The sequence below is a fragment of the Embleya sp. NPDC001921 genome (assembly GCF_053594475.1).
In genome coordinates, this window is record NZ_JBSFEO010000027.1 from 115,144 (window position 1) to 171,566 (window position 56,423).

At 73.1% G+C, this 56,423-nt stretch carries 51 protein-coding genes and 2 tRNA genes (2 of these 53 only partly in view); 21 read left to right on the top strand and 32 right to left on the bottom strand.

The annotated features are described in order from the left end of the window. From ACWCPW_RS28825 to ACWCPW_RS28835, 3 genes are all read right to left on the bottom strand, one after another. Positions 1-1,284, bottom strand: partial view of a GTPase gene (locus ACWCPW_RS28825; RefSeq protein ID WP_449764503.1) — the 5' portion only. It extends 312 nt beyond the left edge of the window; 1,284 of the gene's 1,596 nt are visible here — the first part of the coding sequence; the start codon lies at positions 1,282-1,284; its stop codon lies off the left edge, out of view. Positions 1,285-1,459: 175 nt separating this feature from the next. After that, a complete protein-coding gene (locus tag ACWCPW_RS28830; RefSeq protein ID WP_449764504.1) occupies positions 1,460-2,839 on the bottom strand; it encodes an ATP-binding protein in 1,380 nt (459 codons plus the stop codon). 56 nt (positions 2,840-2,895) lie between these two features. Continuing rightward, the gene (locus tag ACWCPW_RS28835) at positions 2,896-3,948 is read right to left on the bottom strand and encodes a Gfo/Idh/MocA family oxidoreductase (protein WP_449764505.1); all 1,053 of its coding nucleotides are present in this window, start codon (positions 3,946-3,948) and stop codon (positions 2,896-2,898) included. 161 nt (positions 3,949-4,109) lie between these two features. On the opposite strand from ACWCPW_RS28835, the gene ACWCPW_RS28840 reads away from it, so the two are divergent. Continuing rightward, a tRNA-Arg gene (locus ACWCPW_RS28840) sits at positions 4,110-4,182 on the top strand. 275 nt (positions 4,183-4,457) lie between these two features. On the opposite strand, the gene ACWCPW_RS28845 is transcribed toward ACWCPW_RS28840, so the two are convergent. After that, the gene (locus tag ACWCPW_RS28845; RefSeq protein ID WP_449764506.1) at positions 4,458-4,817 is read right to left on the bottom strand and encodes a hypothetical protein; all 360 of its coding nucleotides are present in this window, start codon (positions 4,815-4,817) and stop codon (positions 4,458-4,460) included. Positions 4,818-4,883: 66 nt separating this feature from the next. After that, entirely contained in the window at positions 4,884-5,687 is an 804-nt protein-coding gene (locus ACWCPW_RS28850) for a DeoR/GlpR family DNA-binding transcription regulator (RefSeq protein WP_449764507.1), read from the bottom strand. Between the two features lie 136 nt (positions 5,688-5,823). On the opposite strand from ACWCPW_RS28850, the gene galT reads away from it, so the two are divergent. Genes galT through galK form a run of 3 tightly spaced genes read left to right on the top strand, consistent with a single transcriptional unit; the run spans position 5,824 to position 9,007 of the window. After that, positions 5,824-6,930, top strand: a complete 1,107-nt coding sequence (gene galT, locus ACWCPW_RS28855; RefSeq protein ID WP_449764508.1) for a galactose-1-phosphate uridylyltransferase — start codon at positions 5,824-5,826, stop codon at positions 6,928-6,930. A 5-nt stretch (positions 6,931-6,935) separates the two neighbouring features. Further along, complete coding sequence (gene galE, locus ACWCPW_RS28860; protein WP_449764555.1) at positions 6,936-7,901, top strand: UDP-glucose 4-epimerase GalE; 966 nt, start codon at positions 6,936-6,938, stop codon at positions 7,899-7,901. Next, on the top strand, positions 7,898-9,007 hold the full coding sequence (gene galK, locus ACWCPW_RS28865) for a galactokinase (RefSeq protein WP_449764509.1): 1,110 nt from the start codon (positions 7,898-7,900) through the stop codon (positions 9,005-9,007). The genes galE and galK overlap by 4 nt, the downstream gene beginning before the upstream one ends. 337 nt (positions 9,008-9,344) lie before the next feature. Here galK and ACWCPW_RS28870 read toward each other — a convergent pair whose 3' ends face one another. Both ACWCPW_RS28870 and ACWCPW_RS28875 read right to left on the bottom strand, forming a co-directional pair. Continuing rightward, positions 9,345-9,803, bottom strand: coding sequence for an LLM class flavin-dependent oxidoreductase (locus ACWCPW_RS28870; protein WP_449764510.1), 459 nt, complete (start codon positions 9,801-9,803; stop codon positions 9,345-9,347). A gap of 7 nt (positions 9,804-9,810) precedes the next feature. Continuing rightward, positions 9,811-10,266, bottom strand: a complete 456-nt coding sequence (locus tag ACWCPW_RS28875; protein ID WP_449764511.1) for an LLM class flavin-dependent oxidoreductase — start codon at positions 10,264-10,266, stop codon at positions 9,811-9,813. Here ACWCPW_RS28875 and ACWCPW_RS28880 point away from each other — a divergent pair. Further along, the gene (locus ACWCPW_RS28880; protein WP_449764512.1) at positions 10,148-11,113 is read left to right on the top strand and encodes a pirin family protein; all 966 of its coding nucleotides are present in this window, start codon (positions 10,148-10,150) and stop codon (positions 11,111-11,113) included. The two genes, ACWCPW_RS28875 and ACWCPW_RS28880, sit on opposite strands and share 119 nt — an antisense overlap. A 142-nt stretch (positions 11,114-11,255) precedes the next feature. On the opposite strand, the gene ACWCPW_RS28885 is transcribed toward ACWCPW_RS28880, so the two are convergent. Together ACWCPW_RS28885 and ACWCPW_RS28890 are read right to left on the bottom strand one after the other, a co-directional pair. Beyond that, the gene (locus ACWCPW_RS28885; protein ID WP_449764513.1) at positions 11,256-12,125 is read right to left on the bottom strand and encodes an SCO6745 family protein; all 870 of its coding nucleotides are present in this window, start codon (positions 12,123-12,125) and stop codon (positions 11,256-11,258) included. Positions 12,126-12,207: 82 nt separating this feature from the next. Next, positions 12,208-12,945 carry a Mut7-C RNAse domain-containing protein gene (locus ACWCPW_RS28890; RefSeq protein WP_449764514.1) on the bottom strand — a complete coding sequence of 246 codons (738 nt, stop codon included), beginning with the start codon at positions 12,943-12,945 and terminating at the stop codon, positions 12,208-12,210. Between the two features lie 232 nt (positions 12,946-13,177). Between ACWCPW_RS28890 and rpmG the strand changes: the two genes are divergently transcribed. Further along, entirely contained in the window at positions 13,178-13,342 is a 165-nt protein-coding gene (gene rpmG, locus ACWCPW_RS28895) for a 50S ribosomal protein L33 (RefSeq protein ID WP_395863083.1), read from the top strand. 433 nt (positions 13,343-13,775) lie between these two features. On the opposite strand, the gene ACWCPW_RS28900 is transcribed toward rpmG, so the two are convergent. After that, positions 13,776-15,974, bottom strand: a complete 2,199-nt coding sequence (locus ACWCPW_RS28900) for a hypothetical protein (protein WP_449764515.1) — start codon at positions 15,972-15,974, stop codon at positions 13,776-13,778. 305 nt (positions 15,975-16,279) lie between these two features. Between ACWCPW_RS28900 and ACWCPW_RS28905 the strand changes: the two genes are divergently transcribed. From ACWCPW_RS28905 to ACWCPW_RS28915, 3 genes are all read left to right on the top strand, one after another. After that, complete coding sequence (locus tag ACWCPW_RS28905) at positions 16,280-17,539, top strand: MFS transporter (RefSeq protein ID WP_449764516.1); 1,260 nt, start codon at positions 16,280-16,282, stop codon at positions 17,537-17,539. Between the two features lie 226 nt (positions 17,540-17,765). Next, positions 17,766-18,134, top strand: a complete 369-nt coding sequence (locus ACWCPW_RS28910) for a GntR family transcriptional regulator (RefSeq protein ID WP_449764517.1) — start codon at positions 17,766-17,768, stop codon at positions 18,132-18,134. A gap of 104 nt (positions 18,135-18,238) precedes the next feature. Beyond that, positions 18,239-19,396, top strand: a complete 1,158-nt coding sequence (locus tag ACWCPW_RS28915; protein ID WP_406300247.1) for a DUF5925 domain-containing protein — start codon at positions 18,239-18,241, stop codon at positions 19,394-19,396. Positions 19,397-19,483: 87 nt separating this feature from the next. Here the strand turns inward: ACWCPW_RS28915 and ACWCPW_RS28920 are convergent, their stop codons facing one another. Further along, positions 19,484-20,275 (bottom strand): exodeoxyribonuclease III, encoded by a 792-nt coding sequence (locus ACWCPW_RS28920; protein WP_449764518.1) that lies wholly within the window; start codon positions 20,273-20,275, stop codon positions 19,484-19,486. Positions 20,276-20,406: 131 nt separating this feature from the next. On the opposite strand from ACWCPW_RS28920, the gene ACWCPW_RS28925 reads away from it, so the two are divergent. Beyond that, positions 20,407-20,757, top strand: a complete 351-nt coding sequence (locus tag ACWCPW_RS28925) for a nucleotide pyrophosphohydrolase (protein ID WP_449764519.1) — start codon at positions 20,407-20,409, stop codon at positions 20,755-20,757. Positions 20,758-20,849: 92 nt separating this feature from the next. Here the strand turns inward: ACWCPW_RS28925 and ACWCPW_RS28930 are convergent, their stop codons facing one another. Both ACWCPW_RS28930 and ACWCPW_RS28935 read right to left on the bottom strand, forming a co-directional pair. Then, positions 20,850-21,194, bottom strand: a complete 345-nt coding sequence (locus ACWCPW_RS28930; RefSeq protein WP_449764520.1) for a hypothetical protein — start codon at positions 21,192-21,194, stop codon at positions 20,850-20,852. Then, positions 21,194-22,024, bottom strand: a complete 831-nt coding sequence (locus ACWCPW_RS28935) for an ABC transporter ATP-binding protein (RefSeq protein ID WP_449764521.1) — start codon at positions 22,022-22,024, stop codon at positions 21,194-21,196. The genes ACWCPW_RS28930 and ACWCPW_RS28935 overlap by 1 nt, the downstream gene beginning before the upstream one ends. A gap of 1,114 nt (positions 22,025-23,138) precedes the next feature. Here ACWCPW_RS28935 and ACWCPW_RS28940 point away from each other — a divergent pair. Beyond that, positions 23,139-23,741: a TetR/AcrR family transcriptional regulator gene (locus tag ACWCPW_RS28940; RefSeq protein ID WP_395863102.1), complete on the top strand. Its 603-nt coding sequence runs from the start codon at positions 23,139-23,141 to the stop codon at positions 23,739-23,741. Between the two features lie 68 nt (positions 23,742-23,809). Continuing rightward, positions 23,810-24,946 (top strand): serine hydrolase domain-containing protein, encoded by a 1,137-nt coding sequence (locus tag ACWCPW_RS28945; protein WP_449764522.1) that lies wholly within the window; start codon positions 23,810-23,812, stop codon positions 24,944-24,946. A gap of 207 nt (positions 24,947-25,153) precedes the next feature. Here ACWCPW_RS28945 and ACWCPW_RS28950 read toward each other — a convergent pair whose 3' ends face one another. Then, positions 25,154-25,897, bottom strand: coding sequence for a hypothetical protein (locus ACWCPW_RS28950; protein WP_449764523.1), 744 nt, complete (start codon positions 25,895-25,897; stop codon positions 25,154-25,156). 314 nt (positions 25,898-26,211) lie between these two features. On the opposite strand from ACWCPW_RS28950, the gene ACWCPW_RS28955 reads away from it, so the two are divergent. Together ACWCPW_RS28955 and ACWCPW_RS28960 are read left to right on the top strand one after the other, a co-directional pair. Next, positions 26,212-27,384, top strand: coding sequence for an amidohydrolase family protein (locus ACWCPW_RS28955; protein WP_449764524.1), 1,173 nt, complete (start codon positions 26,212-26,214; stop codon positions 27,382-27,384). Between the two features lie 113 nt (positions 27,385-27,497). Then, positions 27,498-28,073, top strand: a complete 576-nt coding sequence (locus tag ACWCPW_RS28960) for a Uma2 family endonuclease (protein ID WP_449764525.1) — start codon at positions 27,498-27,500, stop codon at positions 28,071-28,073. Positions 28,074-28,086: 13 nt separating this feature from the next. Here ACWCPW_RS28960 and ACWCPW_RS28965 read toward each other — a convergent pair whose 3' ends face one another. The 3 genes from ACWCPW_RS28965 to ACWCPW_RS28975 are packed head-to-tail and all read right to left on the bottom strand — an operon-like array spanning position 28,087 to position 31,273. Then, on the bottom strand, positions 28,087-29,259 hold the full coding sequence (locus tag ACWCPW_RS28965; RefSeq protein WP_449764526.1) for a type ISP restriction/modification enzyme: 1,173 nt from the start codon (positions 29,257-29,259) through the stop codon (positions 28,087-28,089). Then, positions 29,241-30,704, bottom strand: coding sequence for a carboxylesterase/lipase family protein (locus ACWCPW_RS28970; RefSeq protein ID WP_449764527.1), 1,464 nt, complete (start codon positions 30,702-30,704; stop codon positions 29,241-29,243). Before ACWCPW_RS28970 ends, ACWCPW_RS28965 begins: the two co-directional genes overlap by 19 nt. A 23-nt stretch (positions 30,705-30,727) precedes the next feature. Further along, entirely contained in the window at positions 30,728-31,273 is a 546-nt protein-coding gene (locus tag ACWCPW_RS28975) for a TrmH family RNA methyltransferase (protein WP_449764528.1), read from the bottom strand. A 272-nt stretch (positions 31,274-31,545) separates the two neighbouring features. Between ACWCPW_RS28975 and ACWCPW_RS28980 the strand changes: the two genes are divergently transcribed. After that, positions 31,546-32,838 carry a metallophosphoesterase gene (locus ACWCPW_RS28980; protein ID WP_449764529.1) on the top strand — a complete coding sequence of 431 codons (1,293 nt, stop codon included), beginning with the start codon at positions 31,546-31,548 and terminating at the stop codon, positions 32,836-32,838. Positions 32,839-32,867: 29 nt separating this feature from the next. On the opposite strand, the gene ACWCPW_RS28985 is transcribed toward ACWCPW_RS28980, so the two are convergent. Both ACWCPW_RS28985 and ACWCPW_RS28990 read right to left on the bottom strand, forming a co-directional pair. Continuing rightward, positions 32,868-33,473, bottom strand: coding sequence for a Uma2 family endonuclease (locus ACWCPW_RS28985; protein ID WP_449764530.1), 606 nt, complete (start codon positions 33,471-33,473; stop codon positions 32,868-32,870). A 117-nt stretch (positions 33,474-33,590) separates the two neighbouring features. Beyond that, on the bottom strand, positions 33,591-34,358 hold the full coding sequence (locus ACWCPW_RS28990) for an SDR family NAD(P)-dependent oxidoreductase (protein WP_449764531.1): 768 nt from the start codon (positions 34,356-34,358) through the stop codon (positions 33,591-33,593). Between the two features lie 97 nt (positions 34,359-34,455). Here ACWCPW_RS28990 and ACWCPW_RS28995 point away from each other — a divergent pair, with 97 nt between their 5' ends. Then, entirely contained in the window at positions 34,456-35,055 is a 600-nt protein-coding gene (locus ACWCPW_RS28995) for an exonuclease domain-containing protein (RefSeq protein ID WP_449764532.1), read from the top strand. Here the strand turns inward: ACWCPW_RS28995 and ppgK are convergent. From ppgK to ACWCPW_RS29055, 12 genes are all read right to left on the bottom strand, one after another. Next, entirely contained in the window at positions 35,052-35,789 is a 738-nt protein-coding gene (ppgK, locus tag ACWCPW_RS29000; RefSeq protein WP_449764533.1) for a polyphosphate--glucose phosphotransferase, read from the bottom strand. The two genes, ACWCPW_RS28995 and ppgK, sit on opposite strands and share 4 nt — an antisense overlap. A gap of 127 nt (positions 35,790-35,916) precedes the next feature. Next, a complete protein-coding gene (locus ACWCPW_RS29005) occupies positions 35,917-38,571 on the bottom strand; it encodes a right-handed parallel beta-helix repeat-containing protein (RefSeq protein ID WP_449764534.1) in 2,655 nt (884 codons plus the stop codon). A gap of 170 nt (positions 38,572-38,741) precedes the next feature. Then, the gene (locus ACWCPW_RS29010) at positions 38,742-39,887 is read right to left on the bottom strand and encodes an LCP family protein (RefSeq protein WP_449764535.1); all 1,146 of its coding nucleotides are present in this window, start codon (positions 39,885-39,887) and stop codon (positions 38,742-38,744) included. A 196-nt stretch (positions 39,888-40,083) separates the two neighbouring features. Next, complete coding sequence (locus ACWCPW_RS29015; protein WP_449764536.1) at positions 40,084-40,740, bottom strand: ACT domain-containing protein; 657 nt, start codon at positions 40,738-40,740, stop codon at positions 40,084-40,086. A 313-nt stretch (positions 40,741-41,053) separates the two neighbouring features. Next, positions 41,054-42,643 (bottom strand): tetratricopeptide repeat protein, encoded by a 1,590-nt coding sequence (locus tag ACWCPW_RS29020; RefSeq protein ID WP_449764537.1) that lies wholly within the window; start codon positions 42,641-42,643, stop codon positions 41,054-41,056. Between the two features lie 142 nt (positions 42,644-42,785). Then, a complete protein-coding gene (locus ACWCPW_RS29025) occupies positions 42,786-44,147 on the bottom strand; it encodes a YhgE/Pip domain-containing protein (protein WP_449764538.1) in 1,362 nt (453 codons plus the stop codon). After that, on the bottom strand, positions 44,147-44,806 hold the full coding sequence (locus ACWCPW_RS29030) for an ATP-binding cassette domain-containing protein (protein ID WP_449764539.1): 660 nt from the start codon (positions 44,804-44,806) through the stop codon (positions 44,147-44,149). Before ACWCPW_RS29030 ends, ACWCPW_RS29025 begins: the two co-directional genes overlap by 1 nt. 162 nt (positions 44,807-44,968) lie before the next feature. Further along, positions 44,969-45,271 carry a DUF397 domain-containing protein gene (locus ACWCPW_RS29035; protein WP_020550640.1) on the bottom strand — a complete coding sequence of 101 codons (303 nt, stop codon included), beginning with the start codon at positions 45,269-45,271 and terminating at the stop codon, positions 44,969-44,971. Positions 45,272-45,444: 173 nt separating this feature from the next. Then, positions 45,445-45,520: transfer RNA gene (locus ACWCPW_RS29040), tRNA-His, on the bottom strand. Between the two features lie 97 nt (positions 45,521-45,617). Beyond that, on the bottom strand, positions 45,618-46,229 hold the full coding sequence (gene orn, locus ACWCPW_RS29045) for an oligoribonuclease (protein WP_449764540.1): 612 nt from the start codon (positions 46,227-46,229) through the stop codon (positions 45,618-45,620). A gap of 4 nt (positions 46,230-46,233) precedes the next feature. Next, positions 46,234-47,520 (bottom strand): GlxA family transcriptional regulator, encoded by a 1,287-nt coding sequence (locus ACWCPW_RS29050; protein WP_395863141.1) that lies wholly within the window; start codon positions 47,518-47,520, stop codon positions 46,234-46,236. A gap of 185 nt (positions 47,521-47,705) precedes the next feature. Beyond that, positions 47,706-48,632, bottom strand: coding sequence for a LysR substrate-binding domain-containing protein (locus ACWCPW_RS29055; RefSeq protein ID WP_449764541.1), 927 nt, complete (start codon positions 48,630-48,632; stop codon positions 47,706-47,708). A gap of 11 nt (positions 48,633-48,643) precedes the next feature. On the opposite strand from ACWCPW_RS29055, the gene ACWCPW_RS29060 reads away from it, so the two are divergent. The 3 genes from ACWCPW_RS29060 to ACWCPW_RS29070 all read left to right on the top strand — a co-directional run bounded on the left by ACWCPW_RS29060 (position 48,644) and on the right by ACWCPW_RS29070 (position 52,401). Next, complete coding sequence (locus ACWCPW_RS29060; RefSeq protein WP_449764542.1) at positions 48,644-49,756, top strand: YeiH family protein; 1,113 nt, start codon at positions 48,644-48,646, stop codon at positions 49,754-49,756. A gap of 786 nt (positions 49,757-50,542) precedes the next feature. After that, positions 50,543-51,040, top strand: coding sequence for a universal stress protein (locus ACWCPW_RS29065; protein WP_020550635.1), 498 nt, complete (start codon positions 50,543-50,545; stop codon positions 51,038-51,040). Positions 51,041-51,123: 83 nt separating this feature from the next. After that, entirely contained in the window at positions 51,124-52,401 is a 1,278-nt protein-coding gene (locus ACWCPW_RS29070) for a MerR family transcriptional regulator (protein ID WP_449764543.1), read from the top strand. An 85-nt stretch (positions 52,402-52,486) separates the two neighbouring features. Here ACWCPW_RS29070 and ACWCPW_RS29075 read toward each other — a convergent pair whose 3' ends face one another. After that, positions 52,487-53,155 carry a TetR/AcrR family transcriptional regulator gene (locus ACWCPW_RS29075; protein ID WP_449764544.1) on the bottom strand — a complete coding sequence of 223 codons (669 nt, stop codon included), beginning with the start codon at positions 53,153-53,155 and terminating at the stop codon, positions 52,487-52,489. A 174-nt stretch (positions 53,156-53,329) separates the two neighbouring features. Between ACWCPW_RS29075 and ACWCPW_RS29080 the strand changes: the two genes are divergently transcribed. Both ACWCPW_RS29080 and ACWCPW_RS29085 read left to right on the top strand, forming a co-directional pair. Then, complete coding sequence (locus ACWCPW_RS29080) at positions 53,330-55,795, top strand: beta-glucosidase (protein ID WP_449764545.1); 2,466 nt, start codon at positions 53,330-53,332, stop codon at positions 55,793-55,795. 254 nt (positions 55,796-56,049) lie between these two features. Continuing rightward, positions 56,050-56,423: the 5' portion of a TlpA family protein disulfide reductase gene (locus tag ACWCPW_RS29085; RefSeq protein ID WP_449764546.1), read on the top strand. 211 nt of this gene lie beyond the right edge of the window; the window shows 374 of its 585 coding nt (coding positions 1-374); it begins with the start codon at positions 56,050-56,052; the stop codon falls past the right edge of the window.

Consider the following 56,423-nt stretch of genomic DNA (forward strand, 5'->3'; position numbering starts at 1 on the left):
CGCGATCACCCCGACCCACTGCGCGCCCACCGCGACCCGCACGCCGAGCGCCGGCGGAGCGGCCTCCGGCGCGGCCCCCGTCAGCACCGCGTCCACCTCGTCCGACAACCTCCGCAACCCCTCGGCCAACACCCGATGCACGCCACCCGCCCACTGCGCGGGCAGCCCCCGCGTCCACGTCGCCCCCGCCCGCCGGATCACCCGCTCGGCCCGATGCATCTGGACCGGCGCGGGCCGCGTCGCCGGCCGCCGCACCCGACGACCCGACAGCGGCCCTCGCGGCAACCGCGGCTCCTCCCCGGCGGCGGCCGCGAGAACCGCCACCCCGGCCGCGTCGCACAACCCGTCCACGAGCGCGTCGCGGTCCTCGGCGGTGAACGCGTCCACGCCGGGCGCCGCACCGGCGAAGTACGGATCGAGGCGTTCGGTCAACGTGTCCAGATCCGCGGCCAGCCGGGTCACCGAAGCCTCGCCGGGACCGGCCGCGGCCACCACCACCCGGCGCAGCTCGGCGATCCCGATCCCGGTCTCCGGCGACGTCGCCAGCACCCGGACCTCGGCGAGCCCGTCGGCCGCCAACAGCGCCCGCACGTCGGTCAGGCAGGCCGCGAGGTCCCCCGCCGGCAGCCGGTCCGCGTGGTTGAGCACCACCGTCATGCCGGGCCCGTGGTGCCGCAACGGCCGCAGATAGCGGTCGTGCACGATCGCGTCGGCGTACTTCTGCGGATCGAGCACCCACACGATGTGATCCGCGACCGCCACGACCGCGTCCACCTCCGCCCGGTGCGCGAGGTCGATCGAGTCGTGATCGGGCAGGTCGAGCAGCACCAGGCCGGCCGGCATCCCGCCGCCTCGGCGCGCGTCCAACGAGCCGTGCCGGGCCACCCGGTGCGCCGGCTCGATCCCGAGCAGGTCCAGCAGCGGCGCCGCGCCCTCGGGATCCCACGCGCACGCCAGCGTGGTCCGGGTGGTCGGCCGCCGAGCGCCGGTGTCCGCCAGCCGCAGCCCGGTGAGCACGTTGAACAACGACGACTTGCCGCCGCCGGTGGCGCCCGCGAGCGCGACCACGGTGTGCCACGTGGCCGTACCCAACCGGGTCTCGGCATGGCCGAGCAGGTCCTCGATCAAGGCGAGGTCGGTGCCGGGCAGCCGATCCCGGGCCAGCGCGGCGGTGCGATCGAGCGCGGCCAGCCGAGCCATCAGTCGCTCCGCCTCCTCGGTCCCGATCGCGTGCCGGGCCCGACGCACGGCGAACCGATCGACGTCCTGCCCACCGGCGGTCACCCGAGCCTCCGCACGGAACCGGGCCGCACCCCGACCCGCGTCTCGCGGCGGCGCACCCCGACCCGCGCCTCGCCGCGGCCCACCCGAGCCGGCCCGCCGCACCGCGTACGACCCGGCTCCCGCGCGAGAGCGGTACGAAGCCCCCGCCCGCACCCGGACCGCACCCCGCCGCCCCTCACGCGCTCCTCCGCACCGCGTCGAGCGCCTCGATCAACCCGGCGTCGGCCCGGGCGGGCAGGAGCGCCACCGCCGCCACCCGCCGCGCGCGCTCACCGTCCAGCGCCGCCGCGACCACCGCGCGCAGTTCACGAGCGAGGTCCGTGATCAGCCGCGCGGCCGGCTCGGATCCGATCCGGACGCCGAGCCGCCCCGCCGCCTCGCGGCCGATTCCGGGCCCGAGCGCGGCCCCGCCGACCGCGGCGATCAGCGCGAGCGGCTCGCCCCGGTCCGGCCACGCGAGCGGCCCGGGCCCGAGCCGACGGACCCCGTCGCGCGGCAGGCACCCCGCCGACCGCTCGGCGCCCCGCGCGAACGCGTCCGCCACCAGCGCGTCCAGGCTCTCCACGACCGCCCGCGCGGCCCCCGCCTCGTCCCCCTCGTACCAGCGTCCCGCCGCCGCGCCGCGCAACAACGACCCGTCGTCGAGCGCCCGAAGCGCCCATCGCGAGGTCGCCGCGTACGCCCGATCCACGCACTCGCGCGTCCGCCCGGCCGCCTCGTACTGCCGCCCCGCCGCCTGCGCGAGCGGCGGCACGCGCCGATCCAGGCTGTGCAACAGCCCGCCCAGGGTGCGCCGGACCACCGCGGCCCGCGCGTCCGGATCCGCGCCGCGCTCGGCGAGCCACGTGCGGATCGGCACCACGTTGCGCTCGGGCAACCCGGCCCCCTGCTCGGTCTCCACGATCGGGTACAGCGGCACGTCGCCCAACCCGGCGTGCCGCAACAGCCGGACGAAGTCGGGCCGGACCTCGTCCAGTACCTCCGCCGGCACCCGGTTCACCACGATCGCCAGACGGGTGTTGCGATCGCGCGCGAGCCGGAGCAGGTGCCACGGCGCGGCGTCGGCGTAGCGCGACGCGGTGGTGACGAAGATCCACAGGTCGGCGGCCCCGAGCAGGCGAACCGCGATCCGCCGGTTGTCGGCGCGGACCGAGTCGATGTCGGGCACGTCCAGCAGCGCCATCCCGGGCGGCACCCGCTCGTCCAGCCTCAGGTCGATCCCGGGTTCGGCGGCGAACCAGTGCCGGTCCCCCGACCGACACACCAGGACCGGCACCCGGGTGGTCGGCCGGAGCGAGCCGGCCACCGTGATCTCGCGCCCGACCAGGGCGTTCACCAGGGTGGACCGACCCGCGCCGGTGGACCCGCCGACCACCGCGAGCAGCGGCGCGCGCGGCACCGCGAGCCGGGGCAGCACGTAGTCGCCGAGTTGGTCGATCAACTCGCGACGGGCCAACCGCGCCTGCACGGCGCCGGGCAGGTCGAGCGGGAAGCACGTCGCCACGACCTTGTCCCGCAGGTCGGCGAGGGCTGCGGACAGGGTGTCGCTTCCCATGATCACCACGGGCGAACAGTGCCCGAATTGTCCGCATTCTCAACGTGCCGCCGCGGTTACAACGCGACGGTCACCCCGTCGGCGGAGGACCGCCGCGCCGCCTCGATCGTCTCCAGGACGGCCACCGCCTCCTCGATCGCCACCGGCGGCGCGCCCTCGCCCCGCACGGCGCGCGCGAACGCGGCGTAGTAGTCCTGATAGGCACCCGGCTCGGTCTCCACCGGCACGGTGTCCCCGGGCGTACCGAGCCTTCCCCACGCCGTCGGCGGCTCGGTCCCCCACCCGGGCGTCTTGACCTCGGCCCCGGCGCGCAGCAGTTCCTCCTGCGGGTCCATCCCGAACTTCACGTACGACGCCTTCGCACCGAGCACCCGAAAGCGCGGTCCGAGGTCGGCCGCCGTCGCGCTCATCCACAGGTGCGATCGCACCCCGCCCGCGTGGGTGAGCGCCACGAACGAGTCGTCGTCCACGAGCGCCCCTGACCGCCGGGCGGGCAACTCGGCGTACACGTGGGTGGGTCGCCCGAACAGCGTCACCGCCTGGTCGATCAGATGGGTCCCGAGGTCGTACAGGATCCCGCCCAGCGCCGCCGGGTCGGCCTGCTCCTTCCACCCCGAGGCGCGCACCTGCGGACGCCACCGCTCGAACCGCGACTCGAAGCGGTACACCTCACCGAGCCGCCCCTCCTCGACCAACCGCCGCACGGTCCGGAAGTCGCCGTCGAACCGACGGTTCTGGTACACCCCCAGCACCCGCTCGCACCGCGCCGCCGTCGCGGCCAGCGCCCGCCCCTCGGCGGCGGTCCCCGCGAACGGCTTGTCCACCACCACGTGCAGCCCGGCCTCCAGCGCACGCTCCGCCAGCGGCACGTGGAACCGGTTCGGCACGGTGATCACCACGAGGTCGAAGTCACCCGCGCGAGCGAACATCTCGTCGGTCGTCCCGATCACCTCGGCCTGCGGATGCCGCTCGCGCGCCGCCGACCGCCGCTCCGGATTCCCGGTCACCACGGCGGCCAGCTCCAGCCCCTCCGTGGCCTCGATGACGGGTGCGTGGAAGGCCGAGCCCCCTACGCCGTAGCCGACAAGTACAGTCCTTGTGGGACCCACTGCGCCTCCCTCTGCCCGATTCGGCCCTTCTCTGATCACATTCTGGCCGCCAACTGCGTCTGATCAGGTAACGGTGACCGCCGGAACGTCGGTGAGGCATGCACACGGCCCTATTCTGTTGTGCCGCGACCGGATCCAGTGCAAGATCCTGATTCGCCCACGCCCTCGTAGCTCAGTGGACAGAGCAGGTGCCTTCTAAGCACTTGGTCGCAGGTTCGAGTCCTGCCGGGGGCACAGCCACGCCGCCGTCCGCCGCCCGCACCCCCGGGCGGCGTCCGCGCAGGTCAGCCCCTTGCTCGGGCATGCCGTGCCGTGCCGAACCGCTTCGGCACAGGCCCTCGGCGGGCCGATGGTGCCCGACCGTGACCAGGCTTGCGCGAGCGGTGACGGGACACGTGCGGCACCGAACCCGCGCGCCGATATGACCTCTTCACGCTCTTTGCGCGGCGTGGGCCGCCGGCCGAAAACACACCGGCCCGGAGCGTGCGCGACACGGCCGGACGGGCCGCTCAGGCCGCCGGGCCGTTCTGGCTCAGGGCGAAGGCGGTGGCCTGGAGCGCGATGGCGGCGAGGGACAGCGGCAGGGTGATCGCGACGCGACGGCCGCCGGGTCGGCGGGGACGGCGGACCAGGGCGATCAGGGCCGTCACGAAGCTGAGCGCGAACAGGCCGAAGACCCAGGGAAGTCGGGTGCCGTACCAGTCGCGGCACGTCTGGTTGGCGCAGGACTCGGTGGCGCCGCCGAAGCCGATCAGGATGAACAGGTCGACCATCGCGACCACGACGAAGAGGAACAGGCCGACGACGAACGCCGCCGCGCGGGCGAAGCCTTCGCCGTTGCTGCCCGGCGTGGGAGGCGTGTAGGTCATGCGGGTCACGCTAGGCGGCGGGTCCGACGCGAACATCCGTACAACTACTCACTTCCGCGTGCCCGCCTACTCCGCGACCAGGATCTCCAGTCCCGCGTCGCGCAGCGCGTCGAGCGCCTCCGGGTCGGCCGCGCCGCTCGTGATCAGCAGGTCGATGTCCGCCAGCGGGCACACCTCGGCGAGTTCGACCCGGCCCAGCTTCGAGCCGTCCGCGACCACGACCCGGCGACCCGCGGCCCGCAACATCGCGCGTTTGGCCTCGGCCTCGGGCAGGTTCACGTTGGTGATGCCGCCGGTGGGATGCACGCCGTTGCAGCCGATGAAGACCGTGTCGGCGTGGATCCGCTCCAGGATGTGGTCGCCGAGCGGATTGATCAGCGAGTGCTGCAACGGCCGCAGCGTGCCGCCGGTGACCACGACCGAGAACCGCGGGATCGCCCGTTCCAGTTCCAGGGCGATGGTCAGCCCGTTGGTGAACACCACGAGGTCGCGCAGTTCCTCGCGGTCCACCAGCGCCCGTGCCACGAACGTGGTGGTCGTGCCCACGTCCAGCACCACGCTCTCGGACGGCGATACCAGTGCCGCGGCCGCCCGCCCGATCAGCGTCTTCGCGGGCGACGCCGAGGTCAGCGCCTCCTCGAAGGACGGCTCCACCCGGGGGTCGCGGCCGGTGAACATCGCGCCGCCGCGGACCCGGCGCAGCCGGCCCTGCCGCTCCAACACCTCCAGGTCGGCCCGGACCGTCACGCGCGAGATGCCGAACGCCTCGGCCAGGTCGGTGACCTTGGCGAAACCCCGGTCCGCGATCGTCGCGGCCATCCGGGCGCGGCGGCCCTCGGCGGGCAGTCCGTCGGTGTCGTCGTCAGGCATGGGCAGCATCTTGCGGACACCTTTCGAAACTTGTCAAACCGCAGGTGATCCCCCATCGATCTCGCCAAATGACAAGCCATTCAGGCACTTTTTCTTTCTCATTGACAAGTTTTGGAAAGCTTCGCAAAATGAATGTATGAAGAAGACGCAGGCCGTCATGGCCGACGGTCGCGAGATCGTCTACTACGACACGCGGGACGACGCGGTGCGCACCGCCGTCGACCATCGCGATCTCGCGCCGGTGGTCAGTGGCTCGGAGATGCGCTACGACCGGCTGCTCGACGAATGGGTCCTGGTCGCCTCGCACCGGCAGACCCGGACCCACCTGCCCGCCGCCGACGCGTGCCCGCTGTGCCCGTCCACGCCCGAGCGGGCCACCGAGGTCGCCGAGGCCGACTACGAAGTCGTCGTCTTCGAGAACCGCTTCCCGTCCATGTCCGGCCCCTCCACGGCCGACGGCGCCGCACCGGCGGGCCCCGAACCCGGCTGGGACCGCGCCCCGTTCCCGCGCCGGCCCTCCGGCGGACGGTGCGAGGTGATGTGCTTCACCCCCGAGCACGACGCGTCGTTCAAGGACCTCACCCCCGAGCGCGCGCGCCTGGTCCTGGACGCGTGGACCGACCGCACCGCCGAGTTGTCCGCGCTGCCCGGCGTCGAGCAGGTGTACTGCTTCGAGAACCGCGGCCGGGAGATCGGCGTGACGCTGCCGCACTCGCACGGGCAGATCTACGCCTACCCGTTCGTCACCCCGCGCACGGCCGCGATGATCGCCACCACGACCGCGCACCGGCACCGCACCGGCCGCAACCTGTTCGACGACGTGCTGGCCGACGAGCGCGCGGACGGGTCGCGGATCGTGGCCGAGGGCGGGCACTGGACGGCGTTCGTACCCGCCGCCGCGCGCTGGCCGTACGAGGTGCACCTGTACCCGAACCGCCGGGTGCCGGACCTGCTCGCGCTGGAGGAGGCCGCGCGCGCCGAGTTCGGCGCGATGTACCTGGACCTGCTGGGCCGATTCGACCGTCTGTTCGACGGCGAGCCCGCGCCGTACATCTCCGCGTGGCAGCAGGCGCCGGTCCGCTCGGGGCGCCGGGACTTCGCGCTCCACCTGGAGCTTTTCTCGATTCGCCGGGCACCGGGCAAGCTGAAGTACCTTGCCGGGAGCGAATCCGGGATGGGTGTGTTCATCAGCGACGTACCGCCGGAGACCGCGGCGGCACGACTGCGGGAGGTCGGCGAATGAGGCTCATGGTCACCGGCGGCGCGGGCTACGTGGGCAGCGTCGTCGCCGCCCACCTGGTCGCGGCCGGCCACGATGTGGTGGTGCTCGACGACCTGTCCACCGGGCATCGGGACGCGGTCCCGGACAAGGCGCGATTCGTCGAGGGCCGGGTGCAGGACGCCGCCGAACATCTGGACGCCTCGTTCGACGCCGTGCTGCACTTCGCCGCGTCCTCGCTGGTGGGCGAGTCGGTCACCGACCCGGCCATGTACTGGCACAACAACGTCGGCGGCTCGCTCGCGCTGCTGGACGCGCTGCGTACGCACGGCGTCGCCCGCTTCGTGTTCTCCTCCACCGCGGCCGTGTACGGCGCCCCCGAGGTCTCGCCGATCACCGAGGACGCGCCGTGCGCGCCGACGAACCCGTACGGCGCCTCGAAACTGACGGTCGATCATCTGATCACCTCGTACTGCGCCGCGTACGGCCTGCGCGCGGTGAGCCTGCGCTACTTCAACGTCGCGGGCGCCTACGGCCGGTACGGCGAGCGGCACGCGACCGAGACCCACCTGATCCCGCTCGCGCTCCAGGTGCCCAACGGCACACGCGGCTCGGTCGCGCTGTACGGCACCGACTACCCCACGCCCGACGGCACGTGCGTACGCGACTACATCCACGTCGCCGACCTGGCCGACGCGCACCTGCTCGCGCTGGACGCGACCGACACGGGCGGCGCCGCGACCGGGCACCTGATCTGCAACCTCGGCAACGGCACCGGCTTCTCGGTCCGCGACGTGGTGGACGCGGTCCGAACCGTGACCGGATGCGCGGTGCCCGCGCACGAGGCGCCGCGCCGCGCGGGCGATCCGCCGGTCCTGGTCGCCGCCGCCGACCGTGCGCGCGACCTGCTCGGCTGGCATCCCACCCGGACCTCGCTCGAGGACATCGTCGCGGACGCGTGGTCCTTCCTGCGGAACGGCGAGGCCGGGCAGTGAGCGAGTTCCGTGTCGAGGGCATCTGGGCCGCGCCGGGCCGGGTCAACGTGATCGGCGAACACACCGACTACAACAACGGGTTCGTGCTGCCGATCGCGATCCCGCACACCGCGCGCGCGGCGGTCGGGCGACGCGCCGACGGCCGGCTGCGGCTCGCGTCCGGGCACGCGGGCAGCGAATCGCTCGACGTCGCGATCGAGGACCTGGCGCCCGGCACGCCGGCCGGCTGGGCCGCGTACCCGGCGGGCGTGTTGTGGGCGCTGCGCGAGGCGGGACACGAGGTCGGCGGCGCCGACATCCGGATCGACAGCGACGTACCGGTGGGGGCGGGGCTGTCCTCGTCGGCGGCGCTGTCCTGCGCGGTCGCGCTGGCGCTCGACGACCTGTACGAACTGGGCCTGGATCGCGTCGGGTTGGCCCGCATCGCGCAGCGCGTGGAGACCGACTTCGTGGGCGTCCCGGTCGGGATGCTGGACCAGATGGCCTCGCTCGGCTGCGTCACTGGCCACGCGTTCTTCCTCGACTGCCGCGATCTGACGGGCAGTCATGTGCCGTTCGACTGCGAGGGGGTGGGGCTGCGTCTGCTGGTGATCGACACCCGGGCCCGACACGCGCTCGTGGACGGCGGGTACGCGGAACGGCGGGCCTCCTGCGAGGAGGCGGCACGACTGCTCGGGGTGCCGTCGCTGCGCGAGGTGGCCGACCCGGACGCGGCCCTGGCGGCGCTGCCGGACGGGCCGCTGCGCCGCCGGGTACGGCACGTCCTGACCGAGAACGCGCGGGTGCTGCGGGTGGTCGAGGCGCTGCGGGCCGGCGACGTGCGGGCGATCGGGCCCGAGTTGACCGCGTCGCACGTGTCGATGCGGGACGACTACACGATCTCCTGCGCCGAGCTCGACACCGCCGTGGACACCGCGCTGGCCGCGGGCGCGCTCGGGGCGCGGTTGGTGGGCGGGGGCTTCGGCGGCTCGGCGATCGCACTGGTCGACGCGGACCGGTGCGCGGCGGTCGCGGACGCGGTGGAGAAGGCCTTCGCGACCCGGGGATTCACCGCTCCGCGCTTCTTCCAGGCGGTGCCGTCGGCGGGTGCGCGCCGGGAATCCTGACCGCTCCCGGCCCGCCCGGGGGCAGAGGGGCGCCGACCCGGCCGCCGGATCCGTCCCGGCGGCCGGGCTCGGGTCACCTCGGCCGCGGCCGCCCGGAGCAGTGGCCGGACTTCGTGCGCGGTGCGGCGCGCGACGGGCGGGAGCGCGGCCGGGGGCAGCCGGACGGATCGGGTGTGGCACAGGAGTTCGGTGGCGGGCCGACAGCCGGGGTCCGCCTCGAGGGACCGGGCCACGGTTTACGGGGTACCCGTGTACATGTTGCCGATTGCCAGGTGGTCGGTCGGCGTGAAATCGACCGGGAAGCGGCCGGCGGCTCGGCCCGCGGTGATCCACGGAATCAGCCGCTCGGTCGGGGCGGTCGACGGGCCGGGGCGCACCGGACGGGAGAGGGCGACTCGGGTCGGGTGCACCGGGCCAGGTGTTCCGCCGCCTCGCGGTCGCCCGGGAGCGGGCCGGCGGGGCCGCTCGGGCGCCGGCCGGAGAGGATGCCGAGGCCGCGTTCGACCGCCCACGCGATGCCTTCGGGACTGCCGGTGCCGAGCCATATCCGGTCGCGGGGGGTGGGCACGGACGAAACCGGGTCGGCGCCGGTCGACAGGTCGAGCACGGTGTCCACGAACTCCCGGAGCCGGGCGTGCCGCGCCGGGTACGGGACACCGAACGCTTCGAGCGTCGCGGGGTCGGAGCCCGCCCCCAGGGCGTGCCTTCGATCCCCCGTCGGGCTCCGCGGCGTGAGCGCGGCGAGGAGCCCGGAGGGCGGATGCCGTGCATCGGCGTGCCGGAGAAGCGCCCGCATGGTGGTTCTATTCGGCGTTTCTCCGGGGCGGCGAGCGCGGCGAGGGAGCCCGAAGGGCGGATGCGGTGCCGGGCGTCGTGGAGCCCGGCGGGGGATTGAAGCCACGCCCTGGGCCCGGTTCCAGCCGGCCGGCGCCGAGCGTGTCGAGCGCGGCGGCGTCCTCGGCGAGCCGGATCGGGTGCTCGGTCGGGACCACCACGACGACTGTGCCGAGTCGGACCATCCCAGGGCGATACCGATCCCGGGACGTGACTTCGCGACCCTCGCCGCCGGCCCGCCCGGGTGCGTGCTCCTCACCCACCGGGTCCGTGGGCGGACGCCGCCGTCCGCGTAGCGTTGGCGCCATGAGCAACCTCGATACCCAACCGACCCTGACCACGTGCGGCGGCCGGGCCGATGTCCCCGGCGCGCCCGTCCACGAGTTGCTGAAGTCCCGCGAGGTGCCGCTGGGCGAGAGCCACATGGTGCGCCGGCTGCTGCCGAGCCTGGGCCGGCGGATGATCGGCGCGTGGTGCTTCGTGGACCACTACGGCCCGGACGACATCGCCGACGCGCCCGGCATGCAGGTCCCGCCGCACCCGCACCTGGGACTCCAGACGGTGAGCTGGTTGCGCGAGGGCAGCGTGCTGCACCGGGACAGCCTGGGCAGCCTGGCCACCGTGCGACCCGGCGAGCTGGGTCTGATGACCTCGGGCCGGGCCATCTCGCACTCCGAGGAGTCCCCGCGCGAACACGCCCGACTGCTGCACGGCGCGCAGCTGTGGGTCGCGCTGCCGGACGCGCACCGGGGCGTGGACCCGCACTTCGAGCACCACACCGAGCTCCCGGTGGTCGTCGGCGGCGGACTGACCGCCACCGTGATCATGGGCACGCTGGACGGGTCCACCTCACCGGGCACCGCGTACAGCCCGCTGGTCGGCGCGGACCTGACGCTGGCGCCGGGCACGGACGTACGGCCGCCGCTGGAGCCGGACTTCGAGTACGCGGTGATGTCGATGTCCGGCGAGGCCGAGGTGGACGGCGTGCCGCTCACCCCCGGCGGGCTGCTGTATCTGGGCTGCGGGCGCACCTCGCTCTCGATCCGGTCGACGAACGGCGCCGACCTGATGCTGCTCGGCGGCGAGCCGTTCGCCGAGGAGATCGTGATGTGGTGGAACTTCGTGGCGCGCACCGGCGAGGAGGTCGCCGCCGCGCGCACGGCGTGGGCGAACGGGTCCGACTTCGGCACGGTGACCGGCTACGACGGGCCGCGGATGGAAGCGCCGGCGTTGCCGTCCGTACCGCTGCGGGCCCGGGGCCGGGTTCGCTGACGTCGGGGCCGGGTGTCGACGCCGGGTGTCGACGCCGGGTGTCGACGCCGGGTTCGGCCGCGTCCTCGATCGGGCACCGGACGGGCCGGGCCGGACCCCGCGTCGGGCCCGGCCCGTCGTCGGGTCGGCGTTGCCGCCCGGGTCAGCCCTTCGGCGTCGCGAAGACGCCCGGTGGGAACGCGCCGTTGGCCAGGGCCGTGCCGGTCAGCATCGCGGCCAGGTCGGTGAGGCGGGCGGTGTCGGTGTCGCCGAGGTGGTGGAACGGGGCCAGGCCGAGGCGATCGGTGCGTTCCTCGACGGACCGGCGCAGCTCGCGGCCCGCGTCGGTGAGCGCGCCGGCCGTGTCGACCAGGCCGCGCGTGGCCAGCCGGTCGCGGGCCGCCTCCCACTGCTCCACGGTCCAACCGCGATTGCCGATCGCGAACTCCGGGACGAATCCGCGCCCGGTCGCGGTGTGCGTGAACAGCGCCTCGATGCCGTCCAGTTCGGCCTCGACCAGGGCCACCAGATGCCCGTCGCCGCGATACTCGCGGATCAGCGTGACGGCGTGCCACAGCGCGACGTGCGGCTGCTCCGCCGGGTCGGGCGGGTCGAGTTCGGCGTGCGCCGCGTACAGCGGCCGGGCCTCCGGGCCGCCCGCCCACGCGCAGGACAGCGCCAGTTCGGCCGCCTCGCGCAGTTCCGCCGAGCGCACCAGGTCCTCGCCCAGGACCCGGCGCAGCGCCTGGTCGACCACCCGCAGCCGCGCCGCGTACACCGCCTCCGGCGTGGCCGACGCCCACGCCGCCGGGATGTGCCGGCCGATCAGCGCCGGACTGAAGTTGTAGAAGGTCGCCCGGACGGTGGCCGCACCGACCGCCCCCATCGGCGCGGCTCGGGACGCGAAGTAGCCCATCCGTCCCTTCCGCAACCCGACCGCGACGAACTCGAGGTCGGCTTCGGGGGCGAAGTAGACCAGCGAGTGCAGCGGATTCAGTACGTTGTGGCATCGCCTGCCGGTGCGAGCATCCATGCTCCGACCGTAACCATCGGCGCATGCCCGCGACAGGGCACGGCGGCAGTCGGCGACCGCTCGCCGCGGTGTGCCGCGACCGTCAGCGGATGCTCGCGACGGTGCGCTGCGCGGCCTCGACGATCTCGTCCAGGTGACCGCCGTGCGCACCGTGCCAGTACACCCGGTCGCACGCGCGGCATCGGGCGAACGCGTCCACCCGGTCCAGCGTGCCCGCCTCGACCTCGGACTCGACCTCCTCGCGCGTCGCCGCCCGCAACTCGCCGTTGCACGCCGTACAGCGTGTCCAGGGCGCGAGCGGCAACGCGAACCGGCGGAGCAGGTCGTCGAGTTGGCCGTCGGCACGGATCCCGTACACGTACGCGCCGAACCACAGGTTCTTGCGCCGGAGCAGACCGCGGTCCTGGGTGAGCAGCACCCGCCGCTCGGCGTTGGCCTGGATCACCAGGGTCGGGTCGTCGCAGTCGTTGTGATACGCCGTGTCGATCCCGACCAGACGCATCCGTCGAGCCAGCGCGCCGAGGTGCACGTCGAGCAGGAAGCGCGGCGGCGCGTCGGCGTACTCCGGGATGGCCTGCGGTCGCCGGATCGGCAGCACGTCCACGACCTCGCCGCCGACCGGTCGATGCCCCGGCCCGACTTCGCGACCGTCCACCAGCAGCGCACCGACCTCGGGCAGCGGCGGTCCGGCGGATTCCACCAGGTGTCCGAGCGTCGAATCCCCGTCGGCGGGGACGGTCACCGGCAGTCCGCGCAGCCTCGGCGGCAGGAATTGTTGCAACTCGGCGGGGATCTGAAGCAGCACGTCCGATCGATTCACCGGGCCAGCATCCCATCGCGCACCCCCACCGCGCCCGGGGTTTCCGGGGCGATCGCGCGGTCGCCGGGGCGCGTCCCCGATCGCCCGCCGCCGCCCCGCCCGGCCGATGTCGCGCGCCTGCCCGACGGGCGTCGACGGATCGCCTCTCGCGCGTGGGAGCCGTGGAATAACCAACCGCCCCGGTGCCTTGAAGCACGCATCGGGACACACTTCGAAACTCCGGGAGGCGTCCATGGCTCGCAGTGAGCTTCGTCCGATCGTGAAGCTTCGGTCCACCGCCGGGACCGGTTTCACCTACGTGACCAGAAAGAACCGGCGCAACGATCCCGACCGGATGAGCCTGCGCAAGTACGACCCGGCCGCCGGAAAGCACGTGTTGTTCCGCGAAGAGCGTTAGGCGAAGCGTCCGGCGGAGCGATGCGCCGGACGGCACAACGGCCGGCGGGACGCCGACGGGGAGAGAGCCGAACCGCAGGGGCCGCGCACCGCGACGGGTGCGCGGCCCCTGGTCGTGCCGAATTCGCCATCCGCCCGATTCCGGTTCGTCCCCCTTCGTCTCCCTTCGCCCCTCGCGGCCGAACCGCGTTCGACCGGGTCGTCCCGCGGGTCCGGGGCGCGCGGCACGTCCACCCACGCGGTCCGCACGCGGCGAGCCCGGCCACGATCGCCCTCCGCGGGCGATCGCGCGCGAAGTCGTCGGCGTCGCCGAGCAGCCTTCGCGCTCGACGGGACCACGAGCAGGTGATCGGCGCGCGACCCGAGCCGATGGCTGAGGTGGCTGAGGATGCGCGAGCCGGCGGCGGGCCGAATCAGCGGAATCCGGTCGTCGCTCATGCGCTCGCGCCCCCGTTCGCTCGGGTCGGCGGCTCCTCGAACGCGGTGATCGCGGGTTCGAGCACCTTGATGTCGATCACGTCGCCGTCGGGCAGACCCCGGTGGGCCAGCCGGGACAGGTCGTACGCGAGGCGATCCAGGCCGTGGCCGCGGCCGGGGCGAAACAGCAGCGCGAAGGTCGCGCGCAGCGCCGCCGCGCGGGTCGAGTCGCCCCGCGTGGTGCCGAGCAGTTCGGTGAACAGCCGGGCCACCACCCGGTATCCGTCCCGATCGCACACCGCGAGCCGGACCACGGCCAGGAATCGCTCGCTGGTCAGCAGTTCGCCGTCGACGTCCTCGCCGACCAGGACGGCCGCCACCTCGGCGGCGGCCCCCGCCTCCTCCCAGTCCTCCACCCGCTCCAGCACCGACTCGGCGCGCATGCCGTCCCGGCACAGCGCCGCGAGTCCCTCCCGGGCCGCGGCCGCCACCGCGCGATCCCCCGTCCGGGCCAGGCGGAGCAGATCCGTCAGGGTCCGGCCGGGATAGACCGACGCCAGCCCCGGGTACGCCCGTGCCGCCATCAGCCGCAGCCCCGAGCGGGTGGTGTCCCGACTCCAGTCCGCCAACAGGCGCCGCACCTGGGTGGCCACCACCGCGTCCCGGGCCGCCGCCCGCAGCACCGGTACCGCCATCGAGCGCCTGGCGTCGTCGTCCCGAACCCAGCGCAGCACCGGCGCCAACGGCAGGTGCCCGCGACCGGTCGCGATCAGGTCGCCCGCGGCGCGGGCCGCGAACCGATGGACGTCCGGCGGATGCCGCGGGGTCGCGGCCAACCAGTCCAGCAGCGGGTCGCGCAGGTCCGGATACAGGTCCCATACGTGCGCCCGGACCGACGCCGCCCAGTGCGGTCGGTCGAAGGCGACCACGTCCAGCCGGTAGCGGGCGCCGTCACGCGTCGCGTCGGCGGCGATCGTGGTCGCGTCGATCAGGTCCAGCCGGGCCGCCCGGGTCCGTGGCGGCCAGTCGTCGGCCGGTTCCTCGGCCGCGGTCGGCAGCCACTCGGCCAGCGTCTCGCGCAGCGCCCCCGCGCGCTCGGCGACGATGCCGTAGTCGTGCCCCTCGAAGACCGCCGCCGCGATCATCAGCGCCCAGTCGGCGCGCCCGGGATGGGCCCGCAGCCAGTCGGCCACAGCCGCGTGGTCGCGGTCGCGCAGCACGTTCAGCACCTCGGTCCTGGTGAACCTGCCGCCGGCCAGGTCGGCCAGGTCGCCGGCGACGGCCGCCGCCCGGTCCGGCCGGCCCCCGTCGGCACGCACCAGTTCGGCGACGTCCTCGTCCACCAGGTCCAGGTGGCGGCGCTCCCAGTCCCGACCCAGATGGTGGGCGAGGTGGCTGTGCAGCACCTGGAGCGGGTCGGGCCGTTCGCACGGCACGTGCCAGGGTGCCCACAGCGCGAGCACCGGCGCGGTGGCGACCGCGGTCACCACGAGCACGCTGTCGCGTTCGATCAGGCGTCGGCGCAGCAGTTCGAGGTCGTGGCGGGTGCACCCGGCAAGCGGGTCCGCGGCGGCGCCGTCGACCACATAGCCCCGGCCGCGCTGGATCCGGTGGGTGGTCGGGTCCTCGTCGGGGTCGAGCGCGATCACCTGCCCGGCGTACTGGTCCTGCATCAGGTGCAGGGCCAGTGTGCGCTTGCCCGACCCCGCCTCGCCGGTGAGCAGGATCAGGTGGCGGGCCATCATGCTGCGGGCGCGCAGGTAGCCCTTCGGCGGGACGAACGTGCGCCGGACGAACTCGCTCTCCTCCGGCCAGATCGGCCCCTCGCGCGCCTGCCGCAACCGGCGCGCGCTGCCGGGGCCGGCCCCGGAGGTCAGCTCCGCGTACATCCGTGCGCCGAAGACGTGCGTCCCGGTCGCCCCGTCCAGGTTGACGATCACCGTGCCGGCCGCGTCCGCACGCACGAGATCCTCGTCCGGCCGGTCCTCGAACGGTCGGTCCTCGAACGGCCGGTCCTCGTCGTCCGGTCGGTCCGCGTCCGGCCGGTCACCATCCGGTCGGTCCCGGGGCGGCCGGTCCACGTGCGGCCGGTCCCGGCCAACCCGTTCCGGGTCGATCCGCCGCTCGGACCACCGGGATTCGGCGGCGCCGTCGCGCGGCGGGACGGCGCGTACCGAGGCGGCCGGGTCGAGCGGCCGCTCGTCGGGAAGGGTCATCTCACACGCCCCGAGCCGGGCCGCCGACGTGCGGCTCGTCGTCCGGGTCCCGGCGGTGCCGCGTGAACCTCTCGGTATCCACGGCGAACAACGCCCGGATCGACGGTCTGTCGGACACGGATTCCCCCTTCGGCGAGCGTGTGACCACGCTGGGTTCGACGGGTCCACCGTGCCGCAGCCGTGCGCGCGGCGCCGCGTACTTCCGCCTTCCCGTGCCGGGGTCGTGACGCGGCAACCGGCCCGCCGCCGGCGGGTGTCCCGGAAATCATTCGACAACGGCCCGGCGTTTGTGCGGATAGTCACGAATGTCGAGCCGACTCGCGCTGCCCGCATGGGCGAGCCGCAACTACGTGTTGCAGACCGGGGCCACCTTCATCACCGGGCTGGGCAATTCCGGGGCGCTGATCGCGGCGGCCTTCGCGGTACTGGACGCCGGTGGCGGCGGGACCGGTGTCGGGCTCGTGGCCGCCGCGCGGACCCTGCCGCTGGTCGGGTTCCTGCTGCTGGGCGGGGTGATCGCGGATCGTTTCCCGAGGCATCACGTGATGGTGCTCGCCAACGTCGCGAACGCGCTGTCCCAGGGTGTGTTCGGCGTCTACGTGATCACCGGAGGAGCCGAGCTGTGGGTGATGATGCTGCTCTCCGGCATCGGCGGTTCCGCGCAGGCGCTGTACCTGCCCGCCGCACAGGGCTTGTTGTTCGCCTCGATGGAGGCCGAGCACGCCGGGCCGGCACTGGCCGTGTACCGGGTCGCCGCGACCGGCGCGCAGATCGGCGGGGCGGCGCTCGGCGGGGCGCTGACCACCGTGATCGGGCCCGGGGCGGTGCTCGTGCTGGACGCCGCCGGCTTCGTGTGCGCCGCGGTGCTGCGGCTGTTCATGCGGCTGCCCGCGTCCGGGCCGGTCGAGGACGATTCGGTGTTGCGGCAACTCGCGGACGGCTGGCGGGTGTTCGTGGCGCGGCGCTGGTTGTGGGGGATCGTGCTGCAGTTCGCGCTGCTGAACGGGGTGATGACCGCCGGCGAGACGGTGTACGGGCCGCTGGTGGCCGAGGAGCACTGGGGCGCGGCCTGGCCGTGGGGCGTGGCGCTGAGCGCGCTGGGTCTGGGCGCCCTGGTCGGCGGCCTGATCCAGGTGCGGTATCGGCCGCGCCGACTGCTTCGAGTGGGCAACTGGGGTCTCCTGCCGGTCGCGCCGACCTTCGTCGCGCTCGCGATCCCCGCGCCGTGGCCGCTGCTCGCGGTGTCGATGTTCGTCTGCGGGGTGGGCATGGAGGTGTTCGGCGTGTGCTGGATGTCGGCCCTGCACCAGGAGATCCCGCCCGAGTACGTGGCCCGCGTCTCGGCCTACGACTGGCTCGGCTCGATGGCCCTGGCCCCCGCGTGCACCGCGTTGGCGGGCCCGGCGGGCAACGCCTTCGGTTACGCGAACATGTTGTGGGCGTGCGCGGGCGCGTGTGTCGTGCTGGTGCTCGCCGTGTTCGTGATCCCCGAGGTCAGGACGCTGTCCCGGACGCCGACCGGGCAGCAGGTGAGCGACCCGGTCGCCACGGTCGCCGCGTCCTGATTCGGCGCCCCACGATCGGGCGACGCCATCGGCCCCGCCACCGGTACCGGTGGCGCACCCGGCGCCGAGCCCGGGCCCTGGGCTCGGCGCCGGGCTGCCGCCGGGCACCACGGCCCGGCCCCGGGCTCACACCGGCCGGCCACGGCCGCAGGGCACCACGGCCCGGCCCCGGGGCTCGCGGCCGTGCCGACGCCGGGCAGCCCCGCCAGGCCCTAGGCTCGCGGCCATGGTGATCACCGTCGATCCGGCCTCGCCCGTCGCGCCGTTCGAGCAGATTCGGGCCCAGCTCGCCGAGCAGGCCCGGGCCGGCACGCTGCCCGCCGGCACCCGGCTGCCGACCGTACGCGGCCTGGCCGGCGACCTCGGCCTCGCGCCCAACACCGTCGCCCGCGCCTACCGCGAACTGGAGGCGGACGGCGTGATCGAGACCCGGGGTCGTTCCGGGAGCTTCGTCGCCGCCGTCGGCGACACCGCGCACCGGGCCGCGAGCGAGGCCGCGCTGGAGTACGCCCACCGGGCACACCGGCTCGGCCTGACCCGCGACGAGGCGATCACCACCGCGCTGGCCGCGTTCGACGCGGTCTACGAGGCCTGAACCCGCTCCTCGAACCCCGGCCGGGCCCACCCGGTCGGGAAAAAGCGCTACGCGAAAACCTCTGTACGGACGGCCCGGGGCACCGGATCATCGAATTCATGTCGATGCCTCGCCAGACGTCCCGCCCATCGGATGGGGCGCCGAGCTCAGCCGGTGACGACCCCTCGACGCTGCTGCCCTTCGTCTTCGGACTCGACGACGCGGACACCCCGTACGACGCCGTGGACGGGCTCGCCCTCGCCGCCTTCGTGACCGGCGCCCAGCCGTGGGCCAGGACCACCCGCCTGGACCGGGTCAAGCCCGGCGCCCGACTGGTGCCGCGCGGCGCCAAGGTGGTCCGCGCCGTCGAGGAGGACGACCGCTCCTCCCAGCTCGCCGTCGGCGACGGCTGGACCCTGCGCTCGGTGCGCTGGCGCAGCGGTGGCGGCGAGGTCACCGTGACCGCCGTCGACGAGAAGGTCGGCCGCGCGGTGTTGAAGAAGGCGGTCAAGGGCGCCGCGGCCGATCCGCCGCCCAAGGACGAGGCCGTCGCGATGGGCTTTTGGTACTTCTCCGCCCGGCGCGGCCCGTACCGCACCACCCGGGCGATCACCGCCGCGCCGTGGGAGGACATCCGGCGCAACTACACCGCGCCGACCGCCGGCGCGTTCGACCGGCTGATGAAGGTGACGCCCGACGACGTGTCCGGGCGGTTGATCCTGCTGCACGGTCCGCCCGGCACCGGCAAGACCACGGCGCTGCGCGCGCTCGCCCGCTCGTGGCAGGACTGGTGCCGGATGGACTGCGTACTCGATCCCGAGGCGCTGTTCGGCGACACCGGCTACCTGATGGACGTGGCGATCGGGCGCGGCGACGAGGACGAGGAGTCGCACGACAAGTCCAAGAAGCAGCGGTGGCGGCTGTTGGTCCTGGAGGACTGCGACGAGCTGATCCGCGGCGAGGCCAAGCGCTCGGCCGGTCAGGCGCTGTCCCGGCTGCTCAACCTCACCGACGGTCTGCTCGGTCAGGGCCGCAACGTGATGGTGGCGATCACCACCAACGAGAACCTCGGCCGGTTGCACCCGGCGGTGGTGCGCCCCGGCCGCTGCCTGGCGCAGATCGACGTCGGCCCGCTGGACTTCGCCGAGGCGCGCGAGTGGCTCGGCACCGCCGACGGCATCGGTACGCACGCGACCCTCGCGGAGCTGTACGCGCTGCGCAACGGCGCGGCGCCGGTCGAGGTGGAGCGGCCCCGGCACGGCGGCGAGGGGTTGTATCTGTAGCGGCCGAAGCCGTGGCGGCGAAATCCCTACCGGCGCCCGGTCCCGGAGACGACGCGCGGCCGGCTCCGGGACCGGGTGGCCGCCGGGCTACACGTCCAGGTCCACCACGACCGGCGCGTGGTCGCTGGTGCCCTTGCCCTTGCGGGCCTCGCGGTCGACGTAGGAGTCGGTGGTCGCGGTGACGAACGGCGTGTTCCCGTAGACCAGGTCGATCCGCATGCCCTTGTTCTTCGGGAAGCCCAGCTCGCGGTAGTCCCAGTAGGTGAACGGGACGTCGTACTTGAGCGCTCGGGGCATCACCTCGCGCAGTCCCACGCCCTCCAGCGCGGTGACCGCGTCCCGCTCGGCCTGCGTCACGTGGGTGGAGTTCTCGCCGAACAGCGAGATGTCCCACACGTCGCGGTCGGTGGGCGCGACGTTGAAGTCGCCGAGCACCGCGAACGGTCGCGGGCCCGCCGCGTCCGCGGCGACCGCGGTGCGCAGCGCGCTCAGCCACTCCAGCTTGTAGGCGTAGTGCGGGTTGTCGACCTCGCGGCCGTTGGGCACGTACACGGACCACACCCGGACGCCGCCGCAGGTCGCGGAGATCGCCCGGGCCTCGTGCGGGCCGTCGACCTCGGGGAAGCCCGGGCCGGCCTCCAGTCCGAGGGTGACATCGGCCAGACCGACCTTGGACAACACCGCGACACCGTTCCAGCGCCCGCCGGCGTTGACGGCCGACTCGTAGCCGGCCTCCTCCAGCTCCTTGCTCGGATAGGCCTCGGGTGTGGACTTGAGCTCCTGTAGACACACCACGTCGGGCGCGGCCCGCTCCAGCCACTCCAGGAGCTTGGGCAGCCGGGCCCCGATCGAGTTGATGTTCCAGGTGGCGACCCTCATGCGAACCTTCCAGGGCGGACGACGGCGGTCGGGGCGGCCGGGCCGGCCGGACGTACCCCTCGGCCATTCTCCCTCGCCGGGGTGACACCGCCGATGCGCCCGGCGCGCGTGGGATGCGGTAGGCATGGGGCATGGACAGCACTCCCCCACCCGGGTCCGAACTCGCCGAACTGACCGCCGCGCTCGCCGCCTTCGCCGCGGAGCGGCACTGGCAGCCGTACCACACGCCGAAGAACCTGGTGATGGCGCTGAGTGTGGAGGCGGCGGAGCTGGTGGAGATCTTCCAGTGGCTGACCCCCGAGCAGGCCGCCGACGTGATGTCGGACCCCGAGCGCGGCGAGCATGTCCGGGAGGAGGTCGCGGACGTCCTCGCCTACCTGCTCGGACTCGCGGGGCAGCTCGGCATCGACCCGGCGCAGGCGCTGCGGGACAAGATGGTCAAGAACGCGATCAAGTACCCGCCGGGCGCGTCGGGGTTGTAGCGCGGGCCGATCCGGGCGCCGGGTCGTCGTGCGGGCCGATCCGCGCCCGGGCGTGGCGCGCTGGGACCGGGCGGACACGACCGCCGTGCGGGCTACGCCCGGCGCAGCCGGATCCAGTGCCGCGCGCGGGTGATCCGGTGGCCGACGCCCGGCCCGCGCGGGTCCGGCTTCGCGGGGGTCGTGGCCACGAGCCTGGTCTGGGTGCGCGGGGCGTCGGGTTCGTAGGGCAGGGCCCCGAGGTCGCCGGGCAGACCGTCGACCGCGGACCGGGCACCTTGGCGCAGCGTGTCCGTCATGGTTGTTCCCCCGTTCGGGATCCCACCGACCCCGTTGTCTTCCTCGGTCTCGCCGTTCTTGTCGATCTCGTCGACGTCGTGGATGGCGCCGATGCCGCCGATGGTGCGCGTCTCGGCGTGCTTCGACTCGGTCTCAGGCATCACGCGTGCCCTCCCGAACAGGCGTCCATGGCACGACGGTCCCGTCGCACCTCGGCCGGCGTGCCCTCCGCAACCACGCGGCCGGATTCCAACAGGGTGACCCGATCGCACACCGCGTCGACGAAGTCGCTCTCGCGATCCACCACGAGCAGCCCCACGCCGTCCGCCGCGACACCGCGCAGGAGCAGCAGCAGGGCCTCCGTCTCGCGCGGCGTCAATCCGGCGCTCGGTTCGTCCAGCAGCAGCACACGCGGTACGGCCACCATGCCGCGCGCGATGTCCAGGAGCCGTCGTTCGCCGTACGTGAGCACGCTCGCGTTCCGCTCGGGGCGACCGCGCGGGCCCGTGCGACCCGGCGCGACCGGTCCGCCGGGTCTGCGCTCCTGCTCGACGCGCGCCATCATCGGGCGTAACAACCACGAGGCGAGCAGCAGCCGGTGTCGGGTGTCGGGGCCGGCGAGCACGACGTTGTCCGCGCCGGATAACGCGCGGACCGGCTGCGGGGTCTGGAACATCCGGACCAGGCCGGCCCCGCGCGAGCGTTCGGGGCTGCCCAGGCGGACCGGCCGGCCGTCCACGAACAGTTCGCCGCCGGCCGGCACCACCCCGGTGATCGCGTTGAGCAGCGTGGTCTTGCCGCTGCCGCGCGGGCCGATCACGCCGAGCACCTCGCCGCGATCGACGGTCAGGGACACGTCGTCCACGGCGCGTACTCCGCCGAAGTCCACCCGGATGTCGCGGGCCCGCAGGACCGGTCGCCGCACCTGGTCGGACGCGGTGGCCGGGACCGGCTCGGGCCCCGGGACGTACCGGCGCGCCGGGTCAGGCATGGTCGCCCTCCTTGGCTCGGCCCGGATCCCGCGCGTGTGCAACGGTCGTTCGCACCCGCGCGGGCGGGCCCGCGAGTGCCGCTTCCCCAAGCGACACCTGCCGTGCCGCGACGGCCGCCCCCCGGCCGCGCGGCGTTGTGGGGCCCGAGCCGAGGCGCGCATGCGGGCACGCCCCGGCGTCGGGCCCTTCCCCCGGGCGGCGCGCGGGAGCGGACGCCATACCTGACACGGCGTCACCCCCCACCCGCACGCCACCCGTATCGGAGGCCGATCCGGAAGCCGGATCGGCGCTCGGACAGGGCTCCCCCACCCCGTCCGATACCGACCCGGACGTATCCGGGACAACCTCCGCGAACCGGACAGACGTCGGCTCCCCTCCTGACCCGGCGTCACCTCCCGGCCACGACATGTGGTGTGTACTGTTTCGGTGCCATCGGCCGCACCTGTCCCCGTCGACCCGGCCGGGCACGACCCGATCGGGACGCGTCGCGAACACCGAAGTCGGAACGAGGGATGACGGCGCACCCGAGTGACCGGGCAACCCATGCCCGGCGACCCGGAGTCGGCCCGGATCGGCCCCGAGGCGGTCGCACACCGCGTGGGCGGCGAACGGCGCGACGAAGGTGACCATGGTCAGACCGCACCGTGCACGAGTGCCGCGAGCTCGGTCGACGCACCGCCGCGAACGCCGGTGACCGGCGCGGTGCGAGCGGGCACGACGGGGCCGCCCGTCCGGAATCGATTCCCGGCGGGTCCTCGACCTGCTCGTGCCGCTCTGGTGGTGCGTGTCGTGCGCACGGCGTGCGCCGCGCGTGCCGTCCATCGAGCCATGGGAGCCAACGCCTCTCGCGTCGTCTCCCCGCCCGGCCATCCCCCACGGAGTCCCGGATGCGGCACAAGCTAGACCGCAACGCCCTTTGTTCGCAAGGGCCTTGACAGCGATTCGAGAACTGGCGTAGAAGGTTCAGCACAATCTAACAAATGTTAGATAGGCAGTTCGGTTCTCCCTGAAGGCAATCCCCCACCGATCAACGGCAACCGCTCCACCTGCGGTTAGGCTGCACGCACCGCACGACGCAGCCGCATCCACCCGCCGGACCGAGAACGGGCGCTCATGTCACGCAGGAAGACGGAACCCGAAGCACTTCCGCGCCGGGAGGTGATCCTGTCCGAGGCGGCAACGCTGTTCGCCCGCAAGGGCGTCGTCGCGTCGACGGTGCGCGAGATAGCCGACGCGTCGGGGATTCTCGCGGGCAGCATCTACCACTGGTTCGGTTCGAAAGAGGATCTGATCGACGAGATCCTCACCGGCGCGATGCGCGACCTGTCGACGTGGTACGACGAGGCGTTCGCCGACGCGCGCACCTCGAGCGACCGGTTGCGCGGACTCGTGCACGCCGCGTTCCGCACCATCGAGCACCACCCCGACGCGGCCACGATGTACGTCCGGGACTACGCCTACCTGGCCACGCTGCCGCGCTTCGCGCATCTGGCGGCGGACGGTGCCCGGGTTCGCGACCTGTGGCTGAACACCCTTCAGGAGGGCATCGAGTCCGGGGAGTTCCGCGCCGATCTGGATCCGGAGCTGGTCTACCGCTACCTGGCCTATCCACTGTGGCTCACCGCCGGTTGGAAGTCCGGCATCGACCGCACCCTGCCCGAACTGGAAGCCCAGTTCACGGCGCTCGTGCTGGAAGGCGTCACCCCCCGGAACTGACGAGGCGACGGCCGCCGACCACGCCGGCGCCGGTGGGGGAGCCCGAGCGTTCGCGAAAGGACCACACCATGCACGTCGACGGTTTCGTCGCGCCCGGATTCGCGCCCGTACAGGCCGCGTTCGAGGAGAACTTCGCGATCAACGGCGAAGTGGGCGCCGCGCTCGCGGTCCATCTGGACGGGGCACCGGTGGTGGACCTGTGGGGCGGACTGGCCGAACCGGACACGGGACGCGATTGGGAGCCGGACACCGTACAGGTGGTCTGGTCGGTCACCAAGGGCCTGGTCGCGACGTGCCTGGCGGTGCTGATCGATCGCGGCCTCCTCGATCCGGCGCAGCCGGTGTGCCGCTACTGGCCCGAGTTCGCGGCGGCCGGCAAACGTGCCGTGACGGTGGCCCAACTGCTCTCGCATCAGGCCGGGTTGCCGTTCCTGGACGAGCCGATCACGCTCGACCAGGTGGCCGTACCGGACGCGTTGGCCGACGCGCTGGCCGCCCAGCGGCCCTCGTGGGAGCCCGGGACGGCGCACGGCTATCACGCGGTGACCTGGGGCTTCTACGCGGGCGAGCTGATCCGCCGGGTGGACGGGCGCACGGTGGGCGCGTTCCTGGCCGAGGAGGTGGCCGGCCCGCTCGGCGTCGACGCGCACATCGGCCTGCCGGCGACCGTCGTACCCCGGCTCGCGCACCTGACCACGCTCGCCCCGATGGACCCCGGCCTGCTCGACCTCGGCTCCGATCTGGGCCGGGCGATGCTCGCGCTGCCCGAACTCGCCGCCCCCGGCGCGGATCACGATCCGAACGTGCTCGCGTGGGAGGTGCCCTCCGGGCTCGGCGTCACCAACGCCCGGGCGCTGGCCCGGGTGTACGCGATGCTCGCCGGGGGCGGCACGCTGGACGGCGTGCGCCTGCTCTCCCCCGCGACCGTCACCGAGGTGACCCGCACGGTGGTCGAGGGCCGGGATCGCATCCTGGGCGACCACACCGCGTTCAGCCTGGGTTTCATGAAGCCGGAGACCGCGTTCTTCGGCGTCTCCCGCGACCCCGCCGCGTTCGGACACCCGGGCAGCGGCGGCCCGTTGGCATTCGCCGACCCGGCGGCGGGACTGGCCTTCGCGTACGTGACCAACGGCCGGTCGCCACTGCACACGGACGTACGGGCACTCGGGCTGATCGAAGCGGTGCGCGGCTGTTCGTCCCGCTGAGGCGGGTCTTCGATCGCGGCGCCGAGCATCGCGGCGCCCGGCGCCACGTATCGGAGTGCCGGAGAAGTGCCCGCGTGGTTGTTGCATTCGCGTGTTTCGCCGGCGCGGCGAGCGCGGCGAGGAGCCCGAAGCGCGGATGCGGTGCCGGGCGTCGTGCTGCTCGGTGGCGGATCAAAGACCCGGTCCGGGGCCCGACCGGCGCAGAGGTCAGTCGCGGCGGCGAGCGGCGGCGAGCAGGAGGCCGCCCAGGAGAAGCAGGAAGCCGGCCGCCACACTCAGCGGCAACACCGGCGCCGAGCCGGTGTTCGCGACATGGTCGGTGATCGCTCTGCGGGCGATCACCGCGGGTCCGTCGTGCACCGCCCGCTTGGCGGCGGCACCTCGGTCCTTGGCCGCGCCGTCGCGGCCGCCCGGGGGCTTGGCGCGACGCGGGGGCTTGCCGGCGGCAGCCGGGCGGGCGGTGCCCGCCGGGTGTCGGAGCGACCCGGCACCGACTCGACCGGCCCCCGGCCCGGTCGAAACGGTGGACGACACGTGCGGTGCGGCGCCCGGATCGGCGCGGCGGCCCGGATCCCGCGGGCTCCGGCAGCCGCCCCGGGCCGGTTCGGCGCCCGGCACGCGGGCCCGTTCGCGCAGCGTGGCGGGGTCCGGTCGGTCCGCGCCGAGCGGGTCCGCCGCGGTCGCGAGGTCCGGGTCGGGGGCCGGGCAGAGCGCCGCGCCGGCCGTGTCGGTGCCGGGGAGCCGGACGCCGGGCCGGAGCGGGTGATCGGTCGGAAGTGGCGACAGCGGCGGGGGGATCGGGCGCAGGCGTACCTCGGCCGACCCGCGCGCGAGCGCCGAGCCGGCCTGGATCGGCGCGGCGGCACCGACCGGGGTGGCGATCGAAGTGAGCACGGCCACGCCGAACGCGACCGCCGGCGACGTCGCGCGGCGGTTTCGGTGTCTGCTCACCCGACCACGCTAGCCGGCCCGGGCCGCTCGGGGCCGGCGCCGCGCGTACCGTTCCCTCCTTCGGCCCAACGAGCGTCACCCGCCCGGGACGACCCGGACCACGACGCCCGCGTCCTCCGCGGACGTCCTGCGCCTGCCCCGGCACGCCGTCTTTCGACCCTCGACGAAAAAGACAGACAGCCTTACCTTGTAACGGTGTCACGTTTCGAGCGACAATCCCGGACACCGGGTCCCGGCCCGCGTCCGGGTTCGCGTCCCGTCGTGCCCGGTGCGGGTTCGTGCCGGGTTCGTGCCGCTCCGAGGGGGTCTTCGCCATGCGTGTCTTCGACGCCGACAACCACTACTACGAGGCCATCGACGCCTTCACCCGCCATCTGGACCCGAGGTTGGGCGAGCAGGTCATCCAGTGGTGCGAGATCAACGGCCGCAAATACCACGTGATCGGCGGCACGGTGAACCACGCCGTGGTCAATCCGACCTTCGACCCGATCGCCAAGGCCGGCGCGATGGCCGAGTACTTCCGCGGCAACCCCTCCGGCCGCAACCCACTGGACTACCTGCGCGAACGTGAGCCGATCCGCCCGGAATACCGCGACCGGGACGCGCGCCTGGCGGTGATGGACGATCAGGGCCTGGACGGGATCTGGCTGTTCCCGACTCTGGGCATGGTGTACGAGGCCGCCCTGGCGCACGACCCCGCGGCCGTCGGGCAGTTGTACTCGTCCTTCAACCGCTGGCTGGAGGAGGACTGGGGGTACGCCTACCGGGACCGGATCTTCGCCGCGCCGTACATCGCGCTCGCCGACCCGCGGACCGCGCTCGCCGACCTCGACCGCGCGCTGGAGGGCGGCGCCCGGATCGTGTGCATGCGCCCGGCGGCGCCGAACACGGCGGACGGCCCGTACCCGCCCGGGCACCCGGCCTTCGATCCGTTCTGGGCCCGGGTGAACGAGGCCGGCGTACCGGTGATCGTGCACGCGGGCGACAGCGGCTACTCGGCCAACGGCTACAGCCGCAAGCAGGGCCTGCGGACCGACTTCAAGGGCGGCGGCGGCCCGTCGGTGACCATGTTGTGGACGATGGAACGGCCGATCTTCGACTTCCTCGCGTCGCTGATCCTGGACCGCCTGTTCGAGCGCTTCCCGAACGTGCGGGTGGTCTCGGTGGAGAACGGCTCCGAGTTCCTCGGCGACCTGTTCCGCAAGCTGCGCTCGGTCGGCCGCAAGATCCCCGGCCTGTTCCCCGAGGACCCGGTGGAGACCTTCCGGCGGCACGTCTGGATCAACCCGTTCTGGGAGGACGACCTGGTCGAGGTGGTCGACCTGATGGGCCCCGCCCGCGTCGTCTTCGGCTCCGACTGGCCGCACATCGAGGGCCTGCCGAACCCGAGGGACTACGAAAGCGAACTCAAGCCCTTCGACGACCGAACCAAGGCCCTGATCATGGGCGAAAACGCAAGAGCCCTGAACACCCCCCAGCCGATCTGAGCGGACGCCTCCCACGCGATGTCGCACCTTCCCGTTTGTCATGTATCGGGAAGGTGATCCTCGTGCCTCGGTAAGGTGGGCGGCGTGCAGAGCCGTCCACAGGAGGCATCGACATGAGCAACGGCCCCCACTCCACCGACTCCGATATCGCTGCCCTCTTCGAGTCGATAGAGGCACCCGAGACCGTCCAGGTGGAACTGATCGGAGGCCGCATCGTGATGTCACCCACCCCTGTGAGCGGACATGGCGGCCTGCTGCGTCGGCTGTTCTCGAAGTTCCTGGAACCGAACCTTCCCGCAGGCCTGGACGTTCCGATGTCCCCCGTCACCGTCATGCTTCCCGGCATCGGTGGCGACGGATACGTCCCCGACATGGTTGTCTTCGACGAAGACGCGAACTGGGACTTCGACGACTGGAAGCTCCCCGCCGATGTCTTCCACCTCGTCGTCGAGGTCGTCTCCGCCGGTCGGGAGAGTCAGCACGACGACCGTGAGGTCAAGCCACTCGGCTACGCCTCCGGTCCGATCCCGCTCTACCTGCTGATCGACCCGCTCCGTCAAGAGGTCACGCTGTTCGCGTCCCCGTCGGACGGCAAATACCAGGAACGGCACACCGTGCCCTTTGGTGGGCGTATTCCGGTACCCGATCCCTTCGACGCCGTACTGGACACGTCGATCTTCTTCCGCTGAGCGCGGCGGTCGGTCAGACCAGGACGGCCTGGCCGCCGGGGCCCTCCTCGGTGATGTCCAGGACCGTGGGTGGGCGGCGGGTCGCGGGGGCGGGCGGGAGCAGGGCGGCGGGGTCGAGGGTGGGGCCCGCGGCGGCCCGGGCGCGGAGTTCGGATTGCTCCCCGGCCAGGTCGGCGAGCAGGCCCAACACATGGAGCAGGTCGATCAGTTCGCTGGTCAGGTCGGCCGACCAGGTGCGTTCGCGGATGCGCTCCAGGCCCTCGCCCGGGGGTTCGGTGCGGGCCGCGATCCACGGCTCCAGGATGCCCAGGTCCCACACCTCGCGCGGGACGGGGCCGATCCGGCCGGAGCCGAGCCGGAGCGAGCGGGTCTCCTCGTCGTAACCGGCGCCCGTCGGCCGCGCCGGGACCGGCTCACGGACGAACGGGCGCCGACCGCCCGGAAGTCGGGGCTTGCCGTCGCCGGGGCGGCCGAACCGCGCGCCGAACGTGTACAGGCCGATCAGCCGGCGGCCGAGTTCGACGCCCGCCGCCCACACCTTCGGGTCGGCCGTGAGCGGCACCCCCGCAGGATCCACCGTCACCGCCACGATCCAGGCGAACACGTCCTCGGCGGCGACCGGGACGGCCAGCCGCTCCGCGAGCAGTTCGACCAGACCGGGCGCGAGGTTGGGCACCCGGCCGGCCGGGTCCCGGTACAGCGGCGCGACCCGCCCGCCCCGACCACCGTGATGGGCCGCGTCCGGCAGCAGCGCGCTGCACAACAGCGGCCAGGGGTCCCCCGCTTGACGTTCCGTCAGGTAGACCTGCCGATCCCCGCGCACCCGCCACAGCTCGGGCCGGGCGAAGTCCACCACGCGGTGATCCGCGACCAGCCACTGCCGATCGAAGGGCCGCCGGGCGACCCGCACCAGCCGAGGCGTCGGGCCGACCTCACGCGCCAGCGGCCCGACCGGGGCCTCGCACCCGGGCAGCGGCGCGGGCCGGGACCCGTCCGTGCGCGAACGGGTGGGCTGCAACAGCGTGTTGCGGTCCTCGGCGGCGGCCAGCCGGGACCAGCGCCGACGCAGCGTCTCCCGTTCGGGCGCGTACACCCAGGTCCGTCCCGTACCGATCCCACTCGTGCCCCACGGCATCAGATCCGCCAGCGGAGGCGGCCCGCCCGGGCTCACAGCGCGTGGTCCCACACCCGCCGCTCCTCCCGATCCGGATCGCCGACCACCGTCGCCGGCACGTCGAGCAGCATCGTGCGCCGCTCGGTCGGGTCGTACCGGGGCCACGCCGGCAGACCGTCCGCCACCGGCGGCCCGCCCTTGACGAACGCGACCCACGCCTGCTGGATGCGATCGGACAACTCCCGCGCGGCGGGCGGCACCCCGCCGGTCAACCAGCGACCGAGCGGCGTGTCCAGCGTGCCGAACACGAACGGGATGTCGATCGCGTGCGGCGACCCCAACCGCTGCGGATGCGCCTTGGGCGCCCAGCGGAAGCGGTACATGTACGCCGTGCCGCCGGCCGCGAGCTGCGCCTCGGCAAGCCGCACGGTCGGTATCCCGTAGGACTCCGCGGTGAGCAGCCGGATCCGCCGCGAGCGCCCGTTCAGGTCCGGGTACATCTCCGCGTAGGTGCGCACCAGTGCGGCGAGCGCGTCCGGGCTGCGCAGGTTGGCCAGGTCGGCGGGTCCGGGTTCGCGTGCACCGGTCCCCTCCGTGACCGCGAACATCTGCTCCTCGTCCTGATTCGACCCGAGCAGGATCGGCACGTCGCCCCGGATCGCCCGCAACGGCGTCACCGGCAGCGGCCCGGCGGGATCGACCACCGGCCGGAACACGAACCGTGCCGTACCGCGCCCGATCGCCTGCTCCTGCGCGTCGAGCAGCTCGGCCGACGGCACGTCGATCAGCTCGGCGGCCCGGTCCGCGCCGAGCCCGAGTGCGGCCAGCACGTGCCCGGTGGCCCGCTCGGCCTCGGGCACCGTGCGCACCGTCTGCGCGCCGCCGCTCTGCACGATCGCGCGGCGGAAGAGCCCGCGCGCGGCGGGCAGCGCGAGCAGGTTGGCGGTGAGCTTCCCGCCCGCCGAGACCCCGCCGAGGGTGACCCGGTCGGGATCCCCGCCGAACGCGGCGATGTGCTCGCGCACCCAGCTCAGCGCCCGCACCACGTCCAGGAGCGCGTTCGTCGAGGAGGCGGCGTACTCGTCGCCGAGCAGGTGGCGCAACTGCAACAGTCCCAGCACGCCCAGCCGATAGGCGACGGTGACCACCAGCACGCCGCGCCGGGCGAACCCGCCGCCGTCGTACACGCCCTCGAACGACGCGCCGGAGGTGTAGCCGCCGCCGTGCACCCACACGAGCACCGGATGTGGGCCGGGCTCGGCCGGCGCGTGGATGTTCAGGTACAGGCAGTCCTCGTCGACGGCCACCGGCGCGGCCCCGTACCGGCCGATCGGCTGCGGCGCCGCGCGGGCGAACTCGCGCGCGTCCCGATCGCCGGTCCAGGCCGCCGGCGGCCGGGCAGGACGAAACCGGGCCGGCCCCACCGGCGGCGCGGCGAAGGGCACCCCTCGAAAGATCCGGACCCCGTCCGACTCCTCGCCGACCAGTCCACCCAGCGACGTCCGCACACGCACCATGGCACCGAGCATAGGACCCGCCGTCACAGCAGGCCCGCGAGCTTGTAGGCGACCAGGGAGCCGGCCACCGCGACGTTGAGACTGATGCCGGTGCCGACCATCGGGATCTCCACCATCTCGTCGAGGTATGGCAGCGCCTCGAACGGGATGCCGTCGCTCTCGTGGCCGAGCACGGCGATGGTGGGACAGCGCGCGGGTCTCAGGTCGGCGAGGCGGACCGCGTCGTCGGCGAGTTCGACGCCGACCACCCGGGCGCCGCGCTCTCGTTGCGTGCCCAGCCAGGTGAGCGGATTGCCCACCCGATGCACGCAGGTCGGCCGGCGCAGCGTGTTGCCCCGGGCCAGGGCCTCGGGAACCCAGGGCAGCCGCGGCACGACGAGACACGCGCCGACCGCGTCGCACGTGCGCAGGAGGGTGCCGAGGTTGACGCCGTACTTGGGCCACAGCGGCGCGAGATAGAGGTGGTCCCAGCAGCCGTGCGCCTTGCCGCGGCGCTGCCGCCTGAGTTCGGCGCGAGTGTTGACGTGGTACGCGGGGCCGGCCGGGCGGGTCCCGCCGGGCGCGGTCATCGCTCCCGGGAGGAGTGCCTCCCGTCGCGGTGCCGCCGAGCCCGATCGGTGCGGTGCGACCTGTCGTCGCCGTTCTCGATTCGCTTCACGAGTGGGCCACTTCGCGGCGTGACCGGGCCATCGTCGAGTGTGTCGCTACGGCGTCAGGATACGGCGAACGGCGTCGCGTTGCTCCCGCGGGAGCAACCTCGGATACTCCGCGAGCCGGATGCCGGGGCCGGCGCGGGCGTGACACGCTTTCCGGGAACCATCCATGCACCCGGGAGTCCCCCTTGACCGTTGTCCTGGTGATCATCGCGGCCGTCGCCGTGCTCGCGCTGCTGATCGGCGTGCACCTCTACGTATGGCGGCGACTCGTGCGCGACACCACCCGGTCCGGGCTCGTGCGGCGAGTCGGCGCGGGAGTGGTGGTCGCGCTCGGGGTGTCGATGGCGGGCGCGCTGGTGCTGCCCAAGGTGTTCGGCCCGCGCGGCACGGAGTGGATCACGTGGCCGGGCTTCGTCTGGATGGCGCTGCTGTTGTACGTGGTGATGGCGCTCGGGGTGCTCGAGGTGCCTCGGGTGCTCGCGCTGCGGGCGCTGCGGCGGCGCGGGGAGGGCGAGCGGGCGGCGGAGCTGCCGCGCTCGGTCCCGGTCTCGGTCGGTGCCGACGGGGACGCCGTCGTCGAGGTCGCGGAGCCTGATGCCCGGTCCGAGGTCGGGCCGCAGGTCGCCGCGGCGGGCACGCCGCTGGGGCCGGACCGGCGGCTGGTGCTGAGCCGTTCGGTCGCGCTGTTGGCGGCGGGCACCTCGATGAGCGCGGTCGGCTACGGGATGACCCAGGCCCTGGGCGCGCCGCGCACGGTGCGGGTGCGGATACCGGTCGCGCGGCTGGATCCGCGGCTGGCGGGCTTTCGGATCGCGGTGGTCGGCGACATCCACCTGGGCCCGCTGCTCGGGCGCGCGCACACCACGCGGGTGGTGGAGACGATCAACCGGACCAACCCCGACCTGGTCGCCATCGTCGGCGACCTCGCCGACGGCACGGCCGGGCAACTGAGCGACGACGTCGAGCCGTTGCGGCGGCTGACCAGCCGCTACGGGTCCTTCTTCGTCACCGGCAACCACGACTACATGTCCGGCGCGGCGGACTGGGTCGCCGAACTCGCCGAGCTGAACGTGCGCACGCTGGCCAACGACCGGCTGGAGATCGCCCGGGGCGGCGCCGCCTTCGACCTGGCCGGCGTCAACGACGTCGCCGGCAAGTCCCACCACGACGGCCCGAACTTCGCCAAGGCGCTGGGCAACCGCGACCCGTCCCGCCCGGTGGTGCTCCTCGCCCACCAACCGGTCCAGGTGGACGACGCCGCCAAATACGACGTCGACGTACAACTCTCCGGCCACACCCACGGCGGCCAGATGTTCCCGGTGCAATTCCTGGTCAAGCTCGACCAGCCGGCCGTCGCCGGCCTGCACCGGGTCGACGACACGATGCTCTACATCACCAGAGGCGCCGGCTTCTGGGGTCCCCCGGTCCGCCTCGGCGCACCCCCGGAGGTCACGGTGGTCGAACTACACCCGAAGTAGCGAAGCCGAACCACCCGTACCCATCCCCGTCACCGCATCCGCAGCAACGTGCCCGGATCGAGGGCGACCGGCGCAAACGCGGGAAGCGTGGTGACGACGCCCGGCTTGGCGTTACCCGAGGGCGCGTACTCGTCTCCGTCGAGTGTGTAGGTCTCGACGGTCAGGGCTTTCGGGTCCACGACCCAGTAGGACGCGATCGCCCACTCGGCGTACCTGGCGAGCTTGTCGATGCGGTCCGCGCCCTCGTGGCCGGGCGAGAGAATCTCGACGGCCAGGAGCACGTCTTCGGGGGCGAAAGCCACCTCGTCCGCTTCGAGACCCTCTATCCCGGCAGCACGAGTCACCACGGCGATATCGGGCTGGAGCAAGTCCCGCTCTCCTCGACGAACATTGACGTTCTCGAAGACCATGACGGCGACCCCGGAGTCGGCTGCCGCCTGTTCGAAACGGCCCGACAGCGTCGAAGACACACGTTGGTGGCGCAGCCTGGGCGCCGGAGACATCATCAGAACGCCGTCCAGGAGTTCGATGCGGTATGGCGAGGTCTCCTGAGCGGCGATCACGTCGTCGGCAGTCCACTCGTGGTCGAAGGCGGGTTGCACAATCTCTCCCGAACGCTCGGCTTCCTCATCCACAGGATCACCACCACTTTGTCAGGGATTGATCTGCCATATGCCCGGTTTCCCGAATCACGATCATGAACACTCGGGGCAGGGCGACGTCCCTTCGTGAGCCGGCCCTGCCCCGATCGATCAGACCGTCTCCGTCATCCCGCCGTCCACCACCAAGTGTGTGCCCGTCACGAAGGACGCCTCGTCGCTCAGCAGGAAGCGGATCGCGCCGGCGATTTCCTCCGGGCGGCCCAGCCTGCGCAGCGGGGAGCTGTTCTCCATGCGCTCGCGGGTGCCGGGGCGGGCGAAGGAGCGGGCCAGCATCGGGGTCTCCACGTAGCCGGGACAGACCACGTTGCTGCGGATGTGGTACTCGGCGAGCTTGGCGGCGATCGAGCGGTTCAGACCGAGCATGCCGGACTTCGACGCGCAGTAGGACGGGTTGAGCGCGTTGCCGACGATCGCGTTGAGCGAGGCGATGCCCACGATCGCGGAGCCGGCGTGTTCGCGCAGGTGCGGGGTGAGCGCCTGGACCAGCAGCGCGAACGAGCGCAGGTTGACGTCCAGGACGCGGTCCCAGTTCTCGGCGGTGACCTCGGTGATCGGGGTCGAGTCGACGATGCCCGCCGCGTGCACGAAGCCACCGATGGTGCCCAGCGCCTCGGCCGAGGCGTGGATCGCGGCCGGGTACGCCTGGGTGTCGGTGACGTCCAGGGCCAGTCCGAGCGCCCGCACCCCGTGCTCGGCCTCGATCTCCTTGGCCGCCTCCCCGACCGGACCCGCCGCGATGTCCCACAGCGCGACCGGCCGCCCGGTCGCGGCCAGCGCCCGCGCGGTGGCCCGCCCGATGCCCGAGGCGCCGCCGGTGATCACGACGCCGGTCTCGGGTGATGTCTTGTGCGTACCCACTTCTGATCTCCTCCGTGGACGGGTGGACTCGACATCTGACATACCGTCAGAACAAAACCAGTGGTAGCACGTCGCCGAGGATGCTCTGCTGACCGGCATGGCAAAACGACTGATGGACCTGCTTCTGGTGATCGATGTCGAGGCGACCTGCTGGGACGGCCCCACTCCCGAGGGACAGCGCAACGAGATCATCGAGATCGGCCTCGCCACCTTCGACATCGCCACCGGCGAGCGGGTCGACCGACACGGCGTCCTGGTGCGCCCGACCCACTCCACCGTCGGCGCGTTCTGCACCGAACTGACCACGCTGACCCAGGCGGACGTGGACGCCGGCCTCTCCTTCGCCGACGCGTGCGCCCTGCTGCGCGCCGAGTTCAAGGCGCATCAGCGCACGTGGGCGAGCTGGGGCGAGTACGACCGGCAGCAGTTCGAGCGGCAATGCGCCGCCGAGGGCGTTCCGTACCCGTTCGGCACCCGCCACCTCAACGCCAAGTCGCTGTACTCGCTCGCGCACGGCCTGGACCGCGAACTCGGCATGGCCGGCGCCCTGAAGCACGCCGGCCTCCCGCTCGAAGGCACCCACCACCGAGGCGTCGACGACGCGTGGAACATCGCAGCGCTGCTCGGCGGCGTCCTGCGCGCCCCACGCCGGGACCGCCCGACGGCCGTCGACGCGGGCACCGAAACCGACGTCTAGTCGCCCGTCACCAGCATCGCCGCGCCCACGATCCCCGCGTCGTTGTGCAGCTTCGCGGGGACCAGGTCGGCCCGGATCTTGATGTACGGCAGGAACTTCTCCGGCTTCTTGCTGATCCCGCCGCCGATGATGATCAGCGACGGCGAGAAGAGCATCTCCACGTACCGCAGGTAGTCCTGCACGCGCCCGGCCCACTTCTCCCAGGACAGGTCGTGCGTCTCGCGGGCCACCGCCGAGGCCCGGTGCTCGGCCTCGTGCCCGTCCAGCTCCAGGTGGCCCAGCTCGGTGTTGGGCACCAGCCTGCCGTCCACGAACAGCGCGCTGCCGATGCCGGTGCCGAAGGTCAACATCAGTACGGTGCCGGTGTGGCCCGCGCCGGCGCCGAACCGCATCTCGGCCACTCCGGCCGCGTCCGCGTCGTTGACCATCGACACCGGTCGCCCCAGCGTCGCGGAGAACAACGCGTCGGCGTCCAGGTCGATCCACGACTTGTCCACGTTCGCGGCGGTGCGCACGATGCCGTCCCGGACCACACCCGGGAAGGTGATGCCGACCGGCCCCCGGGTGTCGGCGAACTGCTCCAGCACCTCGCGGACCACACCGATCACCGCCTGCGGTTCGGAGGGCTCGGGAGTGAGCAGGCGCACCCGCTCGTGGGTCAGCCGCCCGGCGGCGGTGTCCACCGGCGCGCCCTTGATCCCGGTCCCGCCGATGTCGATGCCCATGACCGGCACGTGAGACTCCTTCGCCGTCGCAAACCATCCAAAGCCGTGCACACCGTCCACACCCCGCGCACACTCTCCACAACGCGGCACGGGGCAACCGCGTCCACCGGCCGTTACCCCGCCGACGCGGGCCGATTCACCGCAGCTCGGGCAGATCCTCGGGATGCAGCGTGCGCAACTCCTCCATGCCCGCGCCGGGCAGTTGGGCCAGCCGGGTCGCGTGTCGCTCGATCATCGCCTCGAACGTGCGCCGCGCCTCGCGCGCGTTGCCGAACGCGGCCCCGCGCGGGAGCCGGCGGAAGTAGCCCAGGAGCGCGTCGCACGCGTCGTCGGTGAGCACGTACTCGTGTTCGCGCACCTGCTTGCGGGTGATCTCGAGCAGGTCGTCGGCCGAGTAGTCCTGGAACGTGATGGTGCGCGAGAACCGGGACCCGAAGCCGGGGTTCGCGCCCAGGAAGCGCGCCATCTCGTCGGTGTAGCCGGCCACGATCACCACGACGTCGTCGCGGTGGTCCTCCATCAGCTTCACCAGCGTGTCGATCGCCTCGCGGCCGAAGTCGCGCGAGGGATCCGCCGGGGCCAGGCTGTACGCCTCGTCGATGAACAACACGCCGCCCCGGGCCCGGTCGAAGACCTCCTTGGTGCGCGGCGCGGTGGAGCCGATGTGCTCACCGACCAGGTCCACCCGGGAGACCTCGACCAGGTGGCCCATCCGCAGCACGCCCAACGCCTTGGCGATCTCGCCGTACAGCCGGGCCACCGTGGTCTTGCCGGTGCCCGGGGAGCCGGTGAAGACCAGGTGCCGGCGCAGCGTGGGTGCCTTGAGTCCGGCCTCCTCGCGCCGCCGGCCGACCGAGATCAGGTCGATCAGGTTGCGCACCTCGGCCTTGACGCCGGCCAGGCCGACCAGGCCGTCGAGTTCGGCGAGCAGGTCGTCCACCGCGCGCGCGGGCGCCTCGGCGGCGGCCTCGTCGGCGGCCGCCCCGTCCCGCGCGCCCGGGATCGGCAGCGTGGCGGTGAGCTTGGCCACGCCCTGCGGCGGCGCGCCGGCCGCCGCGATCGGGCTCGGCGTACCCAGGATGCCGCCGGCGGCCGGCGGCCGGCCGCTGCCCGCCCCGTCACCCTGCGACGTGCACTCGACCGCCACCGGCCCCGGGCCGGCGAACTCGAATCCGCCCTTGGCGTTGTCGCGGGTGGTGCAGCGGGTGAACACCGGATGGCAGCCCTCGCGCACGTTGACGCCGTAGCCGCGCCCGCCGAGCACCTCGCAGTCCTCGAAGTCGCCGCGCCCGCCACCGGCGATCCGGATGCCCTCACCGGTCGCCCGGTCCACCCGGACCCGGCGCACCGTGGGCCCGGCCGCGCCGGTGACCGAGACACCGTCCGTGGTGTCCTCGATCGTGCAGTCGGCGATGATCCCGCCGCAGTCCGACTCCATGAACCACACGCCCGTGGTGGCCTTGCGCACCTTGCAGGACTTGACCGAGACCACCGCGCCCGCGCCGATCCCGATGCCGGTCTCGTCCACGTCGTGGATCTCGCAGTCGTGCATGGACAGGCCGGTGCCGGCCCCGGCCACCTTGACCCCGTCCAGCACGTCGTGGATGCGGCACTCGCCCAGCGCCGCGTCCGCGCCGTCGGCAACCCACACGGCCGGCTTGCCGCCGGTGGAGTCGTGGAACTCGCAGTCGATCGCGGACGCGCGGGCGCCGTGGTCGGCGAGCGAGAGCCCGTTGCGGCCGAAGCTGCGGATCGTGCAGCCGCTGAGGGTGACCTCGGAGTGGCCGTGCACGTCGACACCGTTGCGACCCACATCGCGCAGCCGACAGCCGACCAGGGTCAGGTTGGCGCCGCGGTCGACGGAGACGCCGTTGCCCTCGGCGTCGCGGATCGTGCAGTCGTCGAGCGAGAACGTGGCCAGGTCGTCGGCCTGGACGCCGGTGCCCTTGACCGAGGTGATCTCCGTACGCGAGAGCGATCCGGCGCTGCCCTGGCCGCCGACCGAGATGCCCGCCCAGCCGACCCGCTCGATCCGCGAGTCGGCGATGATCGGCGCGGCGCCGCCCGCGACGCAGATCCCGCCGCCGCCCACGTCGTGGATGTGCAGGCCGGTCAGATGCGGCGAGGCCTGGTCGCCGACGAACACCGCGGGCTCCGCGTCCGAGCCGTCGTGGATCTCGCACTCCTGCACACTGCCCGTGGTCCCCGGGCCGGTGAACCGCAGCCCGTGCCCGGACGCGTCCCGGACCCGGCCACGACGCAACATCGGCGCGCTGCCCTCGCGGACGTCGAAGCCCTCGCGCCCGGTGTCGCCGATCTCGCAGTCCTCGAAGGTGCCGCGCGAGCGACCGGTGACCCCGATGCCCACACCCTGCGGGTTGCTCACCCGGCAGCGGCGCACCATCGGGTCCGCCCCCGCGCGCAACTCGACCCCGACCACGGAGGCGGCCCGGACCACGCACTCCTCCAATATCGGCGCGCAGCCCTCGATCACGATCGCGGGCGAGAGCACGCCCGCGCCACCCTCGACGACCAGCCCGTGCACGGCCGCGTCCGAGGTGATCGTCAGCGCGACGCCGTCGGCGGCGGTCAGCACCACCGTCCCCGGCCCGTCCGATCCGACCACCGTCACCGGGACGGCGATCGACACATCCTCGCGGTACGTCCCCGGCGCGACCAGGATCGAGTCACCCGCCGCCGCCGCGCCCACCGCGGCTGAGATCGAGGCGTACTCACCCGTGCGTCGTCGCCAACGAGTGCCCTGCACCACCTGAAGAACCCGACCCGTCATGGCGCCCCTGCCACCAGCCCCTCGGTCCGCACCCAGCACCCTCGCGAGTCCACCGTAAAGCGTCGCGGGCGGCCCCATGACCGGGTCTGCCCGGAGGGCCCGGTCGCTGCGTCGGCGGCGGACCCCTGCACCGTACAGTTCAACGACCAGGGGTCACGGCCCGGTGACGGTCAACGCCCCGCAGTGCCCTGTTTCGTACCACCCGGCGAGGCCGTTCCGGCCGCGGTGGGTACCGGCGCCGGAGCGCCGTCGCGCAGTGCGGTGAACAGTTGCGCCGCCTCGGGCTGCTTGAGCGCGACCCGGTTGGGGTCCGGCGCGTAGTCGGTCAGCGGCGGCGTGGTGAAGTCGATCCGGTCCAGTGGGATGCCGCGCAGGCCGTTGGCGAAGTCGTACAGACTCACCAACGAGTTGATCCCGGAGTCGGTGGTGATCGCCTTGGTCGCGGCGTCCATCACGTTGTACGCCTTGGCCGGGTTGGTCAGCAGGTTCTCGTCCTGGACCTTCTTGATCAGCGCCTTGAGGAACTCCTGCTGGCGGGCGATCCGCTGGATGTCGCTGCCGTCACCCATGCTCTTGCGCACCCGGACGAAGCCGAGCGCCTGCTCGCCGTTGAGGTTGACGTCGCCGGCGGGCAGTCGCAGGTGCGCGGCCTTGTCGTCGATCGGCTGGGCGATGTGCATCGGTACGCCGCCGAGCGCGTCCACGACCTTCTTGAAGCCGGTGAAGTCGATGGTGATCTGGTGGTCGATGCGCGCGCCGGTGAGCCGTTCCACGGTGGCGGCCACGCACGGCACGCCGCCGACCTCCATCGCGCTGTTGAACTGGCCGAAGTAGGCGCGCTCGGTGCCACCCGCGGCGGTCCGGCACGAGGGCACGTTCACCATCAGGTCGCGCGGGAAGCTGACCGCGGTCGCGCTCTTCCGGCCCTGCGGCACGTGCAGCAGGATCGTGGTGTCCGAGCGCTGGCTGCCGCTGTCGTCCTTCCCGTACTCGGCGTTGTCGCCGGCCCGCGAGTCGGAGCCCACGAGCAGCACGTTCAGGCCGCCTGTGGGCGGCGGACGATCGGTGAGCTGGTCGGCGAAATCCTGGGTGCGGATGTTGCCGTTGAGGCGGTCGTACAGCCACCAGCCGAAGCCGCCGGCGGCGAGCAGGACGGCGACGAGCCCGCCGGCGGTCCAACCGAGGATGCGCCGCCGGCGGCGTCGCCGGTCCCGGGCGCGCCGTTCTATGCGGCTGGGGCTCTCCTGCCCCGGCTCCTCGGCCGACGTCCCCGGAACGGCAGATGCCGCCGGGGACGTCTCGTCCTTGTCCTGCACGTCGTCGTCGCCTTCGTCGGGCCCCCGCGCTCGATGTGCGCTCGGCTCGATGGCCCGAAGTACGCGCACAACTACACAATCATACGTTCTTCCGATCTTTACACGCCGAATGACGCCAATTGGTTCCCACCCCCACCACCGGCAACCCTCGAAGGCCGCGAAACGGGGCGGGCGGCGGGTGGTGGCGGGTCGACGGCTACGGCGTGGCCGTTCCGGTGGCCTTGGCGGCGGCTCGGTCGCCGAGGACACCGAGGGCCACGTCGACGATGCGGCCGAGGCGTTCGAGTTCGGTGCGGTGGAAGGCCGGGCCCTCGTGTCGGACCACGTACAGGGTCAGCCACGAGGCGCCGATCGGTGCGGCCGCGCCGTGGCCGCTCGCGTCACCCTCGTAGGCGAAGGCCAGCGGGCGCATCGGGGTGAGCGCGGGCAGCGCCGGCGCCTCCGGGGCCCGCCAGCTCTGGTGCACCAACTGCCGGCCGCGACCGCCCCGGGTGGCGACCGCCCAATCGGCGTGGAAGAGCGTGGGCGCGGCGTCGATCAGCGTGGCCACCGCGCGCCCCGGATCGCGCGCCACCTGGCCGAGCACGTCCAACTCCGGCGCCGACCCGGGCACCTCGCCGGCCGCCCAGCAGCCTTCGACCCGGACTCCCACCGATCGCTCCATCGCCGCGACCAGCGCGGCGATGTCCCGCTCACCCGCCCAGGAGACGGTGAACTCGTCGACCGCGCGACCGCCGTGTTGTTCGAGGACGGTCATCTGCATCACGTCGGCGCCCGCCGCACCCAGCAGTTGCGTGACCCGCGCGAGTGATCCGGGTCGATCCGGCAGCGACACCCTCAGTCGGTACAGCACGCGACACCTCCTCCATCGACCTGCCCTTGTATCCTGACTCTTCCCCGTTTCGATCACGTTGCGTACATATGACGGTCCAAAGTGATCGTTTGACAACCCGTCAGAAACAGCGACGGCACACTCCCGCAACGTCCGTACCCAAGGCTCCCATCGACACCGACCCGGGTGTCGGTTCACGGCCGATCCGGTCCATCGCGAACTCGGCGTCGAGGTACGGCCGTTCCCGGGCCGGAACGCCGACGCGCGATCCACCGGTCGGACACGCGGGCGGGGCGCCCCCGAACCATCCGGTGGCGCCCCGCACACGTCGTGGCTACTTCTTCTTGTCGAGCTTCCCGGCCGATTCCCGGGTGGACTCGTCCGGCCGGCCCGACTCGTCCGGCTCGTCCGACTCATCCGAATCGGCGACCGCGGCAGCCTCCGCCGGCTGCGATGCCGGCTCCGAGTCCGCCGAGTCCGCCGAGTCCGCCGAGTCCGCCGGACGAGCCGGCGGACTGACGTGCGTCGGCTCGTCGTCGGGCGCCACGCTCGTCACCCGGGTCACCGCGCCCTCCGCCGGCTCGGGTGTCTTCGGGGCGACCTCGGCGACCGGTCGTCCCGCGTCCACGTCGGCATCCGAATCCACGTCCGCGTCCTCGGTCGGGCTCGTCCGTGCCTCCGGCGCGGCCGACACCGCCGCGTTCTCCTCGGTATCCGGGGCGAGCCCGGCCACCGGGGCGAACGCGGTGACGTCCCCGTCCGGTTCCGCGGGCGGCGGCACGGCGGCCGAGGCCCCGACCGAGACCACCTCGCCGGCTGCCGCCGGCGCGGCCGGCATCGGCGCGGCGGCCTCCGCCGACGCGGATGCTCCGCCGGCCGGCGAAGCAGCCGGTGCGGGCCGCTTCGCCTTCGACAACCGACCGGGCTTCGGCGGTTTCGCCGCCTTGGCCGGCTTCGGCGGCTTGGGATCCTTCGCCGGCCGCCCGGCCCGTACCGAGGTGTTGCCCACCGCCGTGGCGAACACCGGCGCCGGATCGTTGGCCTTGGGGCCGTACGTCCACCACATCAGCCCACGCCGGGCGTTCTCGCTGTCCGGATGTTGTTCGCCGAGCGCTCGGGCGCAGTCCGCGACCAACTGGGTCAGCAGCGTCCGGGCGCCCATCGGATCGCCGGACTCGCCGGTCCAGTGCGCGTGGTTGTGCCGGATCACCAGCGTGTCGTGGTGGTCCGGCCCGAGCACGCGCGTGGCGTCCTCGACGAGTTGCATCAGCGCGTCCCGGGCCACCGACACGTCGCCGGCCTCCCCCGCCCACATCGCGCGGTCGTGGCGGGCGGTCAGCGCCGCGGGGTCGTCCGGCTCGTGCACCTCGCCGCGCTCGTCCGCGACCGCCGCCATCAACCGGGCCGCCTGGATCGTCTCGCCCGACCGGCCCACCCAGTGCGCGTGCTGGTGTCGGATGGTCAGCGTGTCCGGGTGCACCGGCCCGAGCGAGTCGGTCGCCTCCTCCACGATCGGTCGCAACATCCGGGCCGCGCCCGCGGCGTCACCCGCCTCGCCGATCCACCGGGCCCACCCGGCACGCACGTTCAGCGTCTCGGGATCGTCCTGACCGAGCACCAGGACACAATCGGCCGCCACGTCCCGCGCCAGCGACTCGGCGGTGACCGCGTTCCCGGACAGACCCAGGCAGTAGGCATGGTTGTGCCGGGCCAGGAGCGTGTCGGGATGCTGCGCGCCGAGCACGCGCGCGTAGTCGCCCGCGAGCTCGCCGAACATCCGAGCGGCCTCTGCGGGCCTGCCCTCGTCACCGACCACCCGGGCCCACGCGGCGCGCGCGTCGAGCGAACCGGGGTGATCGGGCCCGAGTTCCCGCATCCGGGTCTCGGCCTCGGCCCTCAGTTTCTGTATCTCCTGCTCGTTCATCGCCGCTGATTCTCCCTCCTCCACCACAGGTGGCAAACCCGCGGTACCCCCTGATTGTGGGCGACGTGCACGGAGCCGACGTGGTTGCGCTCCCCCGGTACAACCGTACGGGGGAGCACATTGACCCATCAGTAGTGCGCACTCACAACTCCACGGCCGGTTTCAGCGCCGCCATCGTCCACATCCGCCGATGTCGGACCACGAACGTGGTCGCGATCAGCGCGACCACCAGATACCCGCCGAGCACCGCGAAGGCGACCGCCAAACGCTCGCCCTCACCACCCGTGAGGGTGACCCGCAACCCGTTCACCAGGTACGTCATCGGCAACACCGGATGCAGCGCCTGGAACGGTTCGGGCGTCGTGGTCACCGGGTACAGCCCGCCGCACGAGGTGAGCTGGAGCATCAGCAGCACCAGGATCAGCACGTCGCCCACCGCGCCGAGCGCGGCCCGCAGGAACTGCGCGATGGCCACGAACGTCACCGCGGCCAGCGCGATCAGCAGCAGGCTCAGGCCCGGATCGTCGGCGTCCAGGCCGAGCCCGAGCTGCACCACCGCGTACAGCACGTACGCGCCGAGCAGGCCCAGGGCCGCGGCCGGCAGCCAGCCGGCGATCGCCACCTTGACCGCGCCCGCCCGGCCCGCGAGCGCGCGCGGGTTGTACGGGCGCAGGAGCAGATACCCGACCAGGCCGAACACCCACAGCGCGATGCCGAAGAAGAACGGCGCCAGTCCCCGGCCGTACAACACCGCCGGATGCGCGTTCGTCACCTCGATCACCACCGGCGCGCCGAGCACCCGCGCGTCGGCACCGGCGTCCCGCGCCGGCGGCGGGGCCGGCACCGAGGCGTTCAACCCGTCCAGGTCGCCCGCGAGCTGCTCGGCGCCCTGCCGCACCTGCTCCGGCGGCACGACGCCCACGCCGCCCGCCAGTTGCCGCGCGCCGTCCGCCGACCGGGCCAATTGCTCCTTGAGCGCTCCGGTCTGCCCGTACGCCTGCTGCACCAGGGTGCTCTGCGTGGTGGCCGAGATCTGCTGCTGGAGCTGCGTCTTGGCGACCTCGGCCATCTTGCCGATGATGAAGCCGTTGGCGTCGTCGAGGTTCATGAACAACGTCGCCTGCCGGGGCTGCGCCGAGGCCGTGCTCGCCAGCGTCGCGCTGAAGTCCGCGGGCACGGTGACCACGAAGTGGTAGTCGCCGTCCTCCAGTCCCTCGCGGGCGTCCTTCGCGTCGGTGACCCGCCACTGGAAGTTCCGGTCCGTCCGGATCACCTCGGTCAACCGACCACCCGCGTCCAGGTGCTGCCCGCGCACGTCCACCGGCCGATCCTCGTTCACGAACGCGACCGGGACATGGTTCAGCCGACCGTACGGATCCCAGTTGGACCACAGGTAGAGCGCGCCGTACAGGGTCGGCACCAGCATCAGCATGACCGGGACCAGACGGGGCAACGGGCCCCGGAAGCGCCGTAGTTCGAACCAGGCCAGGCGCAGCACACCCATCAGGCGATACCGCCTCTCGGGTACAGGTGGTGTCCGGGCAGGTCCACCACCGCGTCGGCACCGGGCGGCGCCTCGGTCGCGGTGACCACCACGGTGACACCGGTGTCGGCCAGCTCGCGCAGGGCCCGCCACGCGCGGGAGAGATCGGCGCCCGCGATGCCGCTGTCCACGTCGTCCACCAGGACCGCGCCCGGATGCGTGGCCGCGGCCAGCGCGACCGAGAACAACAACTGCTCGACCGCGGCCAGGTGCTCGACCAGGACGTGACCGGGCGGATCGATCCGCAGCAGGTCGTACATCCGCGTCAGCGCGGGCTCGGTGGGCCGGCCGTCGCCGATGGCCCGGCGTTCGGCCACGGTCTCGGACACGAACAGGTGCGGTTCCAGGTCCAGGCCGGGCCGGGCGCGGGCGAGCGCGGTGTGCGCCCGGGCGGTCGCGGCGCTTCGACTGCCCGCGACGGTCACGCTGCCCGAGTGGGTGCGGAACCGGCCGCCGAGCGCGAGCAGCAGCGAGGTGCGGCCGGCGCCGGCGGGTCCCACGAGCACGGTCAGGCCGGCCGCGGGCGCGGTCAGCCGGACGTCGCGAAAGATCGTGCCGTCCGGTCCGTGCGCGGCCAGGCCGACCGCGCTGATCTCCACCCCGGAGGTGGCTGTGGACACGGGTCTCCCTCTGTCGGTGGACGTCCACCGAGGAGTAACCGGTCCACCGGTTGCCAAACGGGCGAAACGGATGACAATGCCGCGCGAGCCCGCCTGACGAAGCGTCGGATGCGGCTCTGCCGGACTCGTGGCGCGGTGCCGGGCGAAGGTTCGGACGCGGCGTCAGCCGCGCTGCTCCGGCAGCGGCTCGGCGAGCCGGTCCAGGTCGAACTCGCCGTCGCGCACGCCGAGCACGAACGCGGTCCACTCGCCCTCGGTGAACCGCAGGATCGGCCCCTCCGGGTGGATCGAGTTGCGCATCGCCATGCCGCCGCCGGGCAGTTCGGCGGTCTCCACGATCCCCTCGCCGGTGGTGTCCTCGCCGTAGCCGATCCACGTGACACCGCTGATGTCCATGGCGTACAGCGCGGCCTTCTCGTCGTCCAACTGCTGCCGCGACGGCTGCTCGGACTCGCCGGTGCTCATGATCGAAACCTCCCGATGACGCGTACGTGACGCTTTGGTGACCGCACGCTACGCCGCGTGCGGCGCCGCACACAACGCGAACGCCGACATCGGGCGCGGCATCGGGCCTCGGGGCGAGCACCGACGCACAACGAGCGAGGTCCCGGGACACTCGCGTGTCCCGGGACCTCGTATGGGGTGAGTGACGGGACTTGAACCCGCGACTTCCTGGACCACAACCAGGTGCTCTACCAGCTGAGCTACACCCACCATCGCCGAGGCGTTTCCGTCCCGGCGAGGAAAAGTGTACAGGCTCGCGGAGGCTGCTCGCCGCAGGGTTTCCGGGAGCCCGCGCCCGGGCCGATTCTCAGGCGCGTTCGGCCGGCTTGTGCCCGTACTTGGCCGAGATCGCCTTGGCGGTGTCGCTGTCCGGACCGGGATCCGGGACGAAGATCGCCTCGCGGTAGTACCGCAGTTCCTCGATGCTCTCGTGGATGTCGGCCAGCGCGCGGTGGTTGCCGGCCTTCTGCGGGCTCTGGAAGTAGACCCTGGGATACCAGCGGCGGGCCAGTTCCTTGATCGAGGAGACATCGATCACCCGGTAGTGCAGGAAGCCCTCCAGGTCGAGCATGTCCCGGGCGAGGAAGCCCCGGTCGGTGCCGATCGAGTTGCCGCACAGCGGCGCCTTGCGGCCGTCCGGGACGTACTTCTTGATGTACGCGAGCACCTCGGCCTCGGCCTCGGCCAGGCTGACGCCCGCCTCCAGCTCCTCCAGCAGACCTGAAGCGGTGTGCATTTTGCGCACCACATCGGGCATGCCGGCCAGCGCCTCGGCGGGCGGGCGGATCACGACGTCGACACCGTCACCCAGGATGTTGAGTTCGGAGTCGGTGACGAGGGCCGCCACCTCCACCAACGCGTCCCGGGACAGGTCGAGTCCGGTCATCTCACAGTCGATCCAGACCAAGCGGTCGCTCATGGGGTCACCCTACGGCCCGGGCACACACCTCCTCGTCCCCGGTCTCCTCCGGGCTGCGGGTGCGGAAGGTCTCCCGGTAGGAGGCCGGCGGCACGCCCAGTTGTTTGCGGAAGTGGCCGCGCAGCGCGACCGGCGAACGGAACCCGCAACGACGCGCGATCTCCTCGACCTGGAGATCGGTGGTCTCCAGCAGCCGCTGGGCCTGGAGCACCCGCTGGGTGAGCAGCCACTGCAGCGGGGCGCTGCCGGTGAGCGTGCGAAAGCGCCGGTCGAAGGTACGCCGACTCATGTACGCGCGGGTCGCCAACTGCTCGATGTCGAAGCGCTCGGCCAGGTTCTCCAGCGCCCACGAGATGACCGTGGCCAGCGGGTCGCCGCTGATCTCCTCCGGCAGGGTCAGGTCCATGTACTGGGCCTGACCACCGATCCGGTGGGCCGGCACGACCAGCCGGCGGGCGAGCGCGTTGGCCGCGTCCGGACCGTGGTCGAGACGGACCAGATGCAGGCACAGGTCGATGCCGGCCGCGGTGCCGGCGCTGGTGAGGATGTCGCCGTCGTCGACGTACAGCTCGCGCGGGTCGACCCGGACCTTCGGGTAGCGCTTGGCCAGCGCGGGCGCGTACATCCAGTGGGTGGTCGCCGGACGGTCGTCCAGCAGGCCGGCGGCGGCGAGCACGAACGCGCCGCCGCACAGGCCGACGATCCGGGCTCCCTCGCGGTGCGCCCGGCGCAGCGCCTCCAGGACGGGGGGTGGCGGCATCCGCGACGGCGAGTGCCACGCGGGCACGATCACAGTGCCGGCCCGGGCGAGGGCGTCGAGGCCGTACGGCGCGATCAGTTCGACGCCGCCGGTGGTGCGGAGCGGTCCGGGTTCGGCCGCGCACACCAGTAATCGGTAGTTCGGCACGCCGGCGTCGCGTCGATCCACACCGAACACCGATATCGGGATCGAGCTCTCCAGGATCGGCGAGTTCGCGAACAGCAGCACCGCGATCGTGTCCGGGCGGCGCCGACCCAGCAGCGGGCGCTCCCGCCCCGGGGCCAGCACGCCCTCGGCGTCGGGGTCGTACTCACCGTCCAAGTCGATGTCGTCGGCGAGGTCGGCGTCGTCCTCGATCGAGTCGCCTTCGGGCGGGGCCTCGGACAGCACCGTGGACGCCGCGACGATCACCACCGTGTCCTCGTCGCCGACCGGGACGGCGTCGACCGCGTCGGGCGCGGCCGGGTGGTCGGCATCGGCCACGCGGGCTCGCCCCCGTCGCCGGTCCTTGCGGCTGTCGATCCTGCTCATGGCCCCGATCGCCCCCTTCACCCCTCACGCCCCAGTAGGTCACAGGCGTCACTCACGTAACCCAAGATCGGAACTTACTCTCTCTTACCTTGTCTATGCATGGTGTTCTCTACGTGACGTTATGTAGATATGCACGTTTGTGACGGTGGTCACATCGCGGAACTTGTCGACATTCACTCCCGCTGTCAGACTCCCGGGCGCCGGCGGGCCGCGTGCAGCAGGTGCAGGGCCGCCTCCGGGAGCTCGCGGCCGCGCGGCCAGACCGCCCGCAGGACCCGGTCCAACGCGGGCAGATCGGCCACCGGGACGGCCACCAGGCGCCCCTCGGCGAGGTCCTCGCGCACCGCGAGATCGGACAGCACGGCGGGCGCGGACCCGGCGATCGCCGCCGAGCGCAGCGGTGCGGTCGCGCCCAACTCCAGGGCCGGGACGGCCACTCCGTCGTAGGCCGCCAGCGCCCGCTCCAGCGTCTCCCGGGTGCCCGAGCCCGCCTCGCGCAGCAGCAGCGGCGTCGCGGCCAGTTCGGCCGCGGCGATCGGGCGTCGGCGCCGCGCCCACGGGTGGGTCGGCGCGACCACCACCACGAGCCGATCCCGGCCCACCGCCGCCGACTGCAGGTCGCGCGGGACCCACGGCCCCTCCACGAAGCCGAGATCCGCCTCGCCCGCCCGCAGCGCCTCGATCACGTGCAGGCTGTTGGTCACCTGGAGCCCCACGTGCACCCCGGGCACCGCCTCGCGCAGCATGGTCAGCCAGCCGGGCACCAGGTGCTCGGACACGGTCAGGCTCGCCGCGACCCGCAGCCGGTCCTGCTGCCGGGCCTTGAGCGCCGCCGCGCCCTCCACGAGCGCGTGCGCCTGATCGAGCACGCCGCGCGCCCAGTCGGTGATCACCAGCCCGGCCGCGGTGGGCACCGAGCCGGTGGTGCTGCGCTCCAGCAGCCGCACCCCGAGCCGCCGCTCCAGGGTGCGCATCCGCGCGCTGGCCGAGGGCTGGCTGATGCCGAACCGGCGGGCCGCGCTGCCGAGGCTGCCGCTCTCGATCACCGCGACGAGCAGTTCGAGGGTGTACAGGTCGGGCAGTCGGTCCGAGGGGCGCGCCGGCGAGCTCATAGCCAAACCCTATGACCTGCCAGGCAAGCGACCGCTACCCGCGCGAGGCCGGCGGGCCGAGGGTGGTGATCATGACCCTGACGGCCGCGCACCGCGCCCACCCCGAGCACCTTTCGGCCACCGCCGCGACGAACCGGTCGCGATTGTGGCCGGGGCTGCTCGCGGCGGCGGTGGCGGTGGCGGCGAGTTGGGGCGCGCACCGTGTCTGGCCGCAACTACCGATGCTCACGGTCACCGTCGCACTGGGCATCCTGGCCGCCAACGTGCGGGCGCTGCCCGCCGCGACCGCACCGGGACTGGGCTTCGCGGGCAAACGGCTGATGCGCGCCGGCATCGTGCTGCTCGGGCTCAAGCTCGCGCTGGGCGACATCGTCGGGCTCGGCTTCGCGCCCGTGGCGATGGTGATCGCGGTGGTCGTCCTGACCTTCTTCGGCACCCGGTGGCTGGGACGGCGGATGGGCCTGCCCGGTGATCAGCCGCTGCTGATCGCGACCGGCTTCTCGATCTGCGGCGCGTCCGCCGTGGCCGCGATGAACGGCGTCAGCGACAGCGACGAGGAGGACGTGGTCACCGCCGTCGCGCTGGTCACCCTGTGCGGCAGCCTGGCCATCGCCGTGCTGCCGCTGCTGCGGGCGCCGCTGGGCCTGGACGTCGTGCGCTACGGCGGCTGGGTCGGCGCGAGCGTGCACGACGTCGGCCAGGTGGTCGCCGCGGGCGGCGTGGCCGGGCCGGTCGCGCTGCACACCGCGGTCGTGGTCAAGCTGATGCGGGTGTTGCTGCTGGCGCCGATCGTCGTGGGCACCGGGTACGCGCTGCGCCGCCGGGCCGCGCGGAGCGGCGACACCGGGCCCGAGGGCGCGCGGCGGCCGGCGCTGATGCCGCTGTTCGTGGTCGGCTTCCTGGCCATGGTCGCCGTGCGCGGCACCGGCCTGCTGCCCGCCTCGGCGCTGGAGGTCGCGGGTATCGCGCAGGACCTGCTCCTGGCCGCCGCGCTGTTCGGCCTGGGCAGCATGGTCGATCTGAGCCGGCTGGTGCGTACCGGTTGGCGCGCGCTGCTCCTGGGCTTCGCGTCCTGGGGGCTGATCGCCGGCGCGGCCTACGGCGGCGTGCTGCTCACCCTGTGAGGCCCGCTCACCGGGTGAGGCTCGCTCACCGGGTGAGGCTCGCTCACCGGGTGAGGCCCGCGCGGCCGTGCGCACCCGCCGCCGTGCCGTCCCGCCCCAAGCCGCCGGAGCCGCCGGAGCCGCCCGGCGAGGGTGCCGTGGCCGCGACACGCACGCGTCCGGAAGTACGTCGAACCCGCCGACGGCCCGGCGCGTGACGGGCCGTCAGACAGGTTCGACGTCGGCGCCGCGGCGCGGGTCGGCGTGAGGGAGGGTCGGCGTCCAACCTGCGGATCGCCGCCCGTTTCGACGCGGTCGCCCGGACGCACGGTGTCGTCCTGACCAACGCTCGGGCGGGGTCCGGGGTAACGCCCGTTCCCTCCTGCGGCGTCAGCGCGCACCCCCGAACGGTCCCGGGCGCCCGCCCCGAACGGCCCTGCGGCCCGCTCCGGTGCGGCCCCGCGGCCGGCCCGAACGGGCCCGATCCGGGGTGCGCGCCGGGGCCGCCGACCGCCCTCCGTGAGCGTCGCGAACCGACCGCGACCGGATCGCGATCACCCACACGGCCTCCCGGGTCTCCCCATTCAGGGCGTTGTCCGGCTAATGTGCGTGTCTCGCCGAGGCTTTGTCGGGGGCGCCATCCCCGTGCGTGGTCCGGCGGAACGCTTCATGCCCCGCCCGGCACGCGTCGTGGTGTCTTTTTTGTCCGGGAGAACCCCGGTTGGCACTTCGAATGTGCGGGTCGGCGCAGTAATCTGGTTCAGGAAGCCCCGAGGCGCCCCTCCACAGCAAAGACGCCCGATTCCCATGGCTGCTTTCGAGTTCAGTGACCTTCCGGACGGCACACCGTTGCTCCGTCCCGACTCTCCTCATCAACGCGATCCCGCGTTCCAACACCCGGTCGTGGTCGGTTTCGACGGGTCCGAGTCCAGCGAGCGCGCGCTCGCGTACGCGTCCGGCATGGCGCGCAGACTCGGCGGCGGACTGGTGATCGTGCACGTGGCCAACCGCATTCCGGCCACCGTGTGGGCCGGCTGTGAGCCGCCGGTCTTCATCGATGTGCCGGACAGTCGTTCCGAGGCCCTCGGTCTCGAGCTGGCGTGCGCGGATCACCTCAGCGACGTGCCGTGGATCCTGGTCGAGCGCGGGGGTGACATCTGCCACGAGATCGAGGACGTCGCGCGCGAGTTCACCGCCGACGCGATCGTGGTCGGTGGGTCCACCGGGCTGGCCAGCCGCATCTTCGGTTCGGTCGCGTGCCGGTTGGTCAAGCACGCCAAGCGACCGGTCGTCGTGATTCCCTGACCACCGCCGTACACCGGGTCCGCCCGCCCGCGGACCGCCGGGACGTCGTTTCCGGGCCTTTCCCGCGCCTTTCGGGTCACCGTGTGATCGAACCTCGAACGCATCTGCATTACGTTGGCCGCGGACACGGGGCACGAGGATCGCGAGGCACGAGGTTGGCGGAGTACCGGATCGAGGACCTCGCCCGCGAAGGGGGCACGACCGTACGCAACGTACGGGCGTACCAGGATCGCGGGCTGTTGCCGCGGCCGAGGCGACAAGGACGGGTGTCCCTGTACGACGACGGCCACCTGGGCCGACTCCGGCTGATCGGCCAGTTGCTGGAGCGCGGGTACAGCCTGGTCAGCATCAAGGAGCTGCTCGACGCCTGGGACGGCGGGCGCAGCCTCGGCGGGGTGCTGGGCCTGGTCGCCGAGGCGAGCGGTCCGTGGAGCGACGAGGCGCCGGAGCGGATGACCCGGGCCGAGTTGATCGCGATGTTCGGCGGTCTGTCCGATCCGGTCGCGCTCGCGGCGGCGGTGCGGCTGGGCCTGCTCGAACCCGAGGACGACTCGCTGACCGTGTTCCGGGTGCCCAGTCCGCGCGAACTCGCGGTGGGTGCCGAATTGCACGCGGCGGGGGTGCCGGTGGCCGCGGTCACCGAACAGCTCCGGATGTTGCGCGCGGCGATGGAGCACGTGGCCGAGGGTTTCGGCCGGTTGATGGAGTCGCACCTGCTGCCCGCCGACGGCGACGCGGACGAGACGGCGGAGATGATCCGCCGGATGCGTCCGCTGGCGCTGCGCGCGGTGGAGGCCGAGCTGGCCCGGGCCATGCGCCGCACGGCCGCGCGCCGGCTCGGCGAGGAGCTCGGGAAGGTCCTGCGCGAGGAGCCCGCGCCGACCCGGGGCGGCCCGGAGCCGGTCGACGACGAGGAGCCCGCGCTCGATCGGCACCCCTTCATGTCGGACGCGTGGATAGCGGCGGTGTCCCGGCTCAGCCGGCTGATCACCCCCGATCCGGAGAAGCGCACGCCGCATCCGGCGATCGTGGACATCGTGGTGAGCGACGTGCCGGACCGGGACGACCCGGCCGAACTGCACCTGGACGTCTTCCAGGGGCGCGTTCTGGTCCGACCCGGGCTGTTGCCGGGCCCGGATCTGATCGTGCACATGGACTACGACACCGCGCGCCGGGTGATCCTGCTCAACGACCGCCACGCGCCGCGCGAGGCGCTGGCCACCGGCCGGATGACCGCGCGGGGCGACCTGTTCGGGCTGACCGTCTTCCGCGAGGCGCTGGCCGGGCTTTCGAACTGGGACCTGGGCGCGGTGCTGCGCGAGCTGACCGCGGGCGAGGGCGCGACCGGCGTGGCCGGGTAGCCCCGGACCCGCACGGCCGTGCGGGTCCCGGGCCGTGGGGCCGGCGGCGACCCCTGCCCGGTGGTGCCGGCCCGCGCCCGGGGATTCAGGCCCGGATGCGGCGCAGGAGCTGTTCCACGTAGTCGTGGAACAGCGTCGCCATGTCCACCTGCTCGGGGTCGAGCAGCCATTGCAGTTGCAGGCCGTCCATCATCGCGAACACCTGCGCCGCGACCGCGTGCGGATCGATGTCCGCGCGCAGCTCGCCGCGGGACCGTCCGGCCTCCAGGGAGGCGGTCAGGCTCGCGCGCAGCACCGCGTAGCGCCCCTGGGCCCAGCCGTGCGCGGGGTGGTCGGTGGTCACCGCCTCGCCGGTGAGCACGGTGAAGAGCTGGACCAGGCCGGGGATGTCGCGGTTGTGCTCGGCGAGTTCGATGAGCTTGGCCAGGGCCGCCTCGCCGCCCAGCGGGAGCACGCCCACGTCCAGGTGCTCCATGTCCATGCGGTCGCGCAGGTCGAGCACCGCCACGAGCAGTTCCTGCTTGCTGCGGAAGTGGTGCAGCAGGCCGGCCTGGGTCAGCTCGGCGCGCTCGGCGATCCGGGCCAGCGAGGTGCCCCGATAGCCGTTCTCGGCGAACTCTTGGAGCGCGATGTTGAGGATGCGCGTACGCCGGGCATCGCCGGACGCGTAGCCGCGCCCGCGCGCTCGCGCCCGGGTGGCCCGGGTGGGGGTCGGGGTCGGGGTGCCGGGCATCTCGTCCCGTTGCGCGTCCATGAGCTCATCCTGCCGTGTCCCGAAACGGGCTCGTCGAGGTGTGTGTCACGTCAAGATAACAAAGCTACCGCACAATAGGTTTTTGTGGTTACCGTACGAACGGATCCCCGGCCGACCCGACCGGCGGGTCGCCCGGGATGCGGGTCGATCAGGAACGCGAGCGGAAGGCAGACGATGGCGTCTCACACCACACCCACCGGCAACGAGGCCACGGACGACGAGCTGCGCGACCTGGTGGCGCGGCTGACCCTCGAGGAGAAGTTGTCCCTCGTGGTCGGCGAGGACTTCTGGTCGCTCCCGGAGATCCCGAGCATCGGCCTGCGCAAGCTGCGCGTGTCCGACGGCCCGGTCGGCGTCCGCGGCGTCACGTGGGACGAGCGCGACACCTCGCTGCTGTTCCCCAGCCCCACCGCGCTGGCCGCCGCGTGGGACCCCGAGGTCACCCGCCGGGCCGGCTTCGTAATGGGCGCGCAGACCCGCGACAAGGACATCCACGTCCTGCTGGCGCCCACCGTGAACCTGCACCGCAGCCCGCTCGGTGGCCGGCACTTCGAGTGCTACTCCGAGGACCCGCTGCTCACCGCGCGGATCGCGACCGCCTTCATCGAGGGTGTGCAGTCCGCCGGCGTCGGTGCCACGATCAAGCACTTCGTGGGCAACGAGACCGAGGACGACCGGATGTCCTACGACTCGCGGATCGACGAGCGCTCGCTGCGCGAGGTCTACCTGGTGCCGTTCGAGGAGGCCGTCCGCACCGGCCGGGTGTGGCTGGTGATGAGCGCGTACAACCAGGTCAACGGCGAGACGATGACCGAGAATTCGCGACTGGTCAACGGCGTCCTCAAGGACGAGTGGGGCTTCGACGGGGTGGTGGTCTCGGACTGGATGGCGGTTCGCTCGACCGAGGCCGCCGCGGCCGGCGGCACCGACATCGCGATGCCCGGTCCGACCGAGGTGTGGGGTGAGCCGCTGCTCGCCGCCGTGCGCGAGGGCCGGGTCGCCGAGGCGCTGATCGACGAGCGGGTCACCCGGATCCTGCGCCTCGCCGCGCGCGTGGGCGTGCTGGGCGAGCGCACCCCGGCCACGACCACCACTCCGGACGACGCGGTCGCCACCCTGCGCGCGATCGCCGCGCGGGCGATGGTGCTGCTGGGCAACGACGGCACCCTGCCGCTCGACCCCTCGGCGCTGTCCCGCGTCGCGCTGATCGGGCCGAACGCGCTGCGGCTGTCCGCGCAGGGCGGCGGCAGCGCGCACGTGAACCCCTCGCGTGTCGTCTCGATCCCCGACGGCCTGCGGGCCGCGCTCGGCGAGGGCGTCGAACTGACGCTGACCGAAGGCGCCTTCACCCACCGCGCGCTGGCCGACCTCTCGCTCGACAGTGCCCGCGACCCGGAGAGCGGCGAGCCGGGCCTGCGCGCCGAGTTCCTCGACGCCGAGGGCACCGTGCTCTCCTCCGAGCACCGGCTGGGCTCCAGCCTGATGTTCTGGCCGGACAACGTCCCGGCCGGGGCGACCGTGATCCGGCTGCGGGTGAGCGTGACCCCGACCGTGTCCGGCACCAACATCCTGGACGTGCGCGGCGCGGGCCGCTTCGAGGTCACCATCGACGGCGCGACCCGCACCGTGGACATGACCGCGCCCGAGGGCACCGACGTGATCGAGACGATCATGCGCCCCGAGGCCACCCGGATCGAGATCGAGGCGACGGCCGGCACGCCGGTGGAGATCCGGGTCGACTTCAGCCAGGGCGGGCAGTTCTTCATGGCCGCGCTCGGCCTGGGCTGGGCGGACCCGCGCCGGTCCGAGGACGCCGAGTTGCACGCCGCGGTCGAGGCCGCGCGGGCCGCCGACGTCGCCGTGGTCGTGGTCGGCACCACCGACGACATCGAGTCCGAGGGCTTCGACCGCGCGGACCTGGCCCTGCCCGGCCGCTCGGACGAGTTGGTCCGGCGGGTCGCGGCGGTCAACCCCAGGACCGTCGTGGTGGTCAACGCGGGCTCGCCCGTGCTGATGCCGTGGCGGGACGAGGTCGCCGCCGTGGTGTGGGCGTGGCTTCCGGGCCAGGAGGGCGGCGCCGCGCTGGGCGACGTGCTCACCGGCGTGGCCGAGCCGGGCGGTCGACTGCCCACGACCTACCCGGCGGCCGCCGCCGACGTACCGGTCTACTCCACCGCCCGGGTGGACAACGAGCACCACTACGCGGAGCAGTCCAGCAACATCGGCTACCGCGCCTGGGCACTGGGCGATGCCGCGCCCGCGTACCCGTTCGGGCACGGTCTGGGGTACACGACCTGGGCGTACGAGGGCGTGACGGTCAAGGGCGACGCGAGCGGCGTGACCGTGGAGGTCACCGTGGCCAACACCGGCGAGCGGACGGGCCGCGAGGTCGCGCAGGTGTACCTGGAGACCGCCGACGGCACGCTGATGGGCCGGCCGGAGCCGATCCGCCTGGTCGGGTTCGCCTCGATCGAAGCCGGCCCGGGCGCCCGCGTCACTGCCACGGTCGAGCTCGACGCGCGCACCCTGGCCCGCTGGGACGAACAGGGCGCGGCGTGGGTCACCACTCCGGGCACGTACACGCTGCGTGTCGGTCGCTCGCTCGGCGACCTGCGACTGAGCGCGGACCTCGCGCTCTAGACCCGGGCCCGGCGCGCCGGCGCCGCACTCCGGGCCGGGAGGCGCTCGCCCCTCGGCCCGGGTCGACGCGGTGCGGCTCGCCCCCCTCGGACACGGCCGCGTCGGCCGGGGAGTCACGGCCCCGACCGACGCGGCCGTTCGCGTGCGCGCCGCGGCGGCTCGACCGGCTCGGGCGCCGTGACGGCTCCGGCGGTGGAACGGGGCCGTCCGGCCCCCGTGCGTGTGGCGGGTGGGACCGGTGGGACGATCACGGCATGCGACTTCCTCGCGCCCGGCGGCGGATCCCGATCGCGCTCGCGCTGATCCTGCTGTCGGCGGGCTGCGCCGGCTTCGGCGCCCCGGACACCGAGGACTCGGCGGTGATCTCCGCGGACGGCGTGCGCAGGGTCCCCGCGGGCAAGCGCACCCCGGCGCCGAACCTGTCCGGTGAGACGCTCACCGGCGAACGCCTCGAGATCGCGTCGTTGCGCGGCCGGGTCGTGGTGCTGAACCTGTGGGCCTCGTGGTGTGCCCCGTGCCGGGGCGAGGCACCGGCCCTGCAACGGGTCTACGCCGATCTGCGGCCCTCCGGGGTGGAGTTCGTCGGTCTGAACACCAGCGAGTCGACCCGGGAGAACGCGCGGGCCTT

Bases quoted from the DNA above. Each gene is read 5' to 3' on its own strand.
- ACWCPW_RS28995 (WP_449764532.1), top strand. From the start codon at position 34,456: ATGGCAAAACGACTGATGGACCTGCTTCTGGTGATCGATGTCGAGGCG.
- ACWCPW_RS29065 (WP_020550635.1), top strand. From the start codon at position 50,543: ATGGCTGCTTTCGAGTTCAGTGACCTTCCGGACGGCACACCGTTGCTC.
- ACWCPW_RS29080 (WP_449764545.1), top strand. From the start codon at position 53,330: ATGGCGTCTCACACCACACCCACCGGCAACGAGGCCACGGACGACGAG.
- galT (WP_449764508.1), top strand. From the start codon at position 5,824: ATGAAGAAGACGCAGGCCGTCATGGCCGACGGTCGCGAGATCGTCTAC.
- ACWCPW_RS28900 (WP_449764515.1), bottom strand. From the start codon at position 15,974: ATGACCCTTCCCGACGAGCGGCCGCTCGACCCGGCCGCCTCGGTACGC.
- ACWCPW_RS28870 (WP_449764510.1), bottom strand. From the start codon at position 9,803: ATGCGGGCGCTTCTCCGGCACGCCGATGCACGGCATCCGCCCTCCGGG.
- ACWCPW_RS28845 (WP_449764506.1), bottom strand. From the start codon at position 4,817: ATGACCTACACGCCTCCCACGCCGGGCAGCAACGGCGAAGGCTTCGCC.
- ACWCPW_RS28925 (WP_449764519.1), top strand. From the start codon at position 20,407: ATGGACAGCACTCCCCCACCCGGGTCCGAACTCGCCGAACTGACCGCC.
- ACWCPW_RS28830 (WP_449764504.1), bottom strand. From the start codon at position 2,839: ATGGGAAGCGACACCCTGTCCGCAGCCCTCGCCGACCTGCGGGACAAG.
- ACWCPW_RS29025 (WP_449764538.1), bottom strand. From the start codon at position 44,147: ATGGGTGTGCTGCGCCTGGCCTGGTTCGAACTACGGCGCTTCCGGGGC.
- ACWCPW_RS29055 (WP_449764541.1), bottom strand. From the start codon at position 48,632: ATGAGCTCGCCGGCGCGCCCCTCGGACCGACTGCCCGACCTGTACACC.
- ACWCPW_RS28970 (WP_449764527.1), bottom strand. From the start codon at position 30,704: ATGGTGCGTGTGCGGACGTCGCTGGGTGGACTGGTCGGCGAGGAGTCG.
- ACWCPW_RS29075 (WP_449764544.1), bottom strand. From the start codon at position 53,155: ATGGACGCGCAACGGGACGAGATGCCCGGCACCCCGACCCCGACCCCC.
- ACWCPW_RS28850 (WP_449764507.1), bottom strand. From the start codon at position 5,687: ATGCCTGACGACGACACCGACGGACTGCCCGCCGAGGGCCGCCGCGCC.
- ACWCPW_RS28885 (WP_449764513.1), bottom strand. From the start codon at position 12,125: ATGGATGCTCGCACCGGCAGGCGATGCCACAACGTACTGAATCCGCTG.
- ACWCPW_RS28940 (WP_395863102.1), top strand. From the start codon at position 23,139: ATGTCACGCAGGAAGACGGAACCCGAAGCACTTCCGCGCCGGGAGGTG.
- rpmG (WP_395863083.1), top strand. From the start codon at position 13,178: ATGGCTCGCAGTGAGCTTCGTCCGATCGTGAAGCTTCGGTCCACCGCC.
- ACWCPW_RS28960 (WP_449764525.1), top strand. From the start codon at position 27,498: ATGAGCAACGGCCCCCACTCCACCGACTCCGATATCGCTGCCCTCTTC.
- ACWCPW_RS28945 (WP_449764522.1), top strand. From the start codon at position 23,810: ATGCACGTCGACGGTTTCGTCGCGCCCGGATTCGCGCCCGTACAGGCC.
- ACWCPW_RS28955 (WP_449764524.1), top strand. From the start codon at position 26,212: ATGCGTGTCTTCGACGCCGACAACCACTACTACGAGGCCATCGACGCC.
- ACWCPW_RS28920 (WP_449764518.1), bottom strand. From the start codon at position 20,275: ATGAGGGTCGCCACCTGGAACATCAACTCGATCGGGGCCCGGCTGCCC.
- ACWCPW_RS29020 (WP_449764537.1), bottom strand. From the start codon at position 42,643: ATGAACGAGCAGGAGATACAGAAACTGAGGGCCGAGGCCGAGACCCGG.
- ACWCPW_RS29005 (WP_449764534.1), bottom strand. From the start codon at position 38,571: ATGACGGGTCGGGTTCTTCAGGTGGTGCAGGGCACTCGTTGGCGACGA.
- ACWCPW_RS29035 (WP_020550640.1), bottom strand. From the start codon at position 45,271: ATGAGCACCGGCGAGTCCGAGCAGCCGTCGCGGCAGCAGTTGGACGAC.
- ACWCPW_RS28905 (WP_449764516.1), top strand. From the start codon at position 16,280: ATGTCGAGCCGACTCGCGCTGCCCGCATGGGCGAGCCGCAACTACGTG.
- ACWCPW_RS28935 (WP_449764521.1), bottom strand. From the start codon at position 22,024: ATGCCTGACCCGGCGCGCCGGTACGTCCCGGGGCCCGAGCCGGTCCCG.
- ACWCPW_RS28930 (WP_449764520.1), bottom strand. From the start codon at position 21,194: ATGCCTGAGACCGAGTCGAAGCACGCCGAGACGCGCACCATCGGCGGC.
- ACWCPW_RS29050 (WP_395863141.1), bottom strand. From the start codon at position 47,520: ATGAGCAGGATCGACAGCCGCAAGGACCGGCGACGGGGGCGAGCCCGC.
- ACWCPW_RS28975 (WP_449764528.1), bottom strand. From the start codon at position 31,273: ATGACCGCGCCCGGCGGGACCCGCCCGGCCGGCCCCGCGTACCACGTC.
- ACWCPW_RS28910 (WP_449764517.1), top strand. From the start codon at position 17,766: ATGGTGATCACCGTCGATCCGGCCTCGCCCGTCGCGCCGTTCGAGCAG.
- ACWCPW_RS28875 (WP_449764511.1), bottom strand. From the start codon at position 10,266: ATGTGGCTCTCGCCCAGCGGCACCTCGCGGGACTTCAGCAACTCGTGG.
- ACWCPW_RS28880 (WP_449764512.1), top strand. From the start codon at position 10,148: ATGAGCAACCTCGATACCCAACCGACCCTGACCACGTGCGGCGGCCGG.
- ACWCPW_RS28915 (WP_406300247.1), top strand. From the start codon at position 18,239: ATGCCTCGCCAGACGTCCCGCCCATCGGATGGGGCGCCGAGCTCAGCC.
- ACWCPW_RS29060 (WP_449764542.1), top strand. From the start codon at position 48,644: ATGACCTGCCAGGCAAGCGACCGCTACCCGCGCGAGGCCGGCGGGCCG.
- galE (WP_449764555.1), top strand. From the start codon at position 6,936: ATGGTCACCGGCGGCGCGGGCTACGTGGGCAGCGTCGTCGCCGCCCAC.
- orn (WP_449764540.1), bottom strand. From the start codon at position 46,229: ATGAGCGACCGCTTGGTCTGGATCGACTGTGAGATGACCGGACTCGAC.